Here is a 57,671-nt window from a genome sequence, read left to right as displayed (position 1 = left end):
GCAGGATAATTTTCTTCCGCCAGAATCCGTTCTACCCGTTGGGCAAAGTCGGTCTGCATAAGCTGCTGAGCCGATATGTTTGCAGCAATGCGGACCGGTTCCCGGCAGCGGCTGCTGATCAACCGTCCGAACTGGCAGGCTGAACGGAGCACCCAGTCACCGATGGGCAGGATTAACCCGGTTTCTTCGGCAATCGGAATAAATGACAGCGGCGAAATCATTCCCTTATCGGGGTGGTTCCAGCGGATAAGCGCTTCAAACGCGATAGCCCGGCCGGAGGATAATTCGATCTGCGGCTGATAGTGAAGACAAAACTGATTGGCGGTCAAGGCGGAGTAGAGGTCGGTTTCCATCTGCACGCGGCCCCGCAGGGCTTGCTGCATTTCCTTGGTATACAGCCGCCAGGTCTTGCGGCCCGAGGACTTGGCGCGGTATAACGCGCTGTTGGCGTTAAGCATAAGCTGTTCGGCCGTTGCCCCGTCACTGAATACAGCCGCGCCGAGGCTGCAGGATAAATTAAAGCTGCTGTCGCGGATGGCAAAGGGTTTTTGAAAATTCGCCAGGATGCATTTGGCCCATTCACCGATCGGGAAGTGGCCGAGTGGACTGATAATAACACCGAACTCGTCACCGCCGATCCGGGCGATTTCGCTTTGCGGCGGCAGACAATGGCGCAGGCGGTTGGCTACATCGAGCAGTACGCTGTCACCCAGGGAATTGCCCCAGGAGGCATTGATTAGCTTGAAATTATCCAAATCAATCAGAAAAACACAGCCGTTATGGTGATTGTCTGCCGCCTTGGCCATAGCGGCAGACAGCTTTTCCCGGAAACCAAAGCGGTTAGGCAGGCTGGTAAGCGGGTCATGATAGGCCAGGTGACAAATATATTCTTCCTGAATCTTGCGCGACGTAATATCGGTATACGAGCCGGACATGCGCAGCGGGGTTCTGTCTTTGTCGAACAGCGCCTTGCCGCGGGCATGAATCCAGATCCATTGATTCGGCGGCACCAGGAAGCGGTATTCCGCATCATAAGAAGAGGTAACGCCCAGGAGATGTTCCTTGATCGCTTTTTTGCGCAAGTCTCTATCCTCAGGATGGATGCGTTCCTCCCACAGGCTGGAAAAGTTGGGGTCCATCGTGGCTAATTTGACTTTTTCCTCCCAGTGGGGAGAGAGTGTCCGGGTGTTTCGCTTTAAGTCCCAATCCCAGATGGCATCGTTGGAGCCTTCGATGGCCAGGCGGTATTTTGCTTCGCTTTCGGCCAAGGCCTTTTGACTCTCCTCCAGCTCACTCACCTTGTTGCGCAGTACTTCCTCGGTAGCGGCGAGCTGGCCGTACAGTTCTTCCAACTCCATGTAGCTGCGGTGCAACTGGTCCCGGGTAATTGACAGCGGATCATCGGGCAAAGCCGGTGCCTGTTTGGGGAATTCTATGGCCGGCGGCAGTGTGTTCTCCGTGTAGCGGCGTGTCTCTTTACGGTGCGGCGAGGCCGGAAGACGGGAATAGAAGCTAGCATGCCTGGGCATAAGCTACCTCCCTCTCCGCCGGGAAAAGTAAGCCCGACAGCCCTGTCGGCGGAGCAAAGAAAGCTGAGCCGGAATAGCCGGCCAGACGGTAAAGTCTTGATATACGACTGGATAAATAGACGCAAAAAACAGCGTTGGACACTAGAGCAGCCTGAGGCGTCCAAGCAGGCGAGTGCTTTTCTTTATACATAGCAGCAACTCCTTCTGGGATTCGTACATAATCAGGACTAAAGTACAAGTAGAAAATAGATAAAATAGACAGGAAATAGGGTGTGTCCTCAAAATTAGCGAAATAGTCAATGGCGAGTGATTTCCGTGACAGACGAGGCAAAATTCCGCCGGAATTAATGAAGCTTATTTCCCGCGATTGCAACGAAGTATAGCGTAAAGATCACCGTCAGTGGATGTTTGGATAATTTGAAGATACGCCCTGGGTCGCTAAATAATATGAAAAAGCAGAATATCCAGAAAATACATTAATTAATTCCTACATTCAACAATATTCAAATAAATCCTGCTTTATCCTATAAATTGGTAAAAAAATCTGCACTTTTTTAATAAGTAGCGAGCAGAGGGATAATGGTATTGGCGGTCATAAAATTTGTAAAATTTTTAACTAAGTACCCGTTAGGTTCATGGTATAATATTTGTAAAATATTGCCGGGTAATAATACCGCCTTTTTGTGCTGACGTGACGGCCCGGCTGTTGGCAAAAGTATAAATGGACAGTATGCTATGAAGATGAGGGAGCGGCATGAGCAATCCGAAGGTCCGGCAGTCTGAGAATAATCAGTTTGCGCTAAGGCAGGTGTTAGTGCGCGGTTGGCGGCGGCTGTCGCTGAGGCAGGTGTTTTTTCTGCCCTTTGCGGTACAGTTTGTTATCGCCACTGCCATTATCAGTTTTGTACTGCTTCATGGCGGGCAGCTATCGGTCAATTTTGTTGTGGACGAGCTGCGCCGGCAGACGCTGGAGCGGGTGCACGAGCAACTGGACAGCCGCATGCGGGAACCGATGAGCCTTAACCGGCTTCAGGCTGAAGCCTGGCATAGCGGGCAGTTGGACTTACGGCAACCGTCCGTCCGGAACCGGTATTTCGTCAGTCTGCTCCGGGCCTTCCCTGAAGTGAATATGACCTTTGTCGGCTTGCCGGACGGTTCGTTTTATGGCGCCCGGCGCATCGACGACGGCCAGATTCAGGCGGTCAGCAGCGATCGGACGACCGGCGGCAGCTCCTGGTTCTACTCGGTTAACGGACAGGGCGATGCCGTGGAGTGGAAAGAACAGTATGTGCAGTTGGACGTCCGGACCCGCCCCTGGTTTGAGGCGGCGGCCGGGGCCGGACATCCTGTTTTCAGCGGAATCTACCGGGGGGTGCTTTCCCGTGAACCGATCATTGCCGCCGTATATCCGCTCTATAATGAAACCGGGGCGCTGCAGGCGGTTTTCGGCGCCAATTATACCTTATCCTGGCTGGAAGTGCTGCTGGACAAACTGGCGATCGGTCCGGCCGGGCAGGTATTCGTGACGGATGAAGACGGGCGGCTGGTTGCCGCGTCGGTCATGGCGGAGACCTTTTTTGTGCAGCATGGCAAGATCGAACGGATACAGGCGATCAATGCGGATAATCTGGTGCTGCGGACGGCGGCCCGTTTCCTGGCCGCCCGCCAGGAGGCTGCGGCGGTTGAGTTTGATCTGGATGGCCGTCATTATCTGGTGAATATGGCTCCTTTTCAGGAATATGGATTGAACTGGAAAACCTACGTGGTGCTGGACAGCGGCGTTTTTCTCGGGGGCATCAAACAGGCGCTGGGGTACACGGTGCTGATCATTTTTCTGGCGATGCTGCTTTTTCTGGCGCTGTCGGCCTGGACCTCGCGCTGGATTACCCGGCCGATTCTGCGGCTGAATGATGCCTCCCGGGAATTGGCGGCCGGCCGTTATCAACCGGTGCCCGATGATGACCGCCAGGATGAACTGGGACAGCTCAGCCGGTCTTTTAACCGGACGGCCCGGCAACTGACCGATCTGGTCGGCCAGCTTGAGGCCCGGGTGGCGGAGCGGACCCATGACCTGGAACTGCGGACCGAGACCGAACAGGCTATGCGCCAGCGGCTGTTTGCCGAGCTCAGCAAAGCGGGCAAGGTGCAAAGAGGCCTGTTGCCGGCGCCTATTGAAGAGAATCGTCTGTCGATACAGTCCATTTATGAGCCCTGCATGCTGGTGAGCGGTGACGCTTACGACTATCAGTGGCGCGGCGAAGAGGTGCTGCGGGGTTATCTGATTGATGTGATGGGCCATGGGGCGGCTACCGCGCTGCAGACGGCGGCTATTCAGGTTATGATCCGGGAAATCACGGCTGCCGGCATGTCGTTGGAAGAGGGAATTCGCACGCTAAACCAGCGGGTGGGACGTTATCTCGACGAAGATCTTTTGGTGGCGGCCTTCTTCTTCGAACTGGATTTTGCGGCGCGGGAGCTGCGTTATGCCGCGGCCGGCATTACTGAATTCTATTTGGCGGCTGCCTCCGGTCATGGCCGCATCATCACGGAAGGCATGTTTCTCGGGATTAGCGAACAGCCTGATTTTGAAGTAAAAAGCCAGCCGGTACAACCGGGCGATCGCTTCTGTTTTTACACCGACGGGATAGCCGAAGTGCTGCCGGAAAATTTTCTGCTGCCCGCGGGAGAGCCGTTCGAAGTTTTTTGCGGCCATTTCCGGGAGCTGGCCGAAGCCGGTGTTCAGCGGGATGATGTGACCGCCGTATGTCTGGAAGTAAAAGGATGAGCGGGAATAATAAAGGATTTGCCGCCGTTACCGGCGAAATATAAAAAGAATATTTGTTTTCGAAAAAAGGAGACCTATGTGAAGTCATTGGCGGTAAAAGTAACGGTATGGCTGTGCCTGCTGACCGGCTTTTTGTTGCCTGTCGCCTGGGGCCAGGACAATAAACCGGAACAATGGGAAAAGAAACAACTGATTGTATATAACGGTGCCGTTCCGGCTAAGGAGACGGTGCTGAGCCGGGGGCCGGAGCTATTGGTCCCGGTGCAGTTTGCGGCAAGCTACATAGATCAACGGCTGTATTTTGACAGTGACGAAAAGAAACTGTATCTTTATCTGCCCCATCCGGAGTTCAGGCTGGAAACGCCGGCGCTGGACGGCCGGCTGTTTGAGGGCCTTACCTTGAATTTTCCGACCCGGCGCCTTGACGGGATTGACTACCTGAATTTGCAAGGGCTGCAAGCTCTGCTGGGGATTCGTGTGGAGGCGCAGGACGACGGGACGCTTGTCCTGGTGCCGGAGCCGCAGAAAAAGCGCCGTTTGGCGGAAAAACGCCCTGTCTGGCGGCCGGCCGGGAAGCTTAATCTGGTATGGGATGCGCTTGGCACGGCAGTGCCGGCCGACGGGAAAGGGGAAAAAATAGCGGGCCTGGAGATTGTGTCCCCAACCTGGTTTTCCATTAGCAGTGAAGGCGGACTGGTAAGCAGCAAGGCTGACGCGGCGTATGTGGAAGAGGCGCACCGGAAGGGCTATAAGGTGTGGGCACTGATTAGTAACAGCTTTGACAAGGATCTGACCAGGCAGATTTTGCAGAGTGAGGATGCCCAGGAGCGGGTGATCAGGCAACTGCTGGTATATAGCAGCCTCTACCATCTTGATGGCATCAATCTGGATTTTGAGAATATATACCGCGAGGACAAGGATAAGCTGACCCGGTTTGTCAGCCGTATCGCCACCGCGCTCCGGGAGCAGGGTGTAGTGGTATCGCTGGACATGACCGTACCGCAGGGATCGGATACCTGGTCCCAGTGCTATGACCGGAAGGGTCTGACCGCTGTCGTCGACTATGTGATGGTCATGACTTATGACGAAACCTGGCGTTCCAGTCCCCGAAGTGGTTCGGTGGCCTCGCTGAACTGGGTGGAACGGGGGATTCAGGCCACGCTGGCCGAAGTACCGGCGGAAAAACTGCTATTGGGTTTGCCTTTTTATATGCGTGAGTGGGAGGAACCGGCCGACGGCCAAGGGCCTGCCAAGGCAACAACCCTGTCGATGGTGGACGCTGAACGCAAGATTAGGGAAAAGAACCTGACGCTTCAGTGGCTGGAGGATAAGGGTCAGTATTATACCGAGTATTACGAACAGGATAAACGCTATCGAATTTGGCTGGAAGATGAGCGGTCGATTGCCGCCAAGGTCGCTTTGGTCGGCCCCTATCGCCTGGCCGGTGTTGCCTCTTGGCGCAAGGGGTTTGAACGGGAAACCATCTGGCCTGTCATCCAGGCAGGGCTGCAGCCGGCGACCCATGGGGCAGCCAAGGCCAAGTGAACACGCCAAGCGGCTTACCAGCCTGCGCCGTCAGTTTGGTAAGCCGCTTTTCTTATCGGTGACAAAAGCTTCGGAAACGGGGGATGGTCATATGAATAACAAGTATCCGGTTTTTCTGCTCAGCGTGTTGTTTCTTGCCACCTGTGTGGTGGGGACGATGTTTTGGGTATACCGCCAGACGGGGCCGGCCAATCCGGCGGCGGAAACAGCGGTCCAGCCGTTGAAAAAAGAGGTGACGGCAGCGCCGGAGCCGCCAACTGCCCCGATCAAGCTGGCGCCGACGGCGTTGCCGGTTACCGGCGTGGCCGCGGCAGAGCCGGCCGTTGCCCTGACGTTTGACAGTAACCTGGGCAATTCCGGAGTGCCGTTGGTACTCGATCTGTTGGAAAAACACGGCGTCCACGCCACCTTCTTCATTTCCGGACCGTGGGCGGAAGCCTATCCGGAAGAGACGATGCGACTGGTGTCCGGCGGCCATGAAATCGGGAACCATGGCTATGCTTATCAACCGGAACGAAGTGGCACGGTGGAAGGCATGAAACAGGATTTGGCACAAAGTGCGGCAGCTATTCAAAAAGTTGCCGGGGTGACGGTCCGGCTGTACCGGCCGGCCGGTGGACAGTTTACCCCGGCCGGCTTGCAGGCGGCGGCTGAACTGGGGTACCGGTCACTGGCCTGGGAAATCGATGCCATTGATCATGGCGGTCAGCAGGGGGATGCCATTGTTGGCCGGGTACTCCAGCAGCTTAAGCCGGGCGCGGTGATTCGGATGCGGGTGGACGACGCCCAGTCCGCCGATGCGCTGGACAAGCTGCTGCCCCGTATCCTCTGGCAGGGTTACCGGATTATGCCTGCCGGTGAATTATTACAGCGCTATGGCGCGCAGGGGATGCGCTATGGCAAGGAGATGTAGAACAGGAGACAGGAAATGAGACTTTCTGAACAAGCCGTATACGGGCTGATGGTTTGTACCGCATTATTCTGGTCGGGCGCTTTTATTACCGGTAAAATGGCGGTGCAGCAATTTCCGGCCTTTGCTTTGACTTTTTTTCGTTTTTTATTTGCCTTACCCTTTATTTTTGCCATTTTATATGTAAAACAGCGCCAGGCCTGGCTGCCCAGCCGGCGGCAGTGGAGACCGCTGCTGGTGCTGGGCACAGTGGGAACTTTTTTGTATCATGGGCTGTTTTTTTCCAGCCTTCATTATACGACGGCGATCAACTCGTCGCTGATTGGTGCGACCAATCCGATGGTGACAGCCCTGCTGGCGGCCGCCTTTTTCCACGACAGGCTCGGCTGGCGCCGGACGGCGGGGATTTTTCTATCCTTTGGTGGCGTGTTTCTGACTATTACCCGTGGCGACTGGCAGGTGGCCGCCACTTTGCAGTTTAATACCGGCGATATTTTTATGTTTGCCGCTGTCTGGAGCTGGGCCGTTTATTCAGTGCTCAGCCGCGGCTACATGAAGCAGTACGAGCTTACGCCGCTGATGGTGACGGCCTACACCTTTCTGGTGTGCACGCTGGTGTCGGTGCCGTTCGTTCTTTGGGAAAGGCCGGCGGCTTATCTGCCTTTTACCACTTGGGGCGGCTGGCTGGCGATCTTATACATGGCCGTGTTTGCTTCGGTGCTGGGGTATTTATTTCAACTTATCGCCATACAAAAAATTGGTGCGCCGAAAACGGCCATTTTTATCAATCTTGTGCCGGTGTTTACCATGCTGCAGGCCCAATTGATTCTGGGCGAGACGGTTACCTGGCTGCAGCTCGTCAGTGCCGGTGTCATTATCGGCGGCGTGTATCTGACGACCAGTACCGTGCCGATCATAAAGCAGAGTTCGACTTAATAGGGTATCAGGCCGCAGGATGGACAGGCCGGCGGGACATTCTCGCCGGCCTGTTGTTTTAGTGGCCGGCGATGAGAGAAAAGACAAGGAGCGAGGAACAATGCGGTTTTTACATACGGCAGACTGGCATTTGGGGCGTATTTTCCACGGGGTGCAGCTTGTGGAGGACCAGGCCTATGTGCTGCAGCAGTTTTTACAATTGGTCAAAGAGGTAAAGCCCGATGCAATCCTGCTGGCCGGTGATATATACGACCGGGCGGTGCCGCCCACCGAGGCCGTGCGGCTGCTGGACGATACGCTGGCCGAGCTGCTGCTGGGGCTAAAGATACCGGTCATTATGATTGCCGGCAATCACGACAGCCCGGAACGGCTGGGCTTCGGCAACCGGCTGCTGGCGCAGCAGGGACTGCATGTGGTAGGCAGTTTGCCAGAAAATCTGTCACCGGTCATCCTGGCCGACGAGCACGGGCCGGTGTATATTGCGCCGCTGCCCTACGCCGAACCGGCAATGGTTCGCTCGGTGTGGCAAGGCGATGCGGTTTCCCATGAGGCGGCCCTGCAAACGATGATCAGTCATGTCCTGGCAACCGTGCCAGCCGGGGCGCGCAAGGTAGCCGTTGCCCATGCCTTTGTGGCCGGCGGTCTGGAAAGTGAGTCCGAACGGCCGTTGTCGGTCGGCGGCAGCGGTGCTGTAAGCGCCGCCTTGTTCGACGCGTTCCACTATACCGCGCTGGGACATTTGCATAACTCCCAGCCGGCCGGCGGTGACCGTGTTTTATATTCCGGTTCGTTGCTGAAGTATTCCTTTGGCGAGGCCAGCCAGCAAAAGGGCATCAATCTGGTAGAACTGGATGCCGCCGGCGCCGTAAAAGTTGAGCGGCTGTCCTTGCGGCCCCGCCGGGATGTGCGCTGCCTGCAGGGAACTTTTGCCCAGCTCCTGGCGGCCGCGCCCGACAGTGCGGAACGGGAGGATTATCTGATGGTTACCCTGACTGACGGGCAGCCGGTATTGGACGCCCGCAGCCGGCTCAATGCGGTCTATCCAAACCTGCTGGACTTTGATTATAGCCGATTAAACCGCAGCGGCGAATTGAAGGGTCCGGCTGCGGACCATCGCCGTCTGAACGAAGGTGATTTATTCGCAGCCTTTTTTGAACAGATGACGGGGGAAGGGCTGGCGGCAGAGCAGGAACACAGCTTCCGGACGGTGCTGGATGAACTGTACCGGGAACTGCGGGAGGTGAAGTCATGAGACCGTTGGCGTTGATCATGCAGGCCTTTGGACCCTATGCCGATAGCCAGACGATTGATTTTGCCGATCTAAAGGGGCGGTCGTTTTTCCTAATTCACGGGCCTACCGGCGCCGGTAAAACAACCATTCTTGACGGCATTTGCTTTGCCTTGTACGGGACGGCCAGCGGTAGCCAGCGGGAGGGGAAATCACTGCGCAGCGACTACGCGCTGCCCGAATTGGTCACCGAAGTGAGCTTTTCCTTTGCGCTAGGGGAAAACCGCTACCGCATCCGGCGCCATCCTGAACAACTGCGGCCTAAAAAGCGGGGTGACGGCACGACACGCATGGATGCCGGTGCCGAGCTATGGCAGGAAAACGCCGAACCGGAGTGCCTGCTGGCGGCCGGCTGGAGTGATGTTACCCAGAAGGTGGAGGATTTGCTGGGGTTTAAAAGCAGTCAATTTCGTCAGGTGGTGCTGCTGCCGCAGGGAGAGTTCCGTAAATTACTGACAGCTAATTCCGCCGAACGGCAGGAGATTTTGCAGACCCTGTTTAAAACCGATTTGTACCGGGCCATTGAAGAAAAGCTGAAACAAAAGGCCCAGGAGATAAAAAAACAGTTTGACCGACAGGATGCCGAATGGCGCTGGATTTTACAGGAAGCGGGTCTGAACGACCGGGAGGCACTGACTGACCGGCTGGCGGCACACCGGGAGGAACTGGCAGTCATAAACGTGGCCGGTGAGGCGGCGGCCGGGCTGGTCCGGCAGACTCAGGAACGGCTCACAGCGGCACAGCTTGTAGCCCAGAAGTTTGCCGAGCAAGAAGCAGTCGACCGAAAAAAAGTCGAGCTGGCGGCCAAGGTGCCTGTGGTGGAGGAAAAGCGGCAAGAGCTGGCCCAGGCACAGAAGGCGGCCGAACTGTTGGACGCGGAAGCCGCTCTGCGTCAGGGCAGCGAGGACTGCTTGGCCTTGCAGACGGCACAAAAGCAGCAGGAACAGGCACTCACGGCAGTGCGCCAGGAATATCGCCGGGCTGAGCTGGCGCTGGCAGCCGAAGAAGGCCGGGAGCAGGAGCGCAGCCAGGCGGCGCAGCAGGTACTGCTGCTGCAGCAGATGGAAGAGAAACTGAACGGGCTGAACGAAGCGCGGCAGCTTATGACGCAGCGCCAGCAGGCAGAACAAAAAGCAACTGCCTGGCGGGAAGCATGCCAGAGCCAAGCGACCGCTTTGACCGGGCTTGTGGAAGAGCAGCAGGCTGTTTGTCAGGAAAAAGCTGCTCTGGCAGCGCAGACTGCCGGACTGGAAGCTGCCCTGCGGGAAGTGAAATACCTGTTGGACAGACGGCTGGCCTGGGATGAAATCCGGCTTGCCGCCGCACAGGCTAAACAGCGGCAGGTCGCGACAGAGCATGGTGCCGTCCGGCTGGCCGAGTCTTACGAAGCAGCCAAAAGCCTGCTGGCCGAGTTGCAGGAGAACTGGATAAACGGACAGGCTGCTTTGCTGGCGGCTAAACTGGAGCAGGGTTCTCCCTGTCCCGTTTGCGGTTCGTGCCGGCATCCCCGGCCGGCTGTGGCGGCGCAGACTATACCGGATGAAACTGTTGTAAAGCGTCAGCAAATGGCGGCAAACGCCCTGGAAAAGGAGCTAACCGCCGCCCGGGAAGCGCTGGCGGCCTGCCAGGCTGAGTGCCGGTCGCTGGCGGAGCGGCAGCAGGAGGCGGGAACGCAGTTAGGAGACCTGGTGGAAGCCGATCCGGACAAGCTTAAGGTCCGGCAGCGGGACCTGCAGCGGCAGTATGAAGAGACGCTGGCGGCTGGCCGCCGGCTGCCGGTAGAGCGGCAGGAACTGGAGCAGCGGGAAACAGCACGAGGTAAAGCGGCAGAGGCGCTGGAAGCGGCGGAAGCAGCCTGGCGTCAGGCCGGACAGGCGCTGCAGGCGGCCGGGGCTATCCTGCAGGAACGGGAAGCGGCGGTGCCGGCGGCTTACCGGGCCGATGAGGCGCTGCAGACGGCCCGGCTCACAGCGGAAAGGACAGCCAGGGCGTTGTCGGAGCGCCTGCAGCAGGCGCAGCAGGATAAGGCGCGGCTGGCAGCGGCGCTGGCTAAGGCGGAAACCTCGCTGGCCTATGTGCAGGACAGTCTGAGCCAGGCGGAAACCCGGCTGGCAACCGGCCAGGCAGCGTTTGACGAGCGGCTGCGCCAGGCCGGATTTACCTCCTCCGAGGTATACCGGCAGGCCAAGAAGCCGTCCGAGTATCTGACGAAATTGCAGCAAAGGCTGGAAGCCTTTGATAAAGAATATCTTATTGCCTGTGAACGGGCTGAACAGACGGCGGCCGCCGTAGCCGGGCTGACTGTTCCTGCTCTGGAGGTTTTGGCCGGTGAAGCGGCGGCGGCGCAGGCCGCCCAGCAGGAATTACTGGCAAAAAGAACGACTGTTGCCCTGCAGACCGAGCGGGAAGAACGGTGGCTGCAGGAACTGACAAAACGGGAGACGGACATGGCCGAACTAAATGCAAGCTATGGACTAATCGGCCGGCTGGCGGAAGTGGCCAATGGCAATAACGATTACAAGTTGACTTTCCAGCGGTTCGTGTTGGGGGCGCTGCTGGATGATGTGGCCGAAGCCGCCAACGAACGGCTGAAAATGATGAGCCGGGGACGGTATCTTTTGCAGCGGACGATGGAACGGGCCCGGAAAAACGCTGCCGGCGGCCTGGAGCTGGAGGTATTTGACAACCATACCGGCCATGCCCGGCCGGTCGGCACCCTGTCAGGCGGTGAGACTTTTTTAGCCTCGCTGTCATTGGCTCTGGGGCTGGCCGATGTGGTCCAGTCTTATGCCGGCGGCGTCCGGCTGGATACTATTCTAGTCGATGAGGGCTTTGGGACACTGGACCCGGAAACGCTGGATTTTGCCATTAAAGCCTTGTTGGATTTGCAGCAGGGCGGCCGGCTGGTCGGCATTATCTCTCATGTTCCCGAATTGAAGGAGCGGATTGACGCCAGGCTGGAAATCAGCCGCGCTGCCAGGGGAAGCCGGGCAGAGTTTAACATAGGATAGGACAGGTGAAGGAGGAGCCATGTATGGGTATGACAATTGTGCTGGGCGGTGCCGGCACGGGGAAAAGCCACTGGTGCCGGGAAGCCATTCGCCAGCGATTGCGGCAGTCGGCCGAGGGACAGCCGTTGCTGCTCTTGTTGCCGGAACATGCCACCTTCCAGGCCGAGTGGGAACTGGCCAAAACCCCCGGCCTATTCGGCTTTGCCAGGGCTCATGTCCTGGGTTTCCGCCGGTTCGCGCACCGGGTACTTTTGGAGACCGGCGGTGCGGTACGGCCGCATATTACCGAACTGGGTAAGAAACTGGTGCTGAGCCGGCTGCTGCGAGAGCACCGGGATGAACTGACTGTTTTCCGGCAGGCCGCCGGTCAGCGGTCTTTTGCCGAAACGCTGGCCGGCATGATCAAAGAATTCAAGGCTTATGCCGTCGAACCGGAGGCGCTCTTGGCGGCGCAGCAGGGGCTGCAGCCGTCTCCCCTGACGGATAAGCTACGGGACTTATATTTGCTTTATCATGATTTTGAAGTATTTATGCAATCGAAATATACCGATCCGGAGGATTTTCTCCAGCTTTTGGCGGACAATCTGGAGCAGTCTTCGCTGACTCAGGGGGCAGAGGTTTGGCTTGACGGATTTTCCTGGTTTAATCCCCGGGAAATGACCGTGCTGGCCCGGCTGTGCCGTACGGCTGCCGCGGTGACGGTGACGCTTTGCTTACCGGAACCTGATGCCGCCGTTCATCAAGAAGAGACAGGCATCTTTCATCGTCAGTGGAATACGTTGAATAAGCTGCGGCTGCTGGCCGCTGAATGCGGGATTCCCATCCGGGAAGTGGTGCTGCCGCCGGGACGGCGCTTTGTGGCGCAGCCGGAGCTGGCTCATCTGGAGCAGCACTTGTTTCGCTTTCCGGCGCCAGTCTGGCAGCAGGCGGCACCGGTTTTGCTGCTGGCGGAAGCGGCCAACCGCCGGGTGGAGGTGGAAGGCATGGCCCGGGATATGATCGCCCGGTGCCGCGAGGACGGTTACCGCTGGCGGGAGATGGCCGTGCTGCTGCGGGATATGGAAAGTTACTCCGAACTGGTGGAAACGGTGCTGACCGATTATCAGATTCCTTTTTTCAGCGACCGGCATCGCCAGGCGGTGCATCATCCGCTGGCCGAGCTTATCCGTTCGGCTTTGGAGACGGTCACCGGACGCTGGAACTACGAGGCGGTGTTCCGCTGCCTGAAAACCGATTTCTTTCCGCTGCCCCGCGAGGCGATTGACCAGTTGGAAAACTACGTGCTGGAATTTGGCATCGGCGGTTCTCTGTGGACCAAGCCGGAGCCATGGCGTTTTGTCCGGCGCTTCTCACTGGGCGAGGAAGCTGAGCTGAACGACAGTCAGCTTGATTACCTGGACGCTATCCATGCCAGCCGGCTGGCGGTGTCGGCGCCGCTGCTGGCGTTGTCCGACCGGTTAAAGCAGGCCGGACAGGTGCGTGAACTGGCGGCGGCAGTATACTATTTTCTGGAGGAGCTGCAGGTTCCCGAGCAAGTGGAGAACTGGGCTGCCAGAGATGAACAGGCCGGCGAACTTGACAGTGCCCGGGAACACCGTCAGATTTGGGCGGCTGTAGTGGAACTCCTGGAGCAGGTGGTGGAAACCTGCGGTGACTTGACGATGACGGCGGAAGACTTTCTGGCGCTGCTGCAGGACGGCTTGGACAGCCTGCGCCTGCAGCTTATTCCGCCGGGGCTCGATCATGTGACCATTGCCGATCTGGAACAGAATACGGTGGACAATGTCCGGGCGGTCTATGTACTTGGTGTCAATGACGGCGTTTTACCGCGCCGGGGTCGTGGCGAAGGGCTCTTAAGCGACCAGGACAGGGCGCTGATGGCGTCCTCCGGGGTTGAACTGGCACCGGGGGCGGCGGCCGATAATTTCGCCGAACGCTATACCGTCTATACCGCGCTGACCCGGAGCCGGCAGCGCTTGTGGGTGAGCTATCCACTGGCTGACGAAGAGGGCAAGGGTCTGACGCCGTCACTCTTAATCAAGCGCCTGCGCCAGCTTTTTCCCCGCCTGCCGCTTACGACGCTGCCGGCTGAGCCGCCGGAGAAGCGGGCCAGCGAGTATATCGCCCAGCCACAGCGCAGCGTGGCGGCCCTGGTTGCCGCCATTCGCCGCTTCAAAACCGGTGAGGTCATTCAGCCGGTGTACTGGGATGTCTACAACTGGGCGCTGGGCCGGCCTGAACTGCGTTCTTATCTGGAGCTGGCGGTGGCCGGGCTGTTTCATAACAATCAGGCGTTGCCGCTCAGCCGGGAACTGGCCGGGCAATTGTATCCCCATAACAAGAAACTGCGGGGCAGCGTAACCCGCCTGGAAAGCTTCCGGGCCTGTCCGTTCCGCCATTTCGCCCAGTATGGGCTTACCCTTAAGGAACGGGCCGTTTTTCGCCTGCAGCCGCTCGACTTAGGACAGTTTTTGCATGCGGCGTTAAAGGCCTTTGGCGAACAGGCGGTGCAAAGCGGCCGTGGCTGGGGTGAGATCGGTGATGACGAATGCCGGACCATCTGTGGCCAGATTGTGGGGGAACTGATTCCTAAGCTGCAAAATGAGATTTTGTTAAGCACCGGCCAATACCGCCATATTACCCGTCGACTGGAGGGTACGGTCAAGCGGGCCGTGCAGCGGCTGGTGGAATTCGACCGGGCCAGCGGTTTTAAGCCGGTGGCGCTGGAGCAATCCTTCGGCCAGGGCCAGGCCGACTTGCCGGCACTGGTTTATTCCCTGTCCGGCGGATTGGAGCTCGAGCTGGTAGGGCAGATTGACCGCCTGGACTGCGTGCTTCACAACAACAGTTATTATATTCTGGTCATTGACTATAAATCGGGCGGCGCCTGGCTGACCCTGCCCGAGGTGTACTACGGTCTGAAGCTGCAGCTTTTGACCTATCTGCTGGCGGCGCGGGGCGCCGGACAGCTTTTGTTTGCCGGTAAGGACTGCCGGCCGGCCGGAGTATTGTATTACTTCCTGAAAAATCCCAGCCTGGCGGGTCAGACGGCGCTGTCGCCCGAGCAGATTCAAAAGGCGCTTAATCAGCAGCTTAAAATGCCGGGCTGGGTGGTCGACGACCTGGAGATCATCCGGCTGCTGGACCGGCAGATGGACAGCCGGTCGGACTTTTTAAAGCTGGCGCTGAAAAAAGACGGCACTGTTTACAGCAACTGTCTGGCCTATGTACGGAGCGAGGACGAATTCACCCTGCTGCTGCAACATATGGAGCAGGTGCTGATCCGTACCGGCGAGGCGATTATGGACGGGCAGGTCGGCATTGAACCGTATCAGCTTCAGCAGCAGTCGCCCTGCGGTTATTGCCGCTACCGGCCGGTTTGCCAGTTTGATGAAAGCCTGCCGGAAAACCAGTACCGGAAGCTGCCGGCAGTGACCGACGAAATCATTTGGCGCGATTTAGGCGGAAAGGGGGATCCATCATGAGCTGGTCAAAGGAACAGTTGGCGGCCATCAACACCAGAGACAAACAGATTCTGGTAGCCGCGGCGGCCGGATCGGGCAAGACATCGGTCCTGGTTGAACGGATTATCAGCCGTGTTCTGGACGAGGCGGCGCCTTTGGACTTGGACCGTCTGCTGGTCGTGACCTTTACCAATGCGGCGGCGGCCGAAATGCGCGGTCGCATTGGCGCGGCGCTAACCAAGGCTCTGGCCGAACGGCCTCAGTCAAGTCACTTGCAGCGGCAGTTGGTGCTCTTAAATGCCGCCACTATTTCTACCATTCATGCTTTTTGCCAGAGCATTGTCCGGCAGAATTTTCATCTGCTGGAGCTGGACCCCAAGTTCCGGGTGGCCGGTGAGGCCGAAGTCCGGCTGCTCAAAGCCGATGTATTGGAAGCGGTGTTTGAGCAGCGCTATAATGCCGATGATCCTGAGTTCTTTCAATTTGTGGAGCATTACGGCGATGGCCATGACGACAGCGGACTATATCAACTGGTGCTTGCTTTGTATGAGTTTTCCCGCAGCCATCCCTGGCCGGAGTACTGGCTGCGTTCTTTGGAGCAGGCTTTTTGCCTCCCCGGCGCTGCCGGGCTGGAGGATACGCCCTGGCCGGCGATTTTGCGGGAAAAGATTGCTCTGGAACTGGAGCAGGCCCGGCAATCTCTGGTAATGCTCAGCCGGGAAGCCGAACAGCCAGGCCAGCCGGACACCTATGTAGACACCTTCGAGGCCGATCAAAAACTGTTGGACCATATCATCCGGGCGGCGAAGCAATCCTGGACAGCTCTGCGCGAGTGCCTGACAACCGCTGATTTCGGCAAACTGCCGTCGGTCAAGGGGCTGGATAAGGCGGTCCGGGATTATTATCAAAAGGGACGGCAGAAAGCGAAAGACGCAGTGCAGCAAATCCAGGGTCTTTACTTTTCCCGGCAGGACGAAGAATTTATGGCCGACCTGCGCCGTGTGGCGCCGCTGGTGACGGCCTTGACCGGGCTGGTAACACAGTTTGGCGAAGCCTACAGCCAGGCTAAACGGCAGCGGGCTCTGGTGGACTTTAACGATCTGGAGCATCTATGCCTGCAGGTGCTGCTGGCTGACGGTGCCGCGCCCGATGAAGTGCTGCCGTCGCCGGCGGCTAAGGCTCTGCGGGAAAAGTTTGCCGAGATCATGGTGGATGAGTACCAGGATACCAATGGTGTACAGGAAACCATCCTGCGTTTGCTGGTGCGGGACGAGGGGGCCGGACTCTTTTTGGTCGGTGATGTCAAGCAGAGCATTTACCGCTTCCGGTTGGCCGAACCGGGCTTGTTTCTGGAAAAATACCGGACTTATCCGACCCGGGGCGAAGGCTACTGCCGCATCGATCTGTCCCGCAATTTCCGCAGCCGGCCCGGTGTGCTGGCGGCGATTAATTTTTTGTTCTGTCAGATCATGGCCCCCCGGGTGGCTGAACTGGAATATGGCGAGGCCGAACGGCTCAATCCCGGTCCCGGCTATCCGCCGGCCGACGGTCCGGTGCTGGACGGTCCGGTGGAAGTCTGTCTGATTGACCGGGAGAGTCAGCCTCTGCCTGACGATGACAGCCGGCCGGAAGCGGATGAAGCCGACCCGGCCGGGGAGGAGGCTGCCGGCCCGGATGAGGTCAGCGGTTTTGAACTGGAGGCCCGTCTGATTGCCCGGCAGATTACCTCGTACATGAAGGGCGGCTACCAGGTATACGATAAAGAACTGCAAGCTTACCGGCCACTGGCCTGGCGGGATATTGTCGTCTTGCTCCGGTCGGTCAAGGGAAAGGCGGCCGTGTTGCAGGACACGTTGAAGAAGGCCGATATTCCGGTATATGCCGAAGTAGAGGGTGGTTATTTCCGGGAAATAGAGGTGCAGGTATTACTGTCCCTGCTGTCGGTCATTGATAATCCCCGGCAGGATATCCATCTGGCCGGCGTACTGCGTTCGCCGCTGGTCGGACTGGGTGCCGCCGAACTGGCCAGGATACGTCTGGCCCGGCCGGGTGAATTGTGGGAAGCCGTAACCGCTTATGCCGAAACGGCCGGCGGCGACGATCCGGCTTTGCAGCAAAAACTGGCGGCCTTCTTAGAGCGCCTGGCGGGCTGGCGCAATCTGTCGCGCCGTAAAGGGGTGCCAGAGCTGATCTGGCAAATTTACCGCGACACCGGCTATTACGACTATGTCGGCGGCATGCCGGGCGGCTTGCTGCGCCAGGCCAATTTGCGGGCGCTGTATGACCGGGCCCGCCAATATGAAACCACTAACTTTCGCGGGTTGTTCCGCTTCCTGCGGTTTATTGAGCGGATGCAGGATAAAGGGACCGATCTGGCGGTGGCCCGGGCGCTGGGCGAAGGTGAGGATGTCGTGCGAATTATGAGTATCCACAAAAGCAAGGGACTGGAATTTCCCCTGGTGTTTGTGGCCGATCTGGGCAAGCAGATTAATCTGCAGGACAGCCGGGGCCTGATGCTCTGCCACAAGACGTTAGGGATCGGGCCGTTTGTGACTAATCCTGAACTGCGCTACCGGTACCCAACACTGGCCAGACACGCTATTGCCCATCAACTCAATATGGAAACCAAGGCGGAGGAAATGCGCATTTTGTATGTGGCCCTGACCCGCGCCAGGGAGAAACTGGTGCTGGTCGGTACGGTCAATAAGCTGGCAGAGCGCGCCAAGGCTTGGTGCCAGGCTGCCGGCAGTGCTGTGCGGCAATTGCCGGACGGTCTGCTGGCCGGGGCCAAAACCTATCTGGACTGGCTCGGCCCGGCGCTGGTTCGCCACGCGGCGGGCGAGAAACTGCGGGACTTGGCCGGTTGGGAGGGAGTTCTGGCGGTCGATTGGTCGGAGTATCTGTCCGACTGGCAGCTGGAGTTGTATCCGGCGGCGGTTTTGACTGATCCAACGGCCACTGATCCGGCCGCCTGGCCGTTTATGCAACAGGTCCGGCAGCTGGCCCCTGTGCCGGCCGGCGATGATCCGGCGGCGGTGGCCCGCCGTTTGGAATGGCGCTATCCGCAGGCAACAGTGGTCGGTAAAGCGGCCAAGCTGTCAGTAACGGAGATTAAACGGCGCTTTGACTCACCCGAAGACGGTGGCGAAGGGCAGCAGCGGCTGCTGGGGCTGAAACCGGCCTTTGTCCGGCCCGGTTTCATTCAGACCGGGAAAAAACTGACAGCCGCCGAAGCGGGGACGCTGCTTCATCTGGTGATGCAGCACATCGATTACCAGGGCGATGTCAGCCCGGCCGGTATTGCCGCTCAGGTGGAAGCCATGGTGCATCGTCAGTTATTGCTGGCTGAGCAGGCGGTTGCCGTGCCGTCAGCCGCCATTGCCGGCTTCTTTAGCGGCGAACTGGGGCTGCGGCTGCGCCACGCCGCCAGGGTCCGGCGTGAACTGCCTTTTAGCATGGTGCTGCCGGCGGGCGAGTTTTATCCCGAACTGGCGGGGCAGGAGGAAGGCATCTTTGTCCAGGGTGTAGTGGATATGCTGTTTGACGAGCCGGACGGATTGGTGCTCGTCGATTATAAAACTGACCGGGGCAAGGATCGGGAAGCGCTGGCCACTCAGTACAGAATTCAGTTGGAACTGTATGCCAGGGCGATGACCGGTATTTTGAAGCTGCCAGTCAAGGAAAAATATATTTATTCGTTCTATCTGGAAGATATTATTTTGGTGGACTAGTGTCTCATTCGGTGGAAGGATGATGGCGACATGTTGACCGTCAGTAATTTCTGTTTTAAAAATTGGTGGAGTACTAAGCATAAAACAGCCGGCAGGCGCCCTCGGACGCCTGCCGGCTGTTTTATGCTCTAAAATGTTGTCGAGTACCTTATCAACCCTAATTCCGTGAATACTGACGGTCTATTTTCCACAAGCCTTTGTTGTCGTCAGTCAGCATACTTCCGGTATGCCTCCTTCCTTCGCCCTGTCTTGCGAAAAATAGCCTCGCCATTATTCTACAGTTTTAGGATTGACAAGGTACTAGTTAGAAGTAATTAAACGAAAGGTCTGCCATTCTTCCCGCAGCAGGTCGAACAGCTCCAGGTCGTGGTAGCTGCCGGTATGGAATACGGCGTTGCGCAGTGTGCCGCGATAGACGTAGCCGCACTTTTCCGCCACCCGGCGGCTAGGCAGGTTACCCTGAATGACTGTGATTTGCAGACGGGGGATGGGCAGGACCATAAAGAGATAATTGGTAAACAGCCGCAGTGCTTCCGACATGATGCCGTTGCCCCGTGACAGGGGGCGGAAGAGCTGGTAGCCGATTTCATAGCCTGTGCGGTAGTCGGACACACGGGAGTAGAAAATTTCGCCCAGCAGGTTGTCGTCATGGTCGGTAAGGATCATCCGGCCGAAGTCCTCCTGCCAGAAGCCGGTTTTTTCAAAGGCCCGCCGGAACCCGGGTTCGTCAGGAATATCAATCAGCCAGTAATCGCCTTTATCATATACCGTGCTGAGCAGGTCATAAAGCAGTGGCAAATCACTTTCTTTCACCGTCCGTAAGATTACCTTTTCACCGATAAGCATAAGTGAATCCTCCTTGTATGATAATGCCTGTCCTATTATTATAAAACATCTTGACCGGAAAAAAAATGCCATACCGGTGGACGGTATGGCAAAGAAGCGATACACGGTAGAAAACGGAAACGAAGGCTACACTTTAAAGGTGTGAATGGAGCTATCCAGCTCGCTGGCCACCTTAGCCAGCAGCGTAGCGGTAGCCTGCAGTTCTTCCATGGAAGCATGCTGCTCTTCAGTGGCGGCGGCTACGCTTTCGATATGCGAGCCTGTTTGCTTATCGGCTGCCGCTAATGCTTCAACTGCCGCGGCAATCTGGGCGGCGTTATCGGCAATATCGGCAATGGCGGCGGCAATGTGCTGGGTTTGGGCCGAAGAGTGGCCAATAGCGTCATGAATGGCTGTGAATGAGTGTTGAGCCTGATTGACCAGATGAATACCCTCCTGGACGGAATGGGTGCTTTCATCCATGATCTGTATGGCATGGCCTGTTTGCAACTGGATTTCGCTAATGATGGAACCGATCTGTTTCGCGGCGGTTTCTGACTGTTCAGCCAGTTTGCGTACTTCATCGGCCACCACGGCAAAGCCTTTACCCTGTTCACCGGCCCGGGCTGCTTCAATGGCGGCGTTGAGGGCCAGCAGGTTGGTCTGGCCGGCAATGGCGGTGATAAGAGAAAGGATGCTGTCAATTTCGCGGGACTTTTCACCCAATGTATGAACAACGGTTGCTGCTGTATTGACATTTTTATTGATTTTTTGCATTTGATTGATGGCGTTATCCACCACAGCGGTGCCGTCCTGCGCTTTGTTAGACGTATCCAGGGTGATGTCGGTCACTTGCTGCATATCCTGACTAATGGCTGAAATACGATCGGACATGTCGGTCAAGGTCTGGGTGGTACCTTCCGTGTTAGCGATTTGTGTTTCCACCGTGGAGGCGATATCCTGTACCGCGATGGTGATGTGTTCGGTAGCTTCGGCGGTTTGCCGTGCCGTTTGGGTTAGTATATCGGAGTGGGAGGCCACCTGTACCGAGGTCTCCATCAGTTTATTGATCAGTTGCCGGAGATCCCGGGTCATCCGGTTGAAATTGGTGCCCATCTCGCCAAACTCATCCTGGGAGGTAACGGTGACCGCCTGGGTCAGGTTGCCCTGAGACATGCTGTCGGAGAGGCGTTTCACTTCGTTTATATTACGGGTGATCATACCGGTATAGCGGACAATGACGGCGGAGATGACCAGAATAGCGATCAGAACCGCTAAGACTTGTCCCAGCAACAGATTTTTCAACGGAGCGAACAATTCGGCTTCCGGCACGACTAAAGCAAGTGTCCAGCCGGTTTCCGGCATGGCGGTGTAATAGATCAGGTGTTTGGCGCCGCTTAGCGTGGCAGTGATGTGACCCGATTTACCCTGGTCCGCCAGAAGCGCTTTGCCTGCTTCAGCCAGGCCGCTGTCAGCATCTTCGGTGATTTTGGTTTTCATGACCTTGCCATTGTCGCGATCGGAAATATAGGTGCCGTTTTTGTCCAGCAGGAAGGCCCAGCCCGTTTGACTGACCGTGATGTCGGACACTATTTTTTGCAGTTGGGCCAAATCCATATCGGCTGTAGCCATCCCTTTTAATTTTTTGTTGCCATCATAAAAAGGGAAAGAGGCGGTGACCATGGTTATGTTGGTGGTCGCGTCGTAGTAGGGATCACTCCAGACCACAGGCCGGGTGGTATTGGTCGCCATCTTATACCAGTCCTGACTGGGGTAATCGTAATCCGGCTTTTCATAGTCGGTGGTAAATACGATATTTCCGTGGTCTTTATAGGCGTAGGGACCAAAATAATGCACCTCTGCTTTGTACTGGAAGGGCTCAAACCAGACGCCGGCTCCCAAGATGAGATCGTTTGAGGTAATGGCGTTTTGCAGGAAGGCTGCATACTGTTCCTTACTGAGCGCATTGCCGCCTGTTTCGGTAAACCGGGCAATGGTTTGGCCGATTGCTTTGTGGGCATTTAATTGTGTGTAAAATTGCGTTAAGGTTTTGTCCAGCTGTACCTCCATTTTTTGATTGATTTCCTCTTCAATCAGCTGGGCGGAATAATGATAGCCAATCCATGAAAGGATTAATAAGGAGATAATTACTAAAGGCATGAAGGTCAATAAGGTTTTGGTACGGATCGTCGTCTTGCGCATACAGTCAACTCCTCCTTTGGCCTCATATAATGGGCAGATAAACTGCTTATGATAAGAAGGAATTCGCCATAAACTGACATTTTCCTGTGTTTTTTGCCAAAGGAGAAGACTGTTTACGATAAATTAACGGTATGTTAATAAGGCTTGTCCGCAAGGTAACCACTGATTAAATGAACCTGTCGGGCTGGCGAGAGATTTTTTCGATCGGCAAGGAAGTAAAACCGCAGGAATAGCGGTCCCTATTGCAAGGTTTTGCTGACGCAGCCAGGCGGAAAAAGATCCGTCAGGACGCGCAGTGTGAATTAATCAGTGGCTACCTAGGGAGAGAATGGCGTTCCAAAGTGTTTCGGGCACAGGCATGACCGACAGACGGGACAGGCGGACAAGCTCCCAAGCCTGAAACAGAGGATCTGCTTTTATTTCTTTTAGTGTCACCGGACGTTTCAGACTGTAGCGTGGTATAACATCGGCTACGATAAAGCGTTCATCGCTTTCTGCCGGATCAGGATACGCCTCGGTAACGATCTCGGCCACGCCGACGATGGCTTTTTCCTTGCCGGTATGATAAATAAAGGCTAAGTCGCCGGGGTGCATCTGCCGCAGGTGTTTCAGGGCGGCAAAATTTTTCACTCCGTTCCAGCGGTCGCGCCGCAGGCGTTCTAAATCACCGTAGCTGAAGGTTTCCGGTTCGGTTTTAAGCAACCAGTAGGCCATAAATCAATACCCCTCTCTGTTTATGTTCTGATAAACAATTAACTTTAGTATATCAAAAGTATGCTGCAAGAAAAGGGCATGTATTCTAGGGAACCGTTGCTTTATTCGCACTGTGCGTTGCGGCGGAGTTTTTTTCTGGCTGGCTGCAACGGTAAAACGCTGGAAGATTCCTGCTATTCCAAGGTTTTGCTGCCTTACCGGAGAAACAATCTCTCGCCATGTCGACAGGCTTATTAAAGTAGCGCTTCCCTAACATACAGTGTTTTTTTCCTAAAGGGAATTTATGGCTGGCAAAGAATAATAAGGCGGAAGTTTTTTATTAGTCCGTTATAAGTGACGATAGTCGAGCAGGAGTAAGGCCAGCCCGAAGCCGGCAAAACCGGTCAGTAAGGTCAAGACGTGAACACTCATGACGATTCCTTCCTTCTATATAATATATCTGTAGGTTAGTGTAGCAGGTTTTTGTGACAAAAATAGGACAAAAGTTTAGCGCCAAAACGAGGTAATCCGGTCCCAATAGGCGATGCCGAGGCCGATCAGCACTAACAACAAAATGAGAGCAAGCAACAAAATGGTCAGCTCCTTTGCGGGCAGGATGTAAGCAATAAGCATAGTATATGTTATTCCTGGCGGAAAGATAAGCGCCGCGCCAAGCCGCCAATCGGTGCAGGTCCGGTATAACGGTAAAAAAGCAAGACCATATTCCTATTGACTATTTTTAAATAATAGTTATTATTAGAATATAAAATCATATTGATGCAGCTTGGAGGAGAATGAAATGGTACAAATCATTGACGGTATCCGGGTCATGGCTGACGAAGCCGTTACGGAAGAAGAACTGATGAGCGCAGTAGCGGCGGAAAAAGAATACTGGGCGGCGCAGCACAAGCTGCTGGGCGAAATACAGATCACCATTGAGGGGGATGAACTGATCATCCGGTCCCTGGAAAAGTCGCCGATCAGACGGATTAGAAGGATCACCGGCTACTTGAGCACTGACGACCGTTTCAACGATGCCAAGCAGGCTGAATTGGCCGACAGGGTCACCCATTTATAGAAGACAATAAAAAAACACGGCCAGGCGGCATAACCGTCTTGTCCGTGTTTTTTGTTTGATGGTTAGGGGATCACTGATTTATTCACACTGCCAGGCTGGCAGGCTCATTAAATCAGCGGCTCCCTAGAAAAATCTTTTTTTCCAGAGGCTGAAGGCGGTCACGCAGGTGGCCAGGATGGCCAGCACGGTCACGTTGACAAACCCGTTCAGCTCGCCGCCCCAGGGAATATCGACATTCATACCGAAAAAGCTGGAAATCATCGTCGGAATGGCCAGCAATATGGTGACAGAGGTCAAAAATTTCATGATCATATTGAGATTGTTGGAAATGATGGAAGCGAAGGTGTCCATCATGCCGTTCAGGATGTTACTGTACATTTCCACCATTTCAATAGCCTGCTTATTTTCGATGATAACATCCTCCAGCAAATCCTCATCTTCTTCATAAATGGTAATCAGGTGCTGTAGCTGGATATTGGAGCGCAGTCGCAGCAATTTTTCCAAAACAATGCCGTTGGAGCGCAGGGAAGCGGTAAAATAGGTGAAAGCCTTTTGCAAATCCAGCAGTTCAAAAATATCCTGGTTTTTGGCCGATTTCCGCAGATGCCGTTCAATCTCGTCGGTCCGGCGGTTGATCTGCTTAACGTATTTGAGGTATAGGGTGGCCGATTTATAAAGAATCTGGAATAAAAAGCGGGTTTTTTTGAAGGTGCTGAACAACCGGCAGTTAGCCGGATTAAAGTCTGACAGGACATCATTTTGTTCCAGGCAGACGGTAATGATATATTCGGTTGTTAGAATGATGCCAAGCGGCAGTGTATCATAGCTATCATTGTTGCGCATAATGGGAATATTGGTGATAATCAGCAGCGCGTTATCTTCAATCTCAGTACGGGAGCGTTCTTCTTCGTCCAGCGCCGCCCGGAGAAAGTCGTTGGGTATATTGGCCAAGGCGGTCACCAGATGTAATTCATCGGTAGTCGGGTTGACCAGATTAATCCAGGCGCCTTTTTCGATGGTATCCTGGGTTAACTCGCGAATGGATGTATAATTGCTTTTATAGATTGTCAGCATCGGAATGTCCCTCTTTCTGCCGGGGAGACACCCATTCTGCTGGTTGAATCAAGAAGGATTAAACAGCAAAAAACAGAATATTTCCCCATTATAGAATAAATTTGCGAACGTATGCGATCTAGGTCGGTCTACATCCATATTACTCACCTGCCTAAACGAAAGCCTTAATTTACTTTAAAATATACTCTTACTATAGCCGATAGTCAAGTTGATAGAAAGCAAAGTTCGATTAATTTTGCATTAATTCGTGGTAACCGGAATTGCTCTCCGTCAGGAAGCGCAGAGTGGTGTTATTTACCTGTGGCCGCGGCTTGACAGGGAGGGTGCCGATTGATATAATATCCTGTGTATCTACACGGAGGGGTGTCCGAGTGGTTTATGGAGCTGGTCTTGAAAACCAGTGATCCCGCAAGGGACCGTGGGTTCGAATCCCACCCCCTCCGCCATATTGCCAACAAATGATGATTGACAAGGTTTGTGGTGGTACTTTATACTGAAAAGTAGTTTTATCAGCATTACGGAGCGATACTCAAGTGGCTGAAGAGGACGGTTTGCTAAATCGTTAGGGGTCGTAAGGCCCGCCAGGGTTCAAATCCCTGTCGCTCCGCCATATAATCGGAAAATGCCTGCTGGTCGTTATGACCGGCGGGTTTTTTGTTTTTTTATTATCTATTGGAAGATATATTTTTCTTCCATAGATATGTCCTGCCCGTAAAGCACCAGCTAAAGTACAGGGACCTTTTGCCTGCGAGGCGGCGAAGCCGTATTTATATAGGATATAGGTATGCAACAACGAAGCAGGGCGAAAAAAGACGGCAAACTGATCCATGGGTTAGATGATGCAGAAGAGCTGTTTTTATGAGGCAAAAATTTTAGGAAAATATAGGAGAATTTACATAATAGCCTTGTCTAGTGGAATATTTTGGAGTAGACTTTAGTTAGTGAGTGTTCACTAACTAAAAATGGAGGTAAAGATGGCAGCAAAACAATTTCCTTCGCGTAGGGATAAAATTATTGTAAGTGCGATTGATATTATAGATGAGTTAGGGATAGCAGGCTTATCCACCAAGGAACTGGCAGTACGCCAGGAAATTGCCGAATCAGCGCTATACCGTCATTTCAAAAGTAAAGATGACATTCTTCTGGAGATTCTAAAATACTTTGCCAAGTTTGACAAGTTGATACACACGAGTATTCGGGAGAATCAGGCCGGGGCAAAAGAGAATATCTTGTTTTTTGTTAAAATGTATGCCGAATACTACGAGAATTATCCGGCCATTACGGCAGTCAATTATTATTACACTTCGTTCTTAAGTAATCCGGCGACAGCTGAAGTTGGCCAGGCTATTTACAACCGGCGGGCGGCCTGTTTTGTTGAACTGATCGAGCTGGCGCAGGCGCGCGGCGAAATAAGCGATTATTTTACCAGTGAGGAGCTCGGCGAGGTGCTTTACGGTTATTTCCAGGCCAGTGTAGTTGCCTGGCGAATGAAACGGTACAGCTATTCTTTAAAAGCGCGGGTGCTGACCGTCCTTGAAAAACTGCTTGCCCGGTGTTGACAAGTAATTGGGGACAGTAACAAATTATGAGCTGATGAGGTGAAATTGTGAAGAGTGTACTAATTATAGACGATGCGCTGTTTATGAGGCATGCGTTGAAGCTGATGCTGGAAAACAACGGTTATCAGGTGGTGGGCGAAGCGGAAAACGGGTTGGTTGGCATACAAAAGTATGAAGAGCTGCGCCCGGACATTGTGACGATGGATATTACCATGCCGGAAATGGATGGGATTACGGCGATCAAGAAGATCAAGGCTATTGATGCCGCGGCAACCATTATCGTTATCACGGCAATGAGCCAGCAAAGTTGTGTGATGGAGGCCATTGGCTGCGGTGCCAAGGGGTTTATCGTAAAACCGTTCAAGGAAGATCATGTACTTAAAACCATGAGCAGCCTGTAAAAGTTCGCGTGATGATGAAAAGCAGAGAGGTGGTTGGATGTCAGACGGTATAAATCGTGAGCCCATGTTGGAAATGTTTATTTTTGAAACGGTCCAGTTAGTGGAGCAGCTTGAACAGGCAGTGCTAAGCAGTGAGCGGGATCAGGGATTCTCGATTGCGGCCATCAACCAGATTTTTCGTATTATGCACACGATTAAAAGCTCTGCTGCCATGATGTTGTTTAAAAACATTTCTTCTCTGGCTCATGCGACCGAAGATCTGTTTTATTTTATCCGGGAGAATAAGCCGGATACGATTGACCACTCCGGCCTGACTGACATTGTTTTGGAATGCGTTGACTACATAAAAGGGGAAATGGACGAGATCCAGAAGGGCAGGCTGAGTGACCGGGAGGCGACGGCGCTGCTGGATACCGTGAGGGTATTTCTGGAACAACTGAAGACCAGTCAGCCCGGTGGCGGTTTGCCGGTTGGACCGAGGGAAGCTTCCCAGAAGCAGCAATATTATATTCCGTCGAACCGGCAGGAGGTTTCTGCCAAGCAATATTATAAAGCCGTTATCTTTTTTGAAGACGGCTGTGAGATGGAAAACGTCCGGGCTTTTGCTATCGTACATGGCTTAAAAGGAGTAACGGAAGATCTGGTCTACGATCCGGAGGATATCATCGCTAATGAAGCCAGTGCCGAGGTGATCAGGCAGAGCGGTTTTACGATGATGTTTGCGTCCGACCAGGATAAGAAGGACCTGCAGACGACTTTGATGCAGACGGCCTTTATCAGCCGCCTGGAGCTAAGCGAGTGGGACGGCATGCCGGAGCAGTCGCGGCGGCCGGGACCGCCGCGGCAGATTCTGCTGGATGAGCCGGAGGCCCCGCTGGAGAGTGCTGTCTGCCGGATTGACAAGACGAATACAACGGGTTTTACTTGTCAAAGTATGATCAGTGTCAGCGTGGACAAGCTGGACAAGCTGATGGACGTGGTCGGCGAGTTGGTGATTACCCAGGCGATGGTAACGCAGAACCGCGAATTAGCCGGATTGCCGCTGGACAGCTTTTATAAATCGGCCCGGCAACTGCAAAAATTGACCCATGAACTGCAGGACACGGTGATGGCGATCCGGATGGTGCCCCTGTCGCCGACCTTTCACAAGATGAACCGCATTGTCCGGGATACCGGCAAGTCGCTGCAGAAGGAAGTAAAGTTGAACATTGTCGGGGAAGAGACCGAGGTGGACAAGAATATTATTGAACACATTTCCGATCCGCTGATGCATTTAATCCGCAATTCACTGGATCACGGCATTGAACCGGCGGCGGAACGGGAAGCTGCCGGCAAGCCCCGGCAGGGGACGATTACACTGGAGGCAAAAAATGCCGGCGGCGAGGTCTGGATCCTTGTCAAGGACGACGGCCGGGGGCTGGACCGGGATAAAATTATCAAGAAGGCCAGGGCCAACGGTCTGACCTTAAAAACAGACAGCGAACTGACGGACAAGGAGATTTATTCGTTTATTTTTCTCCCCGGATTTTCGACGAAGGAAGCGGTTACCGAGCTTTCCGGCCGCGGTGTCGGCATGGATGTGGTCACAAAAAATATTGAAAAAATCGGCGGCATGGTCCAGATTGACAGTACGCGGGGTGAAGGGACGACGATTGCCATCCGGATTCCGCTGACGCTGGCCATCATTGACGGAATGACCATCCGGGTGGGACGGTCACGCTATACGGTGCCGACCGTTGCCATTCAGCAGTCCTTCCGGCCGCAACCCGGTGAACTGATTGTCGATCCTGACGGCAACGAGATGATGATCATCCGCGGGATCTGTTATCCGGTACTGCGTCTCCATGAACGCTATCAGGTAGCGACGGAAGTAACGGACATTTATCAGGGAATTATCGTTTTGGTGGAACATAATGGCAAGGGGGCCTGCCTTTTTGCCGATGAGCTGTTGGGGCAGCAGCAGGTAGTCATTAAAGCCCTGCCCCGGTATATCAAAAAAGTAGAGGGCTTAGCCGGCTGTGCCTTGCTGGGTGACGGACATATCAGTCTGATTCTGGATATGGAGAGTATCATCCATCATCAATACTAGGCAGTGCTCCGGCAAGCGAAAGAAAAGGGGGAGAGCTATGACCCAGGTCGCAGAGGAAATGATCATAGCGGAAGAGGACACCCAGAAGGGGAAATTTCTTACCTTCTCATTGGGGCAGGAAGAGTATGGCATTGAAATACGCCATGTTATCGAAATTATTGGCATGCAGGTGATTACGGAAGTCCCCGAGCTTCCGGCCTACATAAAAGGAATTATCAATCTGCGGGGCAAGATTATTCCGGTGATGGATGTCCGGCTGCGGTTTAAAAAAGAACCGCGCGAATACAATGACCGGACCTGTGTGGTGGTTATTGAAATCAACGAGGTGGCTATCGGCCTGATTGTCGATACGGTGCTGGAAGTCCTGGTTATCCAGGATGAGAATATTATTCCGCCGCCGGAAGTTGGTAAAGCATTTCACAATAAATATATCAAGGGAATCGGCAAGGTCGGCAATGCGGTCAAGTTGCTTTTAAATTGTGAACGGCTGATCAGTGATGAAGAGACGGCCGTTTTAAGCGACATGTAGCGGCCAGAGGGAGACTCTGTAAAACTATGATCAGGGAGGAACGAAATGATGAAATGGTTTACCGATCTAAAGATTTCCGTAAAGCTGTTGACGGGATTTATCGTGGTGGCGCTGATTGCCGGGCTTGTCGGAATTATTGGTATCTGGAATATCAACTCCATAGATAAAGCTTATAGTGAAGCTTATGAGGATTTTGGCGTAGGTCTGGGCGATATTGATGATGTACAATACGCTTATCAGCTTAACCGGGTTGCATTACGCGATCTTATGTTAGAGAAAAATCCGTCCGTCAGGGATCAGTTGGTCGCCGGTATTCGGGAACAGGAAAAGCAAATGGAAGAAAGCAAACTGAAGTTTAAGAAAAGCCTGCGGACAGAAGCCGGTCAGGAGTTATTTAAACAGTTGGAAGCGGAGCAGGTTCGCTATAAACCGATTTATGATAGAATCCTTGAATTGGCGTTAAGCGGTCAGACCGATAGGGCGCTGCAGGTTATGAATGGTGAGGGGATACAGCTAGCTAAAGAGATTAACGAGACAATTAATAAACTGGCGGAGCTGAAAGTGACGACAGGCAGGGAACGTTCCGAGGCCAATGGAGCGCAGACAAGTGCTACTATCAAGATCATGCTGCTCGTTATTGCGATCGGGATTGCTGTGGCTATTGGGCTGGGGATCGCCATTTCCCGGATGATCAGCCGGCCGCTGAATACATTGGTGGCGGCTTCGGAGAAGATTGCCGGCGGTGATCTGAATGTGGCCATTGACATTGATTCTAAGGATGAGGTAGGCGTACTAGCCGGTGCCTTCCGGAAAATGACCGACAACATTAATCATGTACTGACCAATATTAATTCCTCGGCCGAACAGGTAGCCGCCGCGTCCCGTCAGGTATCCGATTCCAGTCAGGCCCTGTCGCAGGGGTCCACGGAACAGGCAAGCTCGGTGGAAGAACTGTCGGCTTCAATGGAGGAAATTGCCACCCAGACTAAACAGAACGCAATTAGCGCCACCCGGGCCAATGAACTGGCGGTTGAGGCGAAAGAAAATGCCGGCCGGGGCGAAAATCAGATGGGCGGCATGCTACGGGCGATGGAGGATATTAATGAATCGTCGGCCAACATTTCCAAGATTATTAAAGTGATCGATGAGATTGCCTTCCAAACCAATATCCTGGCCTTGAATGCCGCCGTAGAGGCGGCCCGGGCAGGGCAGCACGGCAAAGGTTTTGCCGTCGTGGCGGAGGAAGTGCGCAACCTGGCGGCCCGCAGCGCTAATGCGGCTAAAGAAACGACAACGATGATTGAAGGTTCAATCAAAAAGGTGGATGCCGGGACGAAAATTGCCAGTGAAACGGCGGAAGCCCTGAAACAGATTGTTGAAAAGGTATCGCATGCAGCAGACCTGGTGGCCGATATTGCCGGCGCCTCCAATGAGCAGGCCACGGCCATTGCCCAGGTCAACCAGGGAATTATGCAGGTGTCGCAGGTTACGCAAACCAACTCGGCTACTGCCGAAGAAAGCGCCTCGGCCAGTGAAGAACTGTCCAGTCAGGCTGAACTACTGCGTAACCTGGTCAATAAATTCAAGCTTAAAAAGGTTGGCTACAGTCAGGATTCACTGGAAAATCTGCGGCCGGATATCATAAAAATGCTGGAAACCATGGCCGGAGCAAATCCCTCACCAACCGGAAGCGAGCCAGGAGCCCCGGCAGATAAGCCGGCAAACAGTAAAATTAAAATATCCTTGGGCAGTAACGATTTCGGCAAGTACTAGGGTGTGTTTGCAAACACGCCCCAAGGCACAGAGTCTTTAGCAGGCAATAGTCGGGCGATAGCCGGCCCAGCCGGCGAAAAGGCTCTTTGCCATATCCGGCAGCAGTCCGGCACAGATGTTTTTTGGGGGAAGGCTTATGACGGATATATCCGATCAAGAGTTTCAATTGATCGCTGATTTTCTGAAAACCCATTACGGGATTCATTTGGGCCAGGAAAAACGGGCCCTGGTGGTAGGAAGACTGGAAAATGTGTTGAAACAAAGAAATTTAAACAGTTTTTCCGAACTGTACCGGGAAGTGATTTCCGATAAAAGCGGCCAAGCCCTGGCCATGCTGTTGAACCGGCTCACGACAAACCATACCTATTTTATGCGGGAGGTCAGGCATTTTGAATTTTTTAAGGCCACCGTGCTGCCCTATCTGGCTGCTGCCGTCGCCGACCGGGACCTGAGAATTTGGAGTGCCGGTTGTTCCAGCGGCGAGGAACCGTATACGCTGGCCATGATTCTGAACGATTACTTCCGGGGCAGCGGTCAACCGTGGGATACCAAGCTGCTGGCCACGGATATTTCCACCGAGGTTCTGGAAAAGGCCGTGCAGGGGATATATCCCACGGAAAGCATCGCCGCTTTGCCGCCAAGCTGGCAATCCGCCTATTTCCGCCGTCTCGACGACGAGCGGCGTGTGGTGGCGGATACGATAAAAAACGCCGTGATTTACCGGGTTTTCAATCTGAAAGAAGCCTTCCCGTTTAAGAAAAAGTTTCATACTATCTTCTGCCGCAATGTGATGATCTACTTTGGGGCTGCCGAGCGAGCGGCCTTACTTGACAAGTTTTATGAGTATACCGAACCGGGAGGCTATTTATTTATCGGGCATTCGGAATCCATCAACCGTAGCCAGACAAAGTACAGGTACATTATGCCGGCAGTCTACAGAAAGGAATAGATAGCATGTCGATCTTGCGCAAGAAAATAAGAGTGCTGGTAGTAGATGATTCTTTGGTTTTTCGCGAGCTGATTGCCAGAGGCCTGGCGCTGGACAGTGTCATTGAGGTGGTGGCTACGGCGGCCGATGCCTATGAAGCCCGGGATAAAATCATCGAGTTTGATCCTGACGTGGTAACGCTGGATGTGGAAATGCCCAAAATGAGCGGCATTGATTTCTTGCGGCGGCTGATGCCGCAATATCCCCTACCTGTTGTCGTCATCAGCGCCGTCAGCGATAACGTGTTTGAGGCACTCAATGCCGGAGCGGTTGATTTTGTGACGAAACCGGACATGCAGAATATGCGGGGCCTGGAAGCTCTGGTTAACGAGCTGGTTGTAAAGGTGAAAATTGCCTCGGTGGCAAAGGTGGGCCACTGGAAACAACGGGCGGCCGGTGCTGCCATAGACAGCCGGAATGGAGCGGACTGCCGCGGCGTGTTCATTGCCATTGGCTCATCCACCGGCGGGACAGAAGCGGTCTATAGTATTTTGCAGACCATGCCGGCCGACGCCCCAGGTATTTTGGTGGTGCAGCATATGCCGCCGCGGTTTACGGCCATGTATGCCGACAGGCTGAACAATTCCTGTCCTATGGAAGTGAGAGAGGCGAAAAACGGCGACCGGATTTATCCGGGACTGGCGCTGATTGCTCCCGGCGATTATCACATGCGCATTAAAAAGACAGGAACGTTATATACGGTAGAATGCCGCCAGGAAGAACGGGTCAATGGGCATTGCCCCTCGGTGGACGTGCTTTTTGAGAGTATGGCCCAGGTGGTTAAGGAGAAAGCGGTAGGGGTCATTTTGACCGGTATGGGCTATGATGGCGCCCGGGGTTTGCTGACTATGCGCCGGCAGGGGGCCAGGACCATCGGGCAAAACGAGCAATCCAGCGTAGTATACGGTATGCCCAAGGCGGCTCATGAAATCGGCGCCGTTGAGAAGCAGGCGTCCCTGGAGGATATTCCCCGGTTGATTTATACCCTGTTGGGGCAGATGAAATAAACCGCTATGATTAATTTTGCTAAAGGTGGTGAGGGATATGCATCGAATCCGCGGCCGGGCTGTTCGCCCCGCGAAGACGCAAGGCGGTGAAAATATGAAAAATATGGAGGCTGTACTGGCCAGCATGGGTGACGGGGTGATTATTACCGATCAGCACGGTCAGATTACTTTTTTAAATCCGGCCGGGGAACTGATTACCGGCTGGTCGGCGCAAGCGGCCATGGGGCGGCATGTGGATGAAATTCTGCAAATTGTTCATGCCGAAACGGGCTTGCCGGTGCCCAGCCCGGTGGCTGAGGCTGCCCGAGGGTCCTCTGGCATTGGTCTGCCGCGGGATTCGGTCATCATCCGCCGCAACGGAACAAGGGGATATATTTCCGCTACCGCCTCGCTGGTCAAGGATGCAGGCTATAATCAGTACGGGGTAGTGATGCTGCTCCGGGACATCGACAGGATTAGACGGACGGAAAAAGAGGTGATCAGCAAACAGCGAAAGCTGGAGACCATTTTTAATACCGTGCCGGTGGGCATGCTAATTCTGAACGAAGAACGGCGCATCGAGCAGATTAACTGGGAGGCTATGAAAAAAAGCCGCCAGGACTTTGCCGAGATCTACGACCAGCCGGTGGGGGAATTTTTTCAATGTGTCAACAACTCTCATTCGCCCAGGGGTTGCGGCGAAGGTGAGAGTTGCCCCATCTGTCCGATGACCCGCATGCTGAATAAAGCCTTGCTGTCAGGCGAAAGCAGTTATGGGGAAGAGTTTCCCAAAATGATCAAGGTGGACGACGTTCCCACCCGAGTCTGGTGGCGGGTAAGCGCCGTACCGCTGTTTTTGGGCAACCGGCGGTGTGTGCTGCTGATCGTTGAGGATATTACCCAATATAAGCTGCTGCAGGAGAACCTGTCCAAATCGCGTGATTTTTATCTGACCCTGTTTGAAAATTTTCCGGTGCTCATTTGGCGGGCCGGTATCAATAAAACCTGCGACTACTTTAACCGGAGCTGGCTGCAGTTTACCGGCGGCCATAGCGGCGGGAGAACAGACTGTGAGTGGCAGGACCTGGTGCATAGCGAGGACTATTTGCATCGCTGCCAGGAATTTGACAGCGCCTTTGCTGTGCAACGGCCCTTTTCCCTGGAGTACCGGCTGAAGCGCTATGACGGAGAATATCGCTGGGTGTTGGAAATGGGTAAACCCTTTTATGGTCTGGATGGCAGTTTTTCCGGCTATATTGGCTCTATTTTGGATATCACCGAGCGTAAAGCGGCGGAGCGGGACATGCAGGAAGCCAAGGAGGCGGCCGAAAGAGCCAATCGCACCAAAAGCCAGTTTCTGGCCAATATGAGCCATGAGATCCGGACGCCGCTCAACGGCATTCTGGGGATGATTGATCTAACGTTGATGACGCCGCTACAGCCCGAACAGCGGGACAATATGAACATTGCCAAAGAATGCGCCAACTCCCTGCTTCATGTCATCAATGACGTACTGGATATCTCCAAGATGGAAGCCGGCCGTCTGACGGTGGAAACCATTGCTTTCGATCTGAAGGAACTCTTGCGCAAGACGATACCCATTCATTATTCCCATGCCCGAAATAAGGGTTTGATGATGGATTATCATATCCCGGAGACCATTCCGCCTTTTGTTAAGGGTGACCCGCACCGGTTGCAGCAGATTTTAAATAATCTTTTAAGCAATGCCGTCAAATTTACCGACAACGGTCAAGTAACCTTTTGTGTCCAGCAACGGCCGGCGACAGACGGACATATTGAACTGGAGTTCCGGGTGACCGATACGGGCATTGGGATTGCCCGGGAGGATGTTCCCGCTCTGTTTCAAAAGTTCAGCCAGATTGACGGGTCCTTTACCCGCAAATACGGCGGCAGTGGCTTGGGCCTGGCTATCTCCAAGCAATTGACTGAGATTATGGGCGGCCGGATTGGTGTGGAAAGTGAACGCGGGGCAGGCAGCACCTTTTATATTGTGTTGCCTTTTGCTGTAGCGGCCGGTCCGGCAGAGCTGCCGCCAGCGGCTATTGCCGTAACCGCGCAGGATGTAGTCCGTATCTTGCTGGTGGAAGATGAAGCGGTTAATCAGTCGGTCATTACCCGGATGCTCCGCGGCAGGGACTATCAAGTGCATGTCGCCAATAACGGCTTGGAGGCTTTGCGACAATTGTCCTGGGTACAACCGGATCTCATTCTGATGGATGTGCAAATGCCGGGCATGGACGGACTGGAAGCAACGGCAAGAATCCGCCAGATGGAAAAACCGGCAGGAAAGCATATCCCGATCATTGCAGTGACGGCCCATGCGCTGGTCGGGGACCGGGAGCGGTTTCTGGCGGCGGGAATGGACGGTTATGTCGCTAAGCCCATCCAGATGGAAAATTTGTTTCAGGCGATCGAATCGGTCATTCTAAGGCAGCGGGAACGGGAAGTGGTGGCCGCTCTGCAGCATGGCTCCAGCGAGGGGGCGGATTACCACAACCCGGAGCAAATCCGGGAGATTATGGGCAAATGTATTGAGCGGCTGCGCCAGGAGCGGGCCGCGGCGGAATGTAATTTCTCCGCCATCGGCGAATTGGCGCATCAGGTCAAGAACAGTGCCGCCAGTCTTGATGCCCACGGGTTAAAAATGACTGCCTTTCGGCTGGAGCTGCTTTGCCGGAAGGAGAAGCAGCAAGAGGTAAACGAGGGAATTGCCGAGCTGGAAAAGGGATATATGGAGTTTCGGAGGATACATAGATGGATTTAAGCGGTTTGTCAAGCCTGCTGAAGGATGTAGATAAAATATGATGTGAAACGGGGTGGATGTTATGAAAATCTTGATTGCTGAAGACGATTTGGCCAGCCGCAAATATTTGGACAAAATATTATCGCAGTATGGTGAATGTGATCTGACGGTAAATGGCATGGAGGCGGTGGAAGCCTTCCTGATGGCCTGGGATGTGGGAGATCCCTATGACTTAATCTGCCTGGATATTATGATGCCCAAGGTGGATGGCATGAGAGCCCTGCAAGCTATCCGTGATTTAGAAAAGCAAAAAGGCGTAGCCGAGGCGGATCAGACCAAAATTATTATGATCACAGCCTTGCACGACACCGAGTACGTCCGTAATTCCTTCCAAAAAGGCTGTGAGGCGTATGCGGCAAAACCGGTAAATACGGAGAAGCTGATTGAAGTCATGAGGCAACTGGGACTGCAGGTATAAAGAAAGCGGTTGACAGCAAGATACTGTCAACCGCTTTCTTTATGATCCGGGTTTTGGTCCGGTGGCTGCCGCTTGGGTTCATACTCTTTCAGCCGCTCACGGAACACCTGGATAATCTCTTCCGTTTCATTAATCAGATAAATGCGCCCCGGCTGTCCCAATTGATCGTAATCAATGCCGCTCCACCAAATGGCCGCCTTGATGCGGGGGAAATCGGCCATATGGTCAAACATGCCGCGGATCCAGGCCGCTTTGTCGCCGCCGACGGAATTGGAGCCAAATTCGGTGATCAGGAAAGGCTTGTTGAATAGGGAGGCATATTCGCTGTAGAGTGGCGTATAGATGTCTTTGAATTCCCGCCACCGTTCACCCGGAAAATAGGTACCGGTGTTATAGCCGGTCAGGCCGATCAGGTCGACATATTCGTCGCCGGGATAATACATGAGATAATGGTTCCACTTAAAATCCGGCCGTGACAGGTCGTGCGGATTCCAGACCCAGATGACATTGTCCACGCCGTGATTGGCAAATACCGTTTGGATGTAGCGCCAGAGCGCGATGTAGAGATCGGCGTCCTTCCCGGTGTAGTAGGCCGAATACCAGCACCAGTCGCCGTTCATTTCATTGTTCAGTCTAAACAGCACCGGGTGGTTGAACTCTTTTAGCCGCCGGGCATATTCCGCCAGGTAGTCGTCATATTGGCCGTCCAGCATATCATAGACAATGCCGGCGTTAACCTGACCGGACGCGCCGAGCTTGAGCGCGTTCACCCCGGCCTCCTGCAGCAGTGTCTGCAGCGTCAGCTCCACATAGGTCTGGTGCTGGTAGGCGTTTTGTAAGCCCTGCAGGGGCATGTTCTCGTCCAGTGACTGATAGCGGATGACAAAGGGGAAGCGGTAACCAAAGGAATCTTCCAGCCGGAGCAGATTGGTCATGTTGTAAGGGGCGCTGGGTTCAAACACGCCCCAATGAAAGGAACTGTCCGGGCCGAAATAGGTGTGCAGGAAGGCACGGGTTTCCTCATTCAGAGGCGTGGTGGAGGCGCTTTGCCGCTTATAGATGCCGGGGTGCCCCTGAGGCGGGAACAGCGAGACGCTTTGGATGAGTTCCAGCTCATTTTCAATCGGCTTGGCCGACTTGATGAGCAGGGTGTATACTTCGTAAGGATTTTTTACGATTTCCGCCGAAACATAATGGTTCTTGTCACCGGCGACGCGGGATAGCTGGCGGCGGGTCCATTTGAGAAGATGAACCTGGCGCCCGTTTATGTACAGGGTTTTATCGGTTTCGATCCGGTGATCGGCCGTATTGTAACGGAAGCGGTTGCCGTATTCGATCAGTTCGGCGGCTGAGGACTGTTTATCGGCCAGTGAATCATAAAACACCAGGATGTCGGTCTGGCCGTCGGTAAAGAGGGTGCGGACAGCCGACAGGGATGCGTCGGCGATCATGCCGGAGGGATAGCGCAGGCTGAAGCCGTTGGCAAAGTCGGTATATTGATAGAGGCTGTCGCTGAAAGGCTCGATCTTTTTCACATCGTCGCCGGGTTGGCGGGTGTCTTCGCCGCTGGTCAGACCATTGATCACGTAAAGAGTTCCGGCCGGCTCAGCCAGGGCGGGGAGCGGCGTAAACAGCCCAAGCAGTAAACAGCAGGCGTAAAGCAGCAGGAAACGGGACCGGAAAAACAGTGTATACATCAAGCGGTCACCTCATTACATAAAGGTCGGTAAGGCGGGGAAGGCTATTAACCTACCGGCTTACAGGAGCGGCATAAAGACGGCAAAGAGGAGTAACAGAACCGGTTGGTGGATCAAGTAGGTGAGGAGCGAGTGACGTCCCAGCCACTCCAGACCGGTCAGCAGGCGTTGATCCGGCAAGTGGGGAAACAACGGTTGCCGCGCCGGATAACAGACTTTGCCCAGCAGCAAGCCGGCCACAAAAAAGCCATACCAGGGCAGCAGGGGATAATAGTCCAGCGAGGCAAAGAACGGCGGTGTGACACCAAACGGCAGCAGATAAAGACTGCCGGTGGTTACGCCCTGCAGGCTGAGGCCGGCCAGCCAGGCAGCGATGGCCAGCAGCGCAAGGAGCGGGCAGGAAAGCCGCCGCAACAGAGGATAGGTCAGCATGCTTGTCCCGATAAGCTGCAGGATGCCGAAAATGACAAAGCTGGCAGGGCTAAACCAATAGGTGGCGGCAATGACCAGCAGGCCGGCTGCCAGTACGGTCAGACCCCGTTTCAAACTATGGGATCCTAAGGTGACGCTGATGCCCGAGGTCAGCAGGAACAGAATGGCCGACAGCTTGCCGGTGTAGTACCAAATGCCGCTGGTGTAGCTTATATTGGCATCGTAAAATTCCGCCGCATCAAATATGGCGTGAAACAGGGTCATCAGCACAATAGCCAAGGCCCGTAGAAGATCGATCTCACGAATCCGAGCAGAAGGTGTAACCATAAGAAACCTCGTAGACAAAAAGAATGAACTCTCTTTATTATAGCATGATGCCCGGGTGGCGTCATTTTAAAACCTAGTGTGTCTTCAAACTATCCGAGACACTCCCTGACGGTGTTTTCTGTGCCATACTTCATTAAAATTTTTTGAAATACGGCTATAGGTAAGTCGACGGCAATGGAGCCTTACGGGAAAAGACCTGTGAAGAAATGGTAGTTTCAGAGTTTGTGGAACATTAGCACATGTAATTTTTTTCACATTCTTTGCGATAAATATGATGATAAATACTAGAAAACGATGTATAATTTACATGTAAAAGGTACAACCCTTAGGGTACAAACTTTAGGAGGATGATGACAACATGAAAATTACTGTAGTTGGTGCAGGTAACGTAGGCGCAACATGTGCAAACGTCATTGTACAGCAGGGATTAGCAAGCGAGCTTGTTCTATTGGACATCAAAGAAGGCGTAGCTGAAGGCAAAGCCATGGATATTATGCAAACGGCTACCACCCTGGGCTTCAACACCAGAGTAATTGGCAGTACTGGCGATTACAGCAAAACTGCTGGGTCGGGCGTAGTGGTAATTACTTCCGGTATTCCCCGTAAACCCGGCATGACCCGTGAAGACCTGATCGGTACTAACGCCGGTATTGTAAAAGGTGTAGCCGACAATATTCTGAAATATTCGCCTGACGCTATTATCATCGTAATCAGCAATCCGATGGATACCATGACCTATTTGGCGTATAAAGCACTGGGCCTGCCGAAAAACCGCGTAATTGGCATGGGCGGCATTCTCGACAGCTCCCGTTTCAAATATTATCTGAGCCAGGCACTTGACCGTCCGGCTACCGATATCCAAGGTTTTGTTATCGGCGGACACGGCGACACTACGATGATCCCGTTGACCCGTTTCGCTACTTATCAGGGTATTCCGATCTCCACTTTGCTGGACGCCGAAACCTTGCAGAAAGTGGCTGCCGACACCATGGTAGGCGGCGCTACGCTGACTAAGCTGTTAGGCACTTCCGCCTGGTATGCTCCCGGCGCATCCTGCGGCGCTTTGGTTAAAGCCATCGTGCTTGACGAAAAGAAAATTTTCCCTTGCTGCGTAGCTTTGGACGGCGAATACGGCCAAAGCGATATTTGCATGGGCGTACCGGTTGTTCTGGGTAAAGACGGCTGGGAATCCATTGTGGATTACAAACTGAACGCCGAAGAACAGGCTGCCTTCAATAAGAGCGCCGAAGCCGTTCACAATATGAACAATGTATTAAAGGATATGAAACTGATCTAACTTCCCGGTGATACCGGTAAAGAAGAGGCTGCCTGCAGGCGGTCTCTTTTTTCTAGGATTTTGTTAATTTTCTATTGCCTCGACAGGATTCATGAAGAATGTGTAGAAACAGCATACATATTGGCAAGTAACTAAATCATTAAATGAAAAAGGAAGCCGCCTGGCGGGCGGGAGGAGGAGGGCTCTTTCTATGGCAGCAACAAACAAAGTCAAAGTGTTAATTTGTGATGACTCCCTTCTGGTTCGAAAAAAACTGCGGGATATCCTGGCAGAGATGGATTGCGAGGTGATAGAAGCTTCAGACGGGAAAATGGTTGTCGATGTGTATAAATACAACAAGCCCGATCTGGTTTTCCTGGATATCGTCATGCCCGAAGCGGACGGCTTGACGGCTTTGCAGCGTCTGCGGGAACAGGATCCGGAAGCTAAGGTGATTATGCTGTCTTCGGCAGGAACCTCAAGTAAGCTGATTGAGGCGCTTAAGGGCGGTGCCATGGACTTCATACAAAAACCTTATAGCGTTGAGCAAATTGCCAAGGCTATTGCCAAGATATCGAAATAAAGAGGGGACTGAATGACGATGTTTAGTCAATTTTTTGGTCAATATTTACTCAACAAAGGCTTACTGACTACTGCTCAATTATCGGAGTGCCTGACACTGGAACAGTCGGTGCGGGTCAAACTGGGCGTCTTGGCAATGAATGCGGGCATGCTTACCGCTGATCAGGTGGAAGAGATTCACGAATTGCAGCGCAGCAGGGACAAGCGGTTTGGTGAAATCGCCATCGAAAAACAATATCTTACGGTAGAGCAGCTCGATGAACTGCTAAGCAAGCAAAGCTCCAAGCAGCTGAACCTGAGCCAGGCCATTATCGATCAAGGCTATTTGAGCCTGGCCGAACTGGAAAGCGCCATGGTCAACTACAATCAGGAAAATAAGCTGACCTCGGACAAAGACGGTGCCCAGGTGGACAGTACGATGCTGGAAGGCATCCTGCAACTTGCCGGAGCCGGGGACAACAAAGCTCTTTTCCTGGATTATACGGCCTTATTTATGCGTAATATCATCCGCTTTCTCGACGAAGTGCCCATTGCCGGCGCGGAAGCCGTACTGGGTGAGGTGGCCCCGTCCGACTGGGTTGCCACCCAGGTCATTCGCTGCCAAAGCGATATGGTGACCGGCTTGATTTTAAAAGAAGACTGCCTGTTGGAAATTGCCCGCCGCTACAGTCAGGAACCGCTCAGCAGCGTGGATGAACTGGCCCGGGACAGCATTGCCGAATTCGTGAACCTGGTTAACGGAATTTTCTGTGTAAATGCCTCCGATAAAGGGGTGGAGCTGGATCTGCATTTCCCGTCCGTCATACAAGGGGCGGATACCGCCAATATCAAGGGATATCGGATTCCGCTCACCGTTCGGTTCGGTACTGTGGAACTGCTGGTCGGCATCGTTTCGCCTGCTTAATATAAAATAAACATGCGCCTTAGGCTTCTTTAAGGCGCATGTTTATTTTTATATCTCCAAGCTAACGGAATACTTCACAAAAGCCGCCGCCAGTAGACGTTTCGGATAGTTTGTCCAAAGCTGGCGGAACACTGTTGCCGGACGGGGTGAAATGCGGCATTTCTTGCAGGATAATCCCGTCTTCTGCAGAATAATTATAAAAATTTATACCTATGGTTATTTTTTTGTAGGACCGACTATGTCGGTTATCGAGGGAACGCTGCCGTCTTTTCTTATGCTTATGCCACTCTTTGGTTAACATACTAAAAGCAATAAACAACGTGTTCCATACTTAAATAAAATGGAGGCGAACCAATGACGCAAGCTGTCAAACGAATGTATGTGGAAAAGCGAAAACCCTTTGCGGTGGAAGCGCAGAGTTTATATCAGGATTTGAAGGAAAACCTGGGAATTGGCGGCCTGACCGGGGTCAGACTGGTCCACCGTTATGATTTGGCCGGCCTGACCGAACAAGAATATATCCTGGCCCGCAATACTATCTTCTCCGAACCGACGGTAGATGATGTATACGATGAGGAACTGCCCTCTACAGCCGGTGACAGTTTGTTTGCCATGGAATTTTTACCTGGTCAGTACGACCAGCGGGCTGACTCGGCGGCGCAGTGTGTTCAGATGCTTACCCAGAAGGAGCGGCCGGCGGTAGCTTCAGCCAAGGTGGTCATTCTGCAGGAGGCTGTTTCGCCGGACGAGTTGGCGCGCATCAAAGCCTATTGCATCAATCCGGTTGAATCACGGGAAGCGCAGCTTACTAAACCGGACAGTCTGGATGTGCCTGCAACCATACCGGACGATGTGGCTGTTCTGACCGGCTTCATCGCTAAAACGGAGGATGAGCTGAAGGCGATGATGGCCGATATGGGACTGGCCATGAGCTTGGCTGATCTGACTTTTTGCCAAAGCTACTTCCGCGATAACGAACACCGGGACCCGACCATTACCGAACTGAAAGTCATTGATACCTACTGGTCCGATCATTGCCGCCATACCACCTTCTTGACCAATATTGAACAGGTCGAAATGGAATACGGCCCTTACAGTCAGCCGGTGGCGGACGCCTTTGCCGAATACCGCCACGCCCGGCAAGATGTCTACGGTGACGCCCCGCGGGCAATGTCACTGATGGATATCGCGCTGATGGGCATGCGCGAGCTGAAACGGAGCGGCAAGTTGACCGATTTGGACGAATCGGACGAAATCAACGCCTGCAGTATTGTCGTACCGGTCGATGTAGATGGCCGGACAGAAGACTGGCTGGTGATGTTTAAAAACGAAACCCATAACCATCCGACGGAAATCGAACCCTTTGGCGGCGCGGCTACCTGTTTGGGCGGTGCTATTCGTGATCCGCTGTCGGGCCGTTCCTATGTGTACCAGGCCATGCGGGTTACCGGCAGCGGCGATCCCCGCTCCGGCATTGCCGACACGCTGCCGGGCAAACTGCCGCAGCGCAAGATTACCCTTGGCGCGGCGGCCGGCTATAGCTCCTATGGTAATCAGATCGGCCTGGCAACCGGCCAGGTAGCGGAAGTCTACGACGAAGGCTTTATTGCCAAACGGATGGAAATTGGCGCCGTCATTGCGGCCGCGCCGAAACGCAACGTCGTCCGGGAACAGCCGCAGCCCGGCGATGTCATTATCCTGCTGGGCGGCCGGACCGGCCGGGACGGCTGCGGCGGCGCCACCGGTTCCTCCAAGGAGCACACCGAGGAATCGCTGGCCAGTTGCGGCGCCGAAGTGCAAAAGGGGAATGCCCCGACTGAACGAAAACTGCAACGACTGTTTAGAAACCCCGAAGTCAGCACGTTGATCAAACGCTGCAACGACTTTGGCGCCGGCGGTGTTTCGGTGGCTATCGGCGAGCTGGCCGACGGCCTTGCCGTCAATCTCGACGCTGTTCCCAAGAAATACGAAGGATTGGACGGCACCGAACTGGCTATTTCCGAGTCACAGGAACGGATGGCCGTGGTCGTGGCAGCCGAACAGGTAGACACCTTCTGCCAGTATGCTGACGCAGAGAATTTGGAAGCCAGCGTGGTAGCCATTGTTACCGACAAACACCGCCTGCAAATGGCCTGGCGTGGCAAAACCATTGTTGACCTCAGCCGGGACTTCTTAAATACCAATGGGGTAACCCAATATACCCAGGTGAAGGTAGCCGCACCGGATAGCGGCTCGGACTACTTCAAACAATTGCCGCAGCCTGTGCTTGCGCAAAAAGGTGATTTGCGGCAGGCCTGGTTGGCTATGCTGGCCGATCTGAATGTCTGCAGCCAAAAAGGTCTGGTTGAACGCTTTGACAGCACCATCGGTGCCGGCACTGTCCTGATGCCCTTTGGCGGTACCTATCAGGCTACGCCGGCTGAAGGCATGGCGGCCAAAATTCCCGTGTTGGACGGCGAAACCAGTACGGCCACCCTCATGACTTATGGCTATAACCCGCAGCTTTCCAGTTGGAGCCCCTTCCATGGCGCGCTGTACGCCGTCATCGAAGCGGTGGCGAAGGTGGTTGCTCTGGGCGGTGATTACCGGGCTATCCGCCTGACGCTGCAGGAGTATTTTGAGAAGCTCGGCAACGACCCTGCCAAATGGGGCAAGCCGTTCAGCGCCCTGCTGGGTGCCTATTACGCCCAAAAGCGGCTGGGCATTCCGGCCATCGGCGGCAAGGACAGCATGTCGGGCACCTTCAAGGACCTGCAGGTGCCGCCTACCCTGGTTGCTTTTGCCGTGGATGTGGCTAAGGCCCAGAACATTGTCTCCCAGGAATTTAAAGCTGCCGGCAATCCGGTAGTGTTGGTTTCCCTGCCGCGGGACGAACGGCAACTGCCTGACTTTGCTGCGCTGGAAACTAATTACAGCAAGATTCATGATCTTATCCGCCAGGAAAAAGTCCTGGCAACACATACCGTACGTTACGGCGGGGTGGCGGCAGCCATCAGCAAAATGGCCTTTGGTAACAGGATTGGCGTTTGCTTTGACGGTACGTTTACCTCAGAGGAACTGTTTGCTTCCGATTACGGTTCCATTCTATTGGAAATGGCGCCCGGCGTAGAGCTAAAGGCCGCCTTTGGTGAAGTACCGTTCCGCTGCCTGGGTTATACACAGGCAAACCCTGTTCTTACCGTGAACGGACAGGACATTGCTTTACGCGATGCCCAGGCCGCCTGGGAAAAGCCTCTGGAAAGAATCTTCCCGACCCAGGCCGGCATGGCAACAGGACAACCCCAGAACGTTGCCTTTTCCGGAAGGAATAGCCGCAAACCGGCTGTACGGATCGCTAAGCCGCGGGTGTTTATCCCCGTATTCCCCGGCACCAACTGCGAATACGACTCGGCCCGGGCCTTTGCGCAAGCCGGCGGCCTGCCGCAGACGCTCGTTATCCGCAATCTGACATCGGCCGCTGTGGAAGAGGCTATTGCCGCCACGGTAGCTGCCATCCGTCAGTCGCAGATTGTTATGCTGCCGGGAGGCTTTAGCGCCGGTGACGAACCGGACGGCTCCGGCAAGTTTATCGCTACGTTGTTTAGAAATCCCCGCGTCAAGGAAGCGGTAACCGAACTACTGCAAAAGCGGGACGGCCTGATGCTGGGCATCTGCAACGGTTTTCAGGCACTCATCAAATTGGGACTGGTCCCCTACGGCGAAATTCGTGACCTTACTCCGGACTGCCCGACATTGACCTATAACACGCTGGGGCGCCATATATCCTGCCTGTCGAAGACCAAAGTGGTCTCCAACCTGTCGCCCTGGTTCAGCCGGGTGGAAGTGGGCGATATCCACACTGTGGCCATGTCGCATGGTGAAGGCCGGTTTGTCGCCAGCCCGGCAATGATCAGTCAACTGATTCAGCAAGGCCAGATTGCCACTCAGTATGTGGATTTTGACGGTAAGCCGTCCATGGATATTATCCACAACCCGAACGGTTCGGTTGAAGCTGTTGAAGGAATTACCAGCCCGGACGGCAGAGTGCTTGGTAAAATGGGTCATTCCGAACGGACTGGCGAGCAAATTGCCAAAAATGTCCCCGGCAATAAAGACCAACAAATCTTCCAGGCCGGTATCAATTATTTTAACTAACAGGGCAATAACAACTTATCCACATTTTTATTCACAAATTCTATGTAAATGTGGATAAGTGGAAAACGCTTCTATGACAATTGTGGAAAAAACCTGATTTTCGCATAAAATCTCCATTGTTTCTGTGGATAACCCTGTGCAAAAGGTGGACAACTTGCTGAATAACTGTTTTACCCTCCCATTATGCACAGCAGTTATCTACAATAAACAGGACATTTCCACCCAAGATATCCACGGCCTGTGAATAAATTGAACAGGGTCGCTGAGGTATTTTAAGGAAATATAATAATATTTGTTGACAATGCTTATTAAAAAGTGATATAATAATTTTCGTTGGCCGGTAAATGGCTGGCGAAATGACTCCGTAGCTCAGCTGGATAGAGCGTTTGACTACGAATCAAAAGGTCGCAGGTTCGAATCCTGCCGGGGTCGCCATTTTGAATAGTAGAAAGGCTTTACGGGATTCTCGTAAAGCCTTTTTTTCGTTTTTATAGCAAAAGGAAGAGTTAAGCCGTAAGGTGGCCGAACAATTTGGGGGTACGCGGCTACGGCAGGACCCTTCACTAGCCAGGAGGCAATTAGACGGCGGCGATACCATACGGCCCGGCTCCGCTAAGGGGACCCCTCCCAAATAAAAATAAGCCCGGCAGCCTAGGCCACCGGGCTATTTCTTCATTCTCTTTCATCATCCTCATTTTTAAGCGGTTTAGATACTACAGGTTGAATTACTGAAGTACTTTGTGTATCTCGCAAGTAAAACCAAGCCGAAAAGGAATACCAGGCTAAAAAGATTAAAACGGCCACATATTTGGGCATTCCTGTATATTCAAATAAATCATAAGCATTCATCAATTCTCCTATAACATAGCTCAAGGCAGTAAAGGTAAGGACATAAAGAGCTAAAAAGCCTTTTCTTCTCGGCATTAGATAAAAGAATATTGCAAAATCAAAAGTCCATGTAATCGGAACAAATATGGGGATGAATCCCAACACACTAAAGTTTCCCATATTCATAAATTGTATCTGATTTATGGGAACAAATGCAGCTATAGTAAGAACATCTATAATTCCACCAAAAACAAGGCCATAGAGAAGACACCGTTTGTATTGATTCTTGGGCACTAAGAATAAAAATGCAATTCCCGCCACGGCGGTAAAAATCAAATAAATATAGCTTTTATCCATATGTAATCTCCTTATAATTTTTATTAGTATTTCACCTTTTATCCAATCCATGCAAAATAAAAAAATCCCCCCACCCTGGCGATAAACCAGAATGGAGGGATTTGTACGCGGCCGCGGCAGAGCCCCTTCACTAGCCGGAGGTAATCAGACAGCGGCGGCACCGGATGCCCCGGTTACCAAAAGTAGTTTATATCGTGGATTGAATATGACATACTATTGTCTTATTGCTTCCTGTACAATAAAAAAACAGGAGGTGATGAATAATAAGTGGGTCCAGTCGATCAGGGAAAATGTACGCGACATGGTATTCTTGTTACAGCTTGTGAGGAAATCCTTGGCCTGGAGGATAGTGGACCCCGGGTAAATAGTGCAGTTACTATTCTAAATAGATAAGGAGCGATCATGATGACAGTGAAACTAACGGCCCCTATCCAAACTTACATGGACTCAATCAATGGAAACGACCTTACAGCAATTGACAGGTGTATGGCAGTGGACGTTCATGTTCACGATATTGGCGAGAAAAAGCACATCAATGGTATAGAAGCAGTGAAAAAATGGCGCGGTGGCAGCAATAACGAGTTTCAGTTGAAATCGGAAGTGACAGCTGTCGAAGAAAACCATGGGATAACCGCAGTAACATCCATAACTAGGGGTAACTTTCCGGGAAGTCCGCAAATATTTTATTATCATTTTTCAGTAGAGGATGGCCTGATAACAAATATCGAAATAGTTCCGGGGAAAGAAAACGTCTAGCTAATTTTTTTATCGCTATTCGATTATCTATTTAAGCGTGTGAGCAGATGATTCAAAAAAGCAATCCCGTAGTAAGCTGCCGGGATTGCTTTGCTATTTGCTGAAAATTTATAAAGTGAGCAGATATACATTTAAACTTGGCTCAGTCCCCCGTCAACGGTAATTTCACCGCCAGTTACATAGGAGGAGTCGGCAGAAGCAAACGACGCACGTTTACAAGCGAATTCAAGAAACAGATGCTTCAACTCTATAAAAACGGAAATCGAGAACAACTGTGATAATCTTTCCAAGCTGGAAGATTATGCTATAATAATTACAACAGGTTGTCGAGGGACGGTTAGCCACACCCTTTTCCAAAGGGGGTGGTATGATGATTTCAATGTTTGAGGCAATGTATCTGATGATTGCATTTGCAACACTCGTTGTTTTGATCATAAAAAAGAAATAACCGCTCCCACGCCATGGTTTGCGGTTATTTCTCAATAACGTAATCCGGGCTAACCGTTCGGTTAGACAGTCTGTTGGGCTGGCGTGTTAGAGCACGTCAGTCCTTTTCTTATATTATACCCATAGCTTGTAAAATATGCAATCAGTCAATAAAAAATCCTGGTCGGCCTGTCCCGCTTGACTTGCAATTCACCCAGAAAGGGCTATAATTAGAAATAGGTGGAAATTAAAGAGTCGCCGTGACCTGAAAGTGTTAGAGCACTTCCAGGCTCGCGCAAGGTGCCAGAACACCTACACGTAACAGCTAAGCTGTCCACGACGACATTTCTATTATACAATGCTGCCCGCGGAAGTACAAGCGAGGCGCGGGTATAGTGGGATGTTGGGGAGCAACTGTGCGACTTCACGCAGCAGATGATTCAGCCTATTCCTGATCCCGGCAACGGAAAGGCAAGTGTTCGCGTACATATTTTACTGACTGCTTTTCTGTTGACAGCCGGTTTCGTTCCGGTTTATTGGGTTTGGGCTTTAGCAAACGACGAAGCAAAGCGCATGTGTAGGGTAAAAAGCCTCGCATGCGCTTTTTAATTTCCCCCTATAAAAAAGCTGATGGCAGTGTATGTCGCAGCCTGAGTAGGGGGCTTTGGTGTGTTACATAGTGTTTTAAAGCAAGCATTTGAGCAGTATGTTTTTGACAGAGTAAGTGATATCCTGAGTCTGGCCAGTGTTACTGATGCAAAATACAAGAAAGCAGTAAAAGAGTCCGACGCTGTACTATCGCAGCTTATGGAATTGGCCCGCAGCTTGGAAGCGCAGCAGCCGGAATTACTTCTTCTGATTATGGAGTATGAGGCTGTCACAACCCTTGAAGCCGGTCTGGCCGCTGAGATTATTTATCGGGAAGGATTTCGGGATAGCTGTAGTCTACGTCAGGAATTTGCCGCTTTGATGCAGCAGACCATGTAAGGTTATCGTTATTTTTCGGCGTACCCAGAGCCAAAGGAACGGAATTGTTGAAGTATCCCTCGAACAACTAACCCAGGTTCTCCAGCTTTGCGGATCAAGGCTGGAAAACCTGGGTTAGTTAGTTTTACTCCGGCTAATGCTCCACCAGGCCATTTTTATAAGCAAAGGCAATCAACTGCATCCGGTTTTGCACATGGAGTTTATCCAGGATATTGCGCAGGTGATTTTTTACCGTGCTTTCACTGAGATATAGCGTTTCACTGATCTCTTTATTGCTAAGCCCCTGGCTGATTAGCTGCAGCACTTCCTGTTCCCGTTCCGACAAGCGGCTATCGGCAACCGTCTGCTTCTGTCCGGCAAATTCCTGAAGGATTTTGGCTGCCAGCACCCGGGAGATGGGAGCTTCGCCCTGGGCGATACTGACAATATAGTCCAGCCAGTATTCCGGTTCCATATTCTTGAGTAGATACCCCTGGGCGCCGCGTTTAATGGCCTCGAAGAAGTCCTGGACATCGTCCGATACGCTCAGCATGATGATTTTTGTCTGGGGCATAGCCGATTTAATCCGGCCGGTCGCTTCCAGTCCATCACCGTCCGGCATGCGGATATCCATCAAAATAAGATCAGGCTGCAGTTGTACTGCCTTTTCCAGTGCTTCGGTCCCGTTGGTTGCCTCACCGACAATTTCAAACAGGGGATTGGCGGCAAGGATGCTGGCGATTCCCTTGCGGGACAGGAAGTGGTCGTCAACGATCAGGACTTTAATGGTCACGAGAACAGCTCCTTTTTCTTGTTTTTCGTAACCGTTACCGTGGTTCCGGTACCCGGACTACTGGTCAGTTTAAGGTCGGCTTTAATGGACTTTATATCCTGTTCCAATAGTTTATAACCGAAGGAATTCTTTTTGCGGAGATTGTCCGCCGCAACAAAGCCCTTGCCGTTGTCGGCGATCGTCAGGGTAAAGGCTTCGCTGTTTTCGTTTAAGCTGACATTCACCTGCGTTGCTGCGGCATGCTTGCGAATGTTGAATAATAACTCCTGAAAAATATGGAATAGCTGCTTGCGTTCATAAGAGTTAAAAGGATTTGGCGTGGCGCAAGTGACGGCTAAATTGACTTTGGTCCCGGTCTGCACTTCATACTGGTGCAGATGATTCTGCATGGCGGCGATGAGATTGATATTGTCATCGGCGGCCACGGTTTGCAGGGCAAAAATATGCTGCCGCAGTTCGGTATCGGTAAACCGGATGGCTTCCCGCAAGTCGGTAATTGCCGACCAGGGCTGCTGGCCGTTTTTGCAGGCCTTTTCGATGTCCATTATTTTTACGTTCATAAAAAACAGCGACTGGGCGATACTGTCATGCAAATTGCGGGCAATCCGGGAACGCTCCTGCAATACCGCCGTTTCCTGTTTTTCCTGCTGCAGCTTGCCGTACAGGTTTTCCATTAAGGCGAAGATGCCGTGGGAAAATAAGAAAAAGATGATTCCTGTCAGGATTGCCACCAACACATTGCCCCAATTCATCGAAATCACCTGTAGGTATTCGTGTCTGGCGAATTCAAACAGGCCGATGCAGATAGCCGGTACGATGGCTGCGATCCATTTCATTTGAGTAATCGGCATAGGATACCTCCCAGGCAGGCGAGCCTGATATTTGTAATAGAAAGAGAAGTGCTGTTTTTAGTACTTTAGGTCAACAAGATAGTGCTTAGAGATAGTATTGTGTCAAGCCCTAAGCAGTTATAATTGATAATGATAATCAATTATAACGCTAATCCCTAATTTGTACAATGCTGTGGATTGGAAAATTAAATAAGAATGGTGATGATCGGATGAAAAAAGTACGGATACTGGCGGTGTCTTCCCTGTTGCTTCTGTCCGCCAATGCGCAGCCGGCCGGGGCGGCAGAAGAGGAAAAGTTCACCTTTACGCTGGATGAGATTGTGGTTACCGCGCCAGCGGTCAGTGATCCCCTGACGGTGGAAACCGACCCCAAGTCGCCCAAACAGCCGGTGCCGGCGGCTGATGGCGGCGGCTATCTGAAAAATATTCCCGGGTTTTCCGTGGCCCGTCAGGGTGGGACAGGCAGTGATCCGGTTTTCCGGGGGCTGGGAGGAACGCGCCTTAATGTTTTATTGGATGGCACTTATCAGTTTGGCGCCTGCCCCGGCCGGATGGACCCCACTACCTCGTATGTTTTCCCCGAATCGTACAGCAAGATCACCGTTTTAAAAGGACCGGAAACGGTCAAATACGGTGGCGGCAATGTCTCTGGGACGGTATTGTTTGACCGGGAGACGGAGCGGTTTGACAAACCGGACGTTCGTGTCAACAGCAGCCTACTGTTCGGCAGCAACGGTCGTGATGATGAGCTGTTGGACATTACGGCCGGTGATACCAAAGGCTATGTGCGAATCATAAAAACCCACTCCAATGCCGATGATTATACCGACGGTAACGGCAATAAGGTTCATTCGTTCTATACCAGGCAGAGCCTGACCGGTATCTTTGGCTGGACGCCTGATGCCGATACCCTGTACGAATTTACCGCCGAGACCAGTGATGCCGAGGCGGCTTACGGCGGCCGGTCAATGGACGGCCCCCAGTTTGACCGCAATGATTACAGCTTTAAATTCAATAAGAAAAACATATCACCGGTGGTGCGTAACCTGGAATTCAAAGCCTTTCATAACTATGTGGACCATGTGATGGATAACTATTCGCTGCGGCCTGGTGCCATGATGCCAATGGCGATGGAAGTTGACCGGACGACCAACGGTGGACGGCTGGCGGCAGATTTGAATTTAGGTCGGACCACCACGGCGACAGTAGGGCTGGATTATCAAAAAAATGAGCATGCTGGACGGAGCGCCATGGGAATGATGGGAAATCCCCCGGTTTATACCACCGGCATGGTCCGTGATTTGACGTTTACCAATTATGGCTTATTCAGCGAGTTTAAGCACCAATTGGCCAATAACAGCCGGCTGCTGGCCGGACTGAGAACCGACAGCCTGGACGTAAGGAATGAAAAAACGGCGGCAGAAGATCATGACCGCACCTACGGCGCTTTCCTGCGCTATGAACATGATCACGCCAACGCACCGGTTACCACGTATATCGGCCTTGGTCATGCCCAGCGGCCGGCGGATTACTGGGAACGGAACACTAATTTTTACCTGAAGCCGGAGAAGAACACCCAGCTTGACACGGGGCTCCTTTATCGGTCCGGTAAACTGAATACCAGCCTGTCGGTGTTTTACGCCGATATTAACGACTTTATCTTGTTTAAAAATGCCAATGACTCGGCAACCAAGACGGCAGAGAATGTGGATGCTTCCCTGTATGGCGGCGAGGTTGATGCGGCCTACTCGCTGAATAAAAATTGGACGGTCACCGCTTCGCTGGCTTATGTACGGGGCAATAATGATTCGGATCATCGGCCTTTGGCCCAAGTCCCACCGCTGGAAGGAACGCTGGGCCTCAAATACAGTCATGAGAAGCTGGAAGCGGGCCTATTGTGGCGCGGCGTTCAGGCGCAAACCCGTTATGATTTAAATAGCGGCAGCGAAGTCGGTTACGATTTGGGCGCCAGCAGCGGTTTTGGCCTTCTTTCGGCCAATGTGGGCTATAAAGCCAGTAAGGAGATTACGATTGCTGCCGGTGTGGATAATATTTTTGACAAGAATTATGCCGAATTTATTAGCCGCTCGGGTGCTTCGATTCCGGCGCTGGGCATCGCTTCTTCCTTTAGAGTGAACGAACCGGGTCGTACCATCTGGGTAAAGGCAAACTACCGGTATTAAGTGGTTTCACGCGTTCCTCGGATACTTAGTAAGTTTTAATCCCTGGGCCAGTCCTGCGGGCGGCTGCCAGGGGAGTTTGTGCCGGTAGTCTGTAGCGCTGCATTGCTTGAAAAGCCGTTTCTTGACAGCAGGGATGAGAACCGATATATTTGATATGACTACATCTTCAGGCGGTGTGCGATGAAAAAGTATTCCTGCGATTCCGATCTGTGTGAACAATTATGTGAACACCCTCAGAATATTTGTCTGGCCAAAAGTGATATGCTGCCGGAAGGAGAAGCGCGGCAAATAACGGAAATGTTCCGGCTGTTGGGCGATATGACCCGGTTTAAAATACTACAGGCTTTATCCAAACGGGAGTTGTGTGTATGCGATATTGCAGCGGTGCTGCAAATGGCGCAATCGGCCGTTTCGCAGCAGCTTCGCTTACTGCGTGGGGCCCATTTGGTTAAGTATCGTAAGGAAGGGACGCTGGCGTGGTATTCGCTTAATGACGATAACATTGCCGTGTTGCTGCAGCAAGGGTTGGATCACATCCGGCACAATGAGAGAGACTGAACAAGCTAGGTGCTTCCCTGTGAATTTAGATTGTTTTATCGGGCAAGCCGGCTAATAAAGAGAAGGACTGACGCAATATAGGTCAGTCCTTCTTGTATTCTATTACACTTTATAACTTATTTTTTGCATTAGCCGCATACCGTTCAGCGTGACCAGAATGGAAGAACCCATGTCGGCGAGCACTGCCAGCCACAGATCGACGAAACCGAGGAAGGTAAGCAGGATGAACACTACTTTAATCAATACGGCGAAACCGATATTTTGCTTGATGACGGCAACTGTCTTACGGCTCAAATTGATGACGTAGGCCAACTTGCCCAGATCGTCGGCCATCAAAGCGATATCGGCTGTTTCCAGCGCCGTATCCGAGCCGGCTACGCCCATGGCTACGCCAACCTTGGCAGCGGCCAGCGCCGGGGCGTCATTGACGCCGTCCCCGACCATGACGACTGTGCCGTACTCGTTGGTCAGTTTTTGTACGGTGGTCACTTTGTCCTGGGGCAATAAATCGCTGTAATAGGCGTCGAGGGTAAGGGTTTCGGCGATGGCGGCGGCAACCCGGCTATTGTCTCCGGTCAGCATGGCAATGTGTTTCATGCCGGCCTGACGCAATTGCCGGATGGCGGCTCTACTGTTGTCCCGCAGGGTGTCCGCTACGGCGATCAAGCCCCAAATGGTCTGAGCTGAGCCAATCAGCATAACCGTTTTTCCCTGCTCTTCCAAGTGGACCATGGCGGCTTGTGTTTGTTCTAGACTCAGGCCTAGTTTTTCAAACAACCGGCGGTTGCCGATATAGACCGTTTGTCCGTTGATGTCGGCCTGCGCGCCGCGCCCCACCAGGGCCTTGAAATTGGCCGCCGGCTGCAGGGGAAGCGACCGGGCTTTGTCGACAATTGCCACAGCCAGCGGATGTTCGGACCATTTCTCCACCGCTGCGGCTAGCGACAGAAGCTCGGTTTCCGTAGTTTCGCCCATTGGCAGGATATCAGTGACGACCGGGCGGCCATGGGTCAGAGTGCCGGTCTTATCAAAGGCAATAGCCTGAATGCCGCCCATTTGTTCCAAATAAGCGCCACCTTTAATCAGCACGCCGTTACGGGAGGAGTTGCCGATAGCCGATACAATGGACACCGGGGTAGAGATGACCAGGGCGCATGGGCAGGAAATAACCAGCAGCACCAGCCCCTTGTAAAACCAAGGTGCAAAGGGCTGACTGAAGAACAACCAGGGAAGGATCATAATGCCGGCAGCGGCAAGTAAAACAGCCGGGGTGTAGTATTTGGCGAAGATATCGACAAATTGTTGGGACGGTGCCTTCTGGGCCTGGGCTTCTTCCACCAGATGCATGATTTTGGCCAAAGTGGAATCAGCGGCAATCCGGGTGACCTCGATTTCCAAAGCGCCGTGCGCATTGACCGTCCCGGCATACACCGTATCGCCGGCCGTTTTTTCCACAGGCAGTGATTCGCCGGTAATGGTGGCCTGGTTGACAGCTGACAGGCCGCTTTTTACGATGCCGTCCATAGCAATCCGATCGCCCGGTTTGACGATCATGATATCACCAATCACGATTTCTTCCACCGGCAGCCGTTCTTCTGTGCCATTCCGCCGTACCAATGCCTCGGGCGGGGCCAGTTCCATCAGCGCCCGGATGGATTGGCGGGTTTTATCCATCGTATAGGCCTGCAGGGTATTGCCAAAGGAGAACAAAAAGGCAACGGTTGCGCCTTCACTCCACTCGCCGATGGCCGCGGCGCCAATCACGGCTACAGTCATTAGAAAATTCATGTCAAAGGTAAAGGCGCGTAGCCCGTATAGTCCGCTTTTGGCGGCGTTGTACCCACCAATTACGGCGGCGGCAGCATACAGGGGGATGAGCACGGTGTCGCCATAGTTCAGCCATTCCAGCACTGTGGACAAACCCAGAATAACGCCGGATACTATCGTCGCTTGGGTCCGCCGGTTGGTCCACCATGCCGCTTTGGTCTCCGGCCGGCGCGGGCCCGCCGTCAGGCGTTCGGCTTGATAACCGGCCTGCTTAACTGCCTGCAGGATGTCGGCAACCGGGGCGGTATGCTCTACCGTTAGCTTGCCGGCGGCGAAATTTACCCGAGCGGATACTACGCCGGTCAGGGCAGCAACGCGTTTTTCCAGTTTGACGGCGCAATCGCCACAGTCCAGACCGGAAACCTGGAAGACCGATTGCTGAGCGCCGGACGGACCACCCGCGGCGGGAAGGAGAGCAGCCTGATAGCCAAAGCTGCTGACCGCTTTTTCAATTTGGGACGGTTGGAGCTTCGTTTGATCATAGGTGACTTTCAGTTTGGCAGTAGCGAAATTAACATGGGCATCCATTACACCAGTTAGTTTGCTAATGCCCTTTCCCAATTTAGCCGCGCAGTCAGCGCAATCCAGGCCATCTACCGTAAAGGTGCTGGTCCCGGTGACCGTTGCCGGAGTTTGGGAGCTTTCCTGCTTTGTGCCGGCAGGAACACAGCATTCACAAGGTTTGGCAGCCGGGGCGGCGATGGCCGCTCCGTCATGGCAGCAATCGCAGGCAGACTCGGCTAATGATGGGACTGATTCAGCCTCGCAACAACTGCAACCGGGCTCGGTAACAGACACAGAGCTTGGCGGCGGGCAGCAGCCGCAAGTCGCAGCCGGCTCCAACTTGACTGCTTGTCCGGAACCTGATGAGCAGCAATCACTTGGGCAGGTGGTTTTCCGGGGAGCTTTATTTCCTGATAGTTTTTTTAAAGCCATCTTTTTCACTCCTATTCATGACTAATATGAGCAATCGTTTGCGCCAGTAAAGAGCCAACATGGTTGTCGTCCAACGAATACCAGGCTAGTTTTCCTTCGCGGTGATATTTAACTAGACGAGCATTACGCAGCAAGCGCAGCTGATGAGATACCGCCGACTGACTCATTTCCACAATGGTGGCAATATCACAAACGCATAGTTCGCGCCGAGATAAGCTTTGTAAAATTTTTACCCTGGTAGTATCTCCGAGCAGCCTAAAGATCTCAGCGACTTGCTGCGCTTGGCGGTCAGCAAGCACTTCTTGTTTTGCAGTGTTAACCACGTCTTGATGATCGCAAGACTGCTCGCACACATCATTAGGGTATTTAATCGTCAGCATAGGCCGTCTCCTTTGCTTATAATATTATACATATGAATATATTTTCATATGTATAATATATGGGGGCCTGATATAAAAGTCAAGGGAAAAATAGAATAGGGATAGCTCTCTACAGAAGGATAGTCTTTTCGGCATTATGTAGCCTGCGGTTAGATACAGCAATGTTGTTGTTCCCATGGCAGCCAACCGTAAGGCAGGCATAGTTGACCTGACTGGCAACGGGAATATCCATAACAGCTGACGTTAAAGCCGGAGTCTCCTAAGGCGATAGGTTGTCGCCACTGGAGCCGTCAGTTAAAACCGCGCCGATAATGGCCATTAACAGTGGTATGATACTGTAAAAATCCAGCAGAATTGCTGCTGACAGCAGTTTCGTATTATCTAAATACTGCCGGTTATGAGAAGAGGGGAGGTTGCAAAGTTCCTGATTTGTTCCCAGTTTGGCCTAACCTATGCCACAATTAGTGTCTATACTAAAAGCACAAGCTTAAAGACCAGCTATGAAAAGTCAAGTACCACAAGTTAAGAAATCTAAAAGGAGGTTATTTTTGGGCACAAGAAATAAGCCTATAATAGGCAAAGGATTTCAATAAGTTAAGCTAGAGGCACATAGGGTTTCTGATTTCTAAGAACTGCATGAATTATGTATGTGAGCTTCCTAGCAACAGCACCAGTTGCGGAAAAAGAATGCTTGCCTTGAGCGATTTTTTGGGTGTAAAAGTCTTTCAAAATGGGGTTATGTATTTTGGCAACATTAGCAGCTAACCAGATAGCTCTGCGCAAATAAGGGGAGCCACGTTTGGACATATGATTTTGGTTG

Annotated in this window: 41 protein-coding genes and 3 tRNA genes (1 of these 44 running past the window's edge); 29 read left to right on the top strand and 15 right to left on the bottom strand. The window is 53.0% G+C overall.

All coding sequences use genetic code 11. The features are described 5' to 3' along the window. On the bottom strand, nucleotides 1-1,529 hold the 5' portion of the coding sequence (locus BMW43_RS10475; protein ID WP_091746786.1) for a putative bifunctional diguanylate cyclase/phosphodiesterase. It extends 433 nt beyond the left edge of the window; only the first 1,529 of its 1,962 coding nucleotides appear in the window; its start codon is at nucleotides 1,527-1,529; the stop codon falls past the left edge of the window. Further along, complete coding sequence (locus BMW43_RS10470) at nucleotides 1,513-1,719, bottom strand: hypothetical protein (protein ID WP_091746783.1); 207 nt, start codon at nucleotides 1,717-1,719, stop codon at nucleotides 1,513-1,515. Before BMW43_RS10470 ends, BMW43_RS10475 begins: the two co-directional genes overlap by 17 nt. Nucleotides 1,720-2,283: 564 nt before the next feature. Here BMW43_RS10470 and BMW43_RS10465 point away from each other — a divergent pair. The 8 genes from BMW43_RS10465 to addA all read left to right on the top strand — a co-directional run bounded on the left by BMW43_RS10465 (nucleotide 2,284) and on the right by addA (nucleotide 19,199). Then, nucleotides 2,284-4,314 carry a SpoIIE family protein phosphatase gene (locus BMW43_RS10465; RefSeq protein WP_091746780.1) on the top strand — a complete coding sequence of 677 codons (2,031 nt, stop codon included), beginning with the start codon at nucleotides 2,284-2,286 and terminating at the stop codon, nucleotides 4,312-4,314. 78 nt (nucleotides 4,315-4,392) lie between these two features. Continuing rightward, nucleotides 4,393-5,859, top strand: coding sequence for a glycosyl hydrolase family 18 protein (locus BMW43_RS10460; RefSeq protein ID WP_177173548.1), 1,467 nt, complete (start codon nucleotides 4,393-4,395; stop codon nucleotides 5,857-5,859). Then, nucleotides 5,837-6,772 carry a polysaccharide deacetylase family protein gene (locus BMW43_RS10455; protein WP_177173547.1) on the top strand — a complete coding sequence of 312 codons (936 nt, stop codon included), beginning with the start codon at nucleotides 5,837-5,839 and terminating at the stop codon, nucleotides 6,770-6,772. The genes BMW43_RS10460 and BMW43_RS10455 overlap by 23 nt, the downstream gene beginning before the upstream one ends. Nucleotides 6,773-6,787: 15 nt before the next feature. Beyond that, nucleotides 6,788-7,705: a DMT family transporter gene (locus BMW43_RS10450; RefSeq protein ID WP_218140647.1), complete on the top strand. Its 918-nt coding sequence runs from the start codon at nucleotides 6,788-6,790 to the stop codon at nucleotides 7,703-7,705. A gap of 100 nt (nucleotides 7,706-7,805) precedes the next feature. Next, nucleotides 7,806-8,957 carry an exonuclease SbcCD subunit D gene (locus tag BMW43_RS10445; RefSeq protein ID WP_091746771.1) on the top strand — a complete coding sequence of 384 codons (1,152 nt, stop codon included), beginning with the start codon at nucleotides 7,806-7,808 and terminating at the stop codon, nucleotides 8,955-8,957. Beyond that, complete coding sequence (locus BMW43_RS10440; protein WP_091746767.1) at nucleotides 8,954-12,004, top strand: AAA family ATPase; 3,051 nt, start codon at nucleotides 8,954-8,956, stop codon at nucleotides 12,002-12,004. Before BMW43_RS10445 ends, BMW43_RS10440 begins: the two co-directional genes overlap by 4 nt. Nucleotides 12,005-12,027: 23 nt before the next feature. After that, a complete protein-coding gene (gene addB / locus BMW43_RS10435) occupies nucleotides 12,028-15,489 on the top strand; it encodes a helicase-exonuclease AddAB subunit AddB (protein ID WP_091746764.1) in 3,462 nt (1,153 codons plus the stop codon). Continuing rightward, complete coding sequence (gene addA / locus BMW43_RS10430; RefSeq protein WP_091746761.1) at nucleotides 15,486-19,199, top strand: helicase-exonuclease AddAB subunit AddA; 3,714 nt, start codon at nucleotides 15,486-15,488, stop codon at nucleotides 19,197-19,199. The genes addB and addA overlap by 4 nt, the downstream gene beginning before the upstream one ends. 300 nt (nucleotides 19,200-19,499) lie before the next feature. On the opposite strand, the gene BMW43_RS10425 is transcribed toward addA, so the two are convergent. The 4 genes from BMW43_RS10425 to BMW43_RS21725 all read right to left on the bottom strand — a co-directional run bounded on the left by BMW43_RS10425 (nucleotide 19,500) and on the right by BMW43_RS21725 (nucleotide 23,552). Next, entirely contained in the window at nucleotides 19,500-20,045 is a 546-nt protein-coding gene (locus tag BMW43_RS10425; protein WP_091746759.1) for a GNAT family N-acetyltransferase, read from the bottom strand. Between the two features lie 126 nt (nucleotides 20,046-20,171). After that, complete coding sequence (locus tag BMW43_RS10420) at nucleotides 20,172-22,226, bottom strand: methyl-accepting chemotaxis protein (RefSeq protein ID WP_091746756.1); 2,055 nt, start codon at nucleotides 22,224-22,226, stop codon at nucleotides 20,172-20,174. 306 nt (nucleotides 22,227-22,532) lie between these two features. Then, complete coding sequence (locus BMW43_RS10415) at nucleotides 22,533-22,940, bottom strand: EVE domain-containing protein (protein WP_091746753.1); 408 nt, start codon at nucleotides 22,938-22,940, stop codon at nucleotides 22,533-22,535. Nucleotides 22,941-23,426: 486 nt separating this feature from the next. Beyond that, nucleotides 23,427-23,552, bottom strand: coding sequence for a hypothetical protein (locus tag BMW43_RS21725; protein WP_281246126.1), 126 nt, complete (start codon nucleotides 23,550-23,552; stop codon nucleotides 23,427-23,429). 166 nt (nucleotides 23,553-23,718) lie between these two features. Here BMW43_RS21725 and nrdD point away from each other — a divergent pair, with 166 nt between their 5' ends. Continuing rightward, entirely contained in the window at nucleotides 23,719-23,997 is a 279-nt protein-coding gene (nrdD, locus tag BMW43_RS10410; protein WP_091746750.1) for an anaerobic ribonucleoside-triphosphate reductase, read from the top strand. 123 nt (nucleotides 23,998-24,120) lie between these two features. Here nrdD and BMW43_RS10405 read toward each other — a convergent pair whose 3' ends face one another. After that, nucleotides 24,121-25,071, bottom strand: coding sequence for a magnesium transporter CorA family protein (locus BMW43_RS10405; protein WP_091746747.1), 951 nt, complete (start codon nucleotides 25,069-25,071; stop codon nucleotides 24,121-24,123). A 357-nt stretch (nucleotides 25,072-25,428) separates the two neighbouring features. Between BMW43_RS10405 and BMW43_RS10400 the strand changes: the two genes are divergently transcribed. The 11 genes from BMW43_RS10400 to BMW43_RS10350 all read left to right on the top strand — a co-directional run bounded on the left by BMW43_RS10400 (nucleotide 25,429) and on the right by BMW43_RS10350 (nucleotide 36,638). Then, nucleotides 25,429-25,517 (top strand) — tRNA-Ser (locus tag BMW43_RS10400). Nucleotides 25,518-25,590: 73 nt separating this feature from the next. Beyond that, nucleotides 25,591-25,681: transfer RNA gene (locus BMW43_RS10395), tRNA-Ser, on the top strand. A gap of 364 nt (nucleotides 25,682-26,045) precedes the next feature. Further along, a complete protein-coding gene (locus BMW43_RS10390) occupies nucleotides 26,046-26,630 on the top strand; it encodes a TetR/AcrR family transcriptional regulator (protein ID WP_177173546.1) in 585 nt (194 codons plus the stop codon). A 44-nt stretch (nucleotides 26,631-26,674) separates the two neighbouring features. Further along, a complete protein-coding gene (locus tag BMW43_RS10385; protein WP_177173553.1) occupies nucleotides 26,675-27,031 on the top strand; it encodes a response regulator in 357 nt (118 codons plus the stop codon). Between the two features lie 37 nt (nucleotides 27,032-27,068). After that, on the top strand, nucleotides 27,069-29,120 hold the full coding sequence (locus BMW43_RS10380) for a chemotaxis protein CheA (protein WP_091746739.1): 2,052 nt from the start codon (nucleotides 27,069-27,071) through the stop codon (nucleotides 29,118-29,120). 37 nt (nucleotides 29,121-29,157) lie between these two features. Continuing rightward, nucleotides 29,158-29,649 carry a chemotaxis protein CheW gene (locus tag BMW43_RS10375; protein ID WP_091746736.1) on the top strand — a complete coding sequence of 164 codons (492 nt, stop codon included), beginning with the start codon at nucleotides 29,158-29,160 and terminating at the stop codon, nucleotides 29,647-29,649. Between the two features lie 45 nt (nucleotides 29,650-29,694). After that, nucleotides 29,695-31,422: a methyl-accepting chemotaxis protein gene (locus BMW43_RS10370; protein WP_245732341.1), complete on the top strand. Its 1,728-nt coding sequence runs from the start codon at nucleotides 29,695-29,697 to the stop codon at nucleotides 31,420-31,422. A 136-nt stretch (nucleotides 31,423-31,558) separates the two neighbouring features. Then, nucleotides 31,559-32,371, top strand: coding sequence for a CheR family methyltransferase (locus tag BMW43_RS10365; protein WP_091746733.1), 813 nt, complete (start codon nucleotides 31,559-31,561; stop codon nucleotides 32,369-32,371). A 5-nt stretch (nucleotides 32,372-32,376) separates the two neighbouring features. Further along, entirely contained in the window at nucleotides 32,377-33,417 is a 1,041-nt protein-coding gene (locus tag BMW43_RS10360; RefSeq protein ID WP_091746731.1) for a protein-glutamate methylesterase/protein-glutamine glutaminase, read from the top strand. Between the two features lie 37 nt (nucleotides 33,418-33,454). Continuing rightward, nucleotides 33,455-36,181: a PAS domain S-box protein gene (locus tag BMW43_RS10355; protein ID WP_091746728.1), complete on the top strand. Its 2,727-nt coding sequence runs from the start codon at nucleotides 33,455-33,457 to the stop codon at nucleotides 36,179-36,181. A gap of 61 nt (nucleotides 36,182-36,242) precedes the next feature. Continuing rightward, on the top strand, nucleotides 36,243-36,638 hold the full coding sequence (locus tag BMW43_RS10350) for a response regulator (RefSeq protein ID WP_091746726.1): 396 nt from the start codon (nucleotides 36,243-36,245) through the stop codon (nucleotides 36,636-36,638). Between the two features lie 26 nt (nucleotides 36,639-36,664). Here the strand turns inward: BMW43_RS10350 and BMW43_RS10345 are convergent, their stop codons facing one another. Beyond that, complete coding sequence (locus BMW43_RS10345; RefSeq protein ID WP_091746723.1) at nucleotides 36,665-38,335, bottom strand: glycoside hydrolase family 26 protein; 1,671 nt, start codon at nucleotides 38,333-38,335, stop codon at nucleotides 36,665-36,667. 60 nt (nucleotides 38,336-38,395) lie between these two features. Then, nucleotides 38,396-39,094, bottom strand: a complete 699-nt coding sequence (locus BMW43_RS10340) for a heparan-alpha-glucosaminide N-acetyltransferase (protein ID WP_091746720.1) — start codon at nucleotides 39,092-39,094, stop codon at nucleotides 38,396-38,398. Nucleotides 39,095-39,452: 358 nt separating this feature from the next. Here BMW43_RS10340 and mdh point away from each other — a divergent pair, with 358 nt between their 5' ends. The 5 genes from mdh to BMW43_RS10315 all read left to right on the top strand — a co-directional run bounded on the left by mdh (nucleotide 39,453) and on the right by BMW43_RS10315 (nucleotide 46,425). After that, nucleotides 39,453-40,391: a malate dehydrogenase gene (gene mdh, locus BMW43_RS10335; RefSeq protein WP_091746718.1), complete on the top strand. Its 939-nt coding sequence runs from the start codon at nucleotides 39,453-39,455 to the stop codon at nucleotides 40,389-40,391. Nucleotides 40,392-40,581: 190 nt separating this feature from the next. Continuing rightward, on the top strand, nucleotides 40,582-40,953 hold the full coding sequence (locus BMW43_RS10330) for a response regulator (protein ID WP_091746715.1): 372 nt from the start codon (nucleotides 40,582-40,584) through the stop codon (nucleotides 40,951-40,953). 12 nt (nucleotides 40,954-40,965) lie between these two features. Continuing rightward, nucleotides 40,966-41,856 (top strand): chemotaxis protein CheX, encoded by an 891-nt coding sequence (locus tag BMW43_RS10325; RefSeq protein WP_091746713.1) that lies wholly within the window; start codon nucleotides 40,966-40,968, stop codon nucleotides 41,854-41,856. A gap of 354 nt (nucleotides 41,857-42,210) precedes the next feature. Beyond that, the gene (locus BMW43_RS10320; protein ID WP_091746710.1) at nucleotides 42,211-45,990 is read left to right on the top strand and encodes a phosphoribosylformylglycinamidine synthase; all 3,780 of its coding nucleotides are present in this window, start codon (nucleotides 42,211-42,213) and stop codon (nucleotides 45,988-45,990) included. A 358-nt stretch (nucleotides 45,991-46,348) separates the two neighbouring features. Then, nucleotides 46,349-46,425 (top strand) — tRNA-Arg (locus tag BMW43_RS10315). A 237-nt stretch (nucleotides 46,426-46,662) separates the two neighbouring features. On the opposite strand, the gene BMW43_RS10310 is transcribed toward BMW43_RS10315, so the two are convergent. After that, nucleotides 46,663-47,175: a hypothetical protein gene (locus BMW43_RS10310; protein ID WP_091746707.1), complete on the bottom strand. Its 513-nt coding sequence runs from the start codon at nucleotides 47,173-47,175 to the stop codon at nucleotides 46,663-46,665. A 402-nt stretch (nucleotides 47,176-47,577) separates the two neighbouring features. Between BMW43_RS10310 and BMW43_RS10300 the strand changes: the two genes are divergently transcribed. Together BMW43_RS10300 and BMW43_RS10290 are read left to right on the top strand one after the other, a co-directional pair. After that, nucleotides 47,578-47,931, top strand: coding sequence for a nuclear transport factor 2 family protein (locus tag BMW43_RS10300; protein WP_245732340.1), 354 nt, complete (start codon nucleotides 47,578-47,580; stop codon nucleotides 47,929-47,931). Between the two features lie 1,095 nt (nucleotides 47,932-49,026). After that, nucleotides 49,027-49,344, top strand: a complete 318-nt coding sequence (locus BMW43_RS10290; protein WP_091746698.1) for a hypothetical protein — start codon at nucleotides 49,027-49,029, stop codon at nucleotides 49,342-49,344. 133 nt (nucleotides 49,345-49,477) lie between these two features. On the opposite strand, the gene BMW43_RS10285 is transcribed toward BMW43_RS10290, so the two are convergent. Together BMW43_RS10285 and BMW43_RS10280 are read right to left on the bottom strand one after the other, a co-directional pair. Beyond that, nucleotides 49,478-50,116 (bottom strand): response regulator, encoded by a 639-nt coding sequence (locus BMW43_RS10285; protein ID WP_091746695.1) that lies wholly within the window; start codon nucleotides 50,114-50,116, stop codon nucleotides 49,478-49,480. Then, nucleotides 50,113-50,967, bottom strand: coding sequence for a sensor histidine kinase (locus tag BMW43_RS10280; RefSeq protein WP_091746693.1), 855 nt, complete (start codon nucleotides 50,965-50,967; stop codon nucleotides 50,113-50,115). Before BMW43_RS10280 ends, BMW43_RS10285 begins: the two co-directional genes overlap by 4 nt. A gap of 209 nt (nucleotides 50,968-51,176) precedes the next feature. Between BMW43_RS10280 and BMW43_RS10275 the strand changes: the two genes are divergently transcribed. Both BMW43_RS10275 and BMW43_RS10270 read left to right on the top strand, forming a co-directional pair. Next, nucleotides 51,177-53,150, top strand: a complete 1,974-nt coding sequence (locus tag BMW43_RS10275) for a TonB-dependent copper receptor (RefSeq protein WP_091746690.1) — start codon at nucleotides 51,177-51,179, stop codon at nucleotides 53,148-53,150. A gap of 180 nt (nucleotides 53,151-53,330) precedes the next feature. After that, nucleotides 53,331-53,708 (top strand): ArsR/SmtB family transcription factor, encoded by a 378-nt coding sequence (locus BMW43_RS10270; RefSeq protein WP_091746688.1) that lies wholly within the window; start codon nucleotides 53,331-53,333, stop codon nucleotides 53,706-53,708. A 102-nt stretch (nucleotides 53,709-53,810) separates the two neighbouring features. Here BMW43_RS10270 and BMW43_RS10265 read toward each other — a convergent pair whose 3' ends face one another. The 3 genes from BMW43_RS10265 to BMW43_RS10255 all read right to left on the bottom strand — a co-directional run. Continuing rightward, nucleotides 53,811-56,471 (bottom strand): heavy metal translocating P-type ATPase, encoded by a 2,661-nt coding sequence (locus BMW43_RS10265; RefSeq protein WP_091746685.1) that lies wholly within the window; start codon nucleotides 56,469-56,471, stop codon nucleotides 53,811-53,813. An 11-nt stretch (nucleotides 56,472-56,482) separates the two neighbouring features. Further along, nucleotides 56,483-56,851, bottom strand: coding sequence for an ArsR/SmtB family transcription factor (locus BMW43_RS10260; protein ID WP_091746682.1), 369 nt, complete (start codon nucleotides 56,849-56,851; stop codon nucleotides 56,483-56,485). 594 nt (nucleotides 56,852-57,445) lie between these two features. Beyond that, nucleotides 57,446-57,671 (bottom strand): transposase (locus BMW43_RS10255; protein WP_143050578.1); only part of this gene is annotated, 226 nt, incomplete at its 5' end.

The sequence above is a fragment of the Propionispora vibrioides genome (genome assembly GCF_900110485.1).
Classification (GTDB): Bacteria; Bacillota; Negativicutes; order Propionisporales; family Propionisporaceae; genus Propionispora; species Propionispora vibrioides.
This window is presented reverse-complemented; position numbering and strand designations above follow the sequence as displayed.

Excerpts from the sequence above, each read along its gene's own strand:
- BMW43_RS10470 (WP_091746783.1), bottom strand. The coding sequence starts at position 1,719 with ATGTATAAAGAAAAGCACTCGCCTGCTTGGACGCCTCAGGCTGCTCTA.
- BMW43_RS10465 (WP_091746780.1), top strand. The coding sequence starts at position 2,284 with ATGAGCAATCCGAAGGTCCGGCAGTCTGAGAATAATCAGTTTGCGCTA.
- BMW43_RS10455 (WP_177173547.1), top strand. The coding sequence starts at position 5,837 with ATGGGGCAGCCAAGGCCAAGTGAACACGCCAAGCGGCTTACCAGCCTG.
- BMW43_RS10450 (WP_218140647.1), top strand. The coding sequence starts at position 6,788 with ATGAGACTTTCTGAACAAGCCGTATACGGGCTGATGGTTTGTACCGCA.
- BMW43_RS10445 (WP_091746771.1), top strand. The coding sequence starts at position 7,806 with ATGCGGTTTTTACATACGGCAGACTGGCATTTGGGGCGTATTTTCCAC.
- BMW43_RS10440 (WP_091746767.1), top strand. The coding sequence starts at position 8,954 with ATGAGACCGTTGGCGTTGATCATGCAGGCCTTTGGACCCTATGCCGAT.
- addB (WP_091746764.1), top strand. The coding sequence starts at position 12,028 with ATGGGTATGACAATTGTGCTGGGCGGTGCCGGCACGGGGAAAAGCCAC.
- addA (WP_091746761.1), top strand. The coding sequence starts at position 15,486 with ATGAGCTGGTCAAAGGAACAGTTGGCGGCCATCAACACCAGAGACAAA.
- BMW43_RS10425 (WP_091746759.1), bottom strand. The coding sequence starts at position 20,045 with ATGCTTATCGGTGAAAAGGTAATCTTACGGACGGTGAAAGAAAGTGAT.
- BMW43_RS10420 (WP_091746756.1), bottom strand. The coding sequence starts at position 22,226 with ATGCGCAAGACGACGATCCGTACCAAAACCTTATTGACCTTCATGCCT.
- BMW43_RS10415 (WP_091746753.1), bottom strand. The coding sequence starts at position 22,940 with ATGGCCTACTGGTTGCTTAAAACCGAACCGGAAACCTTCAGCTACGGT.
- BMW43_RS21725 (WP_281246126.1), bottom strand. The coding sequence starts at position 23,552 with ATGCTTATTGCTTACATCCTGCCCGCAAAGGAGCTGACCATTTTGTTG.
- nrdD (WP_091746750.1), top strand. The coding sequence starts at position 23,719 with ATGGTACAAATCATTGACGGTATCCGGGTCATGGCTGACGAAGCCGTT.
- BMW43_RS10405 (WP_091746747.1), bottom strand. The coding sequence starts at position 25,071 with ATGCTGACAATCTATAAAAGCAATTATACATCCATTCGCGAGTTAACC.
- BMW43_RS10390 (WP_177173546.1), top strand. The coding sequence starts at position 26,046 with ATGGCAGCAAAACAATTTCCTTCGCGTAGGGATAAAATTATTGTAAGT.
- BMW43_RS10380 (WP_091746739.1), top strand. The coding sequence starts at position 27,069 with ATGTCAGACGGTATAAATCGTGAGCCCATGTTGGAAATGTTTATTTTT.
- BMW43_RS10375 (WP_091746736.1), top strand. The coding sequence starts at position 29,158 with ATGACCCAGGTCGCAGAGGAAATGATCATAGCGGAAGAGGACACCCAG.
- BMW43_RS10370 (WP_245732341.1), top strand. The coding sequence starts at position 29,695 with ATGATGAAATGGTTTACCGATCTAAAGATTTCCGTAAAGCTGTTGACG.
- BMW43_RS10365 (WP_091746733.1), top strand. The coding sequence starts at position 31,559 with ATGACGGATATATCCGATCAAGAGTTTCAATTGATCGCTGATTTTCTG.
- BMW43_RS10360 (WP_091746731.1), top strand. The coding sequence starts at position 32,377 with ATGTCGATCTTGCGCAAGAAAATAAGAGTGCTGGTAGTAGATGATTCT.
- BMW43_RS10355 (WP_091746728.1), top strand. The coding sequence starts at position 33,455 with ATGCATCGAATCCGCGGCCGGGCTGTTCGCCCCGCGAAGACGCAAGGC.
- BMW43_RS10350 (WP_091746726.1), top strand. The coding sequence starts at position 36,243 with ATGAAAATCTTGATTGCTGAAGACGATTTGGCCAGCCGCAAATATTTG.
- BMW43_RS10345 (WP_091746723.1), bottom strand. The coding sequence starts at position 38,335 with ATGTATACACTGTTTTTCCGGTCCCGTTTCCTGCTGCTTTACGCCTGC.
- BMW43_RS10340 (WP_091746720.1), bottom strand. The coding sequence starts at position 39,094 with ATGGTTACACCTTCTGCTCGGATTCGTGAGATCGATCTTCTACGGGCC.
- mdh (WP_091746718.1), top strand. The coding sequence starts at position 39,453 with ATGAAAATTACTGTAGTTGGTGCAGGTAACGTAGGCGCAACATGTGCA.
- BMW43_RS10330 (WP_091746715.1), top strand. The coding sequence starts at position 40,582 with ATGGCAGCAACAAACAAAGTCAAAGTGTTAATTTGTGATGACTCCCTT.
- BMW43_RS10325 (WP_091746713.1), top strand. The coding sequence starts at position 40,966 with ATGACGATGTTTAGTCAATTTTTTGGTCAATATTTACTCAACAAAGGC.
- BMW43_RS10320 (WP_091746710.1), top strand. The coding sequence starts at position 42,211 with ATGACGCAAGCTGTCAAACGAATGTATGTGGAAAAGCGAAAACCCTTT.
- BMW43_RS10310 (WP_091746707.1), bottom strand. The coding sequence starts at position 47,175 with ATGGATAAAAGCTATATTTATTTGATTTTTACCGCCGTGGCGGGAATT.
- BMW43_RS10300 (WP_245732340.1), top strand. The coding sequence starts at position 47,578 with ATGATGACAGTGAAACTAACGGCCCCTATCCAAACTTACATGGACTCA.
- BMW43_RS10280 (WP_091746693.1), bottom strand. The coding sequence starts at position 50,967 with ATGCCGATTACTCAAATGAAATGGATCGCAGCCATCGTACCGGCTATC.
- BMW43_RS10275 (WP_091746690.1), top strand. The coding sequence starts at position 51,177 with ATGAAAAAAGTACGGATACTGGCGGTGTCTTCCCTGTTGCTTCTGTCC.
- BMW43_RS10270 (WP_091746688.1), top strand. The coding sequence starts at position 53,331 with ATGAAAAAGTATTCCTGCGATTCCGATCTGTGTGAACAATTATGTGAA.
- BMW43_RS10265 (WP_091746685.1), bottom strand. The coding sequence starts at position 56,471 with ATGGCTTTAAAAAAACTATCAGGAAATAAAGCTCCCCGGAAAACCACC.
- BMW43_RS10260 (WP_091746682.1), bottom strand. The coding sequence starts at position 56,851 with ATGCTGACGATTAAATACCCTAATGATGTGTGCGAGCAGTCTTGCGAT.